Raw genomic sequence first — 54,273 nt, 5'->3', positions numbered from 1 at the left:
CGGAATATTGCGGATAGAGCGGCACGGCGAGAATGCGCTCGCACCCCTTCGCAATCAGCGCGTCGATACCCGACTTGATCGAGGGATTGCCGTAGCGCATCGCCCAATCCACCACGACGTGGTCGCGGTCCGACAGCGCGGCTGCGAGCTTGTCGGCTTGCGACCGGGTGATGGTCTTGAGCGGCGACTCGTTCTTTTCGTTGTTCCATATCTTGCGGTAGTCGAGCGCCTTGGTGCGGGGACGGCTGCGCAGGATGATGCCGTTCAGCACGAGCTGCCAGATCAGGCCCTGGTCCTCGATGACGCGGGCGTCCGAGAGGAATTCCTTGAGATAGACCCGCACGCCCGGCGCATCGGCCGTATCGGGGGTGCCGAGATTGACCAGGAGCACGCCGACGCGCGGCGGACTGGACCGGACGGTGGGCGTTGCGGTCGCGATGGGGGCAATTGCGGTCATGGTCCGTTGGGTCGCGCGTTGCTCCGAACTTGTCAAGATGAGGCCTGTTTCGCTAGGGTCGCACCCAAGCGGGGGAGGAAAGATGACACTCGCGGAATGGTGCGTCTTTGGAGCACTGCTGCTCTATCTGTTAACGATCGTCTCGATCAAATGGATCAGGTTTCGCGGCTTCGACAATTCGCAGCCGCGCGATCCCGCCTTCTATCAGGATGCGATCGCGCAGCGCGCGCTCGGCGCGCACCAGAACGGCATCGAGACCTTTCCGTTCTTCGCCTTCGCGGTGCTGCTCGCCGAATACAGGGAGTCGCCGCAGCGCCTGATCGACGAGCTCGCGGTGCTGTTCCTGATCGTGCGGATCGCCTACGTGCTGACCTATCTCGGCAACCGCCCGACGCTGCGCTCGATCCTCTGGAGCATCGGCTTTGCGATCAATCTCGGGATCTTCTTCATGCCGGCACTGAAGCAGTTTCTGCCGGTGTGATGGGGCGAAGCCGTCCCAAAGTCGTCATTGCGAAGAGCCCTTGCGACGAAGCAATCCAGGCTGCCGCCGCGGAGGGACCCTGGATTGCATCGCTGCGCTCTCAACGACGGAGCAAGGTGAGCGACCGATGTTTCCGGCCGGCACCGCGAACGCAGGCACACCTGGTTCAAAAACACGTCGTCCGTTCGGCCGCGATATAGCCGAACAACAGGCCGGCGCCGAACAGCAGCACGAGGGCGGCGGCGCCGAATTCGAGGCCGCGCATGAACAGCGCGCCGCCGCCGTCGCGCCCGGCGCTCAGGCGGGCGGCGATGTCCTTGGCGGAGACGGCGACCACCGCAATGGCCGCGACCGTGATCGCGGTGCCGAGCCCCATCAGCAGGGTCGCGGCGATGCCGGCCCAGAACAGGCCCTGGGCGAGCGCAAACACCAGCACCAGGATCGCGCCCGAGCACGGACGGATGCCGACGGTGAGAATCGCGGCGAACCCGCGCCGCCAGCCGCCGGGGCCGGCCAATTCGCTCGGCGTGGGGCCGTGGGAATGACCGCAATGCTCGTCATGGACGTGGTCGTGCCGATGCTGGGCATCGGCGTGGGCGTGATCGTGGTGATGATGATCATGCGCATCATGGTGATGGTGATTATCATGGTCGTGCGGCACGCCGACGATCGCGGGTACCGGTTGGGCGGCCTGCAGCGCGCGAATGAAGGTGCGGCCCTTGGTCCAGACCAGACGCAGGCCGAACAGCGCGATCAGGCCATAGCTCGCGATCTCGATCGCGCCCTCCGCCTTGCACATGGTTTTTGCGGTGGCGTTCAGGATCCAGGCCGAGATACCGACGATCACGATCGCCACCAGCGACTGCATCAGCGCCGAGGCAAACGACAACGCGATGCCGCGCCAGGCGGTCTCGCGGTTGGCGACGAGATAGGAGGCGATCACTGCCTTGCCATGGCCGGGACCGGCTGCATGGAAGATGCCGTAAGCGAACGAGATGAAGAGCAGCGTCCACACCGCAGAGCCGTCGGTCTTCGCAGCGCGGATGGTCGCCGACATCTGGCGGTAGAATTCCGACTGTTTTGCCAAGAGCCAGCCGATGAGGCCGCTGGCCTCGGGCCCGGCCGCCTGCGCCGGGCGCGGGGCGCCGAACGGATTATTTTGCGCCAGGAGATCGTGAAGCGCGGCATCGGCCGCGGCCACGACGAGAAGAACGCCGGCGCAGACGACGAGCCCGCGCGCGAGCGACGAGAGATGCGGCTTCAAGGGCAATCCACCGTGATCTTGTTGGCGAACATCATGCCGAAATTGGCGTTCGGGCCATCCATGAAGGTCTGCTCGTTGAGCTTCTGCGCGGTCGCGGTGCCGTCGCTGGGACGGTCAAGTTTCATCTGGCAGCCTGTGGGCGCGCCGACCAGCTTGACCGGATTGTCCTTGGCCATCTGGAAGTCAATGAAGTAGGAACGGTCGAACACTTCGAGCACCAGTTGCTTGGGCTTGACCGGATTCTTCAGCGGCAGCGTGAAGTGCAGGGTCAGGACCGTATCCTTGTAGTCGAGGAAGTAGTCGACAGGCTCCTGGAATCGCTCCTTCTTGCCGTCGGCTCGCGCGAAGGTGAAGTAGGCATATTCCTTCAACGACTCGACGTTGGTCTGCGCCAGCGGCCCGAGCTCCTCGCGCGTATAGGCCCCCTTCTTCTTGGCCTCGAGCCCCTGCACCGCATAGGCCGAGAACATGTCGTCAAATGTCCAGGCGTGGCGGACGCCCGTGATCGAGCCATCCTGGGCATAGAGCAGCTCGCTGGTCGCGGTGATCCAGACATGCGGATGCGCGCGCGCCGCGCCCGATGCGAGCATGAGGCCGGCGGCGAGCAGCAGACCGAACAGGGCGCGCATACCCATCAGGCCGCCTTCGGGGCGTCGAGCAGGCCGCGGCGGCGGAGCAGCGCGTCGGGCTCCGGCGGGCGGCCGCGGAAGGCCTCATAGGCGACTTCCGGATCGACCGATCCGCCGCTCGAGTAGATGTCGTCGTGCAGGCGCTTGGCCACGGCGGGATCGAAGATGTTGCCGGCCTCCTCGAACGCGCCGAAGGCGTCGGCGTCCATCACCTCGGACCACATGTAGCTGTAATAGCCGGCGGCATAATGATCGCCGGTGAAGATGTGGCCGAACTGCGTGGGGCGGTGTCGCAGCGCGATTTCCTCGGGCATGCCGATCTTCTCCAGCTCCTTCTTCTCGAAGGCGCGGACGTCCTGCGCGCTTGCTGCCGGCTGGGTGTGGAATTCGAGATCGACCAGCGCCGAGGACACGAACTCGACCGTGGCAAAGCCCTGGTTGAATTTTCGCGCGGCGAGGAAGCGTTGCAGCAGGTCGTCCGGCAAGGGCTCGCCGGTCTGGTAGTGGCGGGCGAATTGCTGCAGCACCTCGGGCCGCTCCTGCCAGTGCTCGTAGAGCTGCGAGGGCAGCTCGACGAAGTCGGTGAACACGGATGTGCCCGACAGCGACGGATAGGTCACGTTGGAGAGCATGCCGTGCAGGCCGTGGCCGAACTCGTGGAACAGGGTGCGGGCATCGTCGGGCGACAGCAGCGAGGGCTCCCCGCCCGCGCCCTTGGAGAAGTTGCAGATGTTGAGGACCAGCGGCGCAACGTCGCCGTCGAGCTTCTGCTGGTCGCGCAGCGAGGTCATCCAGGCTCCGGAGCGCTTCGAGGGCCGGGCGAAGTAGTCGCCATAGAATAGCGCCTTGTGCTTGCCGTCCCGTCCCTTCATCTCCCAGACCCGGACGTCCGGATGCCAGACCGGCACGTCCGTGCGCTCCTCGAAGGTGACGCCGAACAGGCGCGTGGCGCAGTCGAAGGCGGCTGCGATCATGTGGTCGAGCGAAAGATACGGCTTGATCGCGGCGTCGTCGAAATTGGCGCGCTGGAGGCGCAGCCTTTCGGCGTAGAAGCGCCAGTCCCAGGGGGCGAGCTTGAAATTGCCGCCCTCGGCCGTGATCAGCGTTTGCATCTCGTCGCGGTCGGCGAGCGCCCGCGCCCGCGCCGGCTTCCAGACCCGCTCGAGCAGGCCCCGCACCGCGTCCGGCGTCTTGGCCATGGAATCCTCGAGCCGGTAGGCGGCGTAGGTCGGATAGCCCAGGAGATTGGCGCTCTCCTCGCGCAGCTTCAGGATCTCGACGATGGTCGTGTTGTTGTCGTTGGCATTGCCGTTGTCGCCCCGCGCCGTGAAGGCCTTGTAGACCTTCTCGCGCAGGTCGCGCCTCGCCGAACTCTTCAGGAACTGCTCGACCGAGGAGCGCGACAGCGTCACGATGGCCTTGCCGGCCATGCCGCGTTCGTCTGCCGCAGCCTTGGCGCTGGCGACGAAGCTCTCCGGCAGGCCCTGGCGGTCGGCCTCGCCGAGCTCCATGAACCATTCCTGCTCGTCGCCGAGCAGGTGGTGGCTGAAGCTGGTACCGAGCTGTGCGAGCCTCTCGTTGATCCCAGCCATCCGCGTCTTGGCCTCTTCGGAGAGGCCGGCACCGGAGCGATGGAAGCGGGTGTAGGTGCGCTCCAGGAGGCGAAGCTGCTCGGGCGCCAGCCCCAGGCTGGCGCGGTTCTCGTGAAGCTGGGCGATGCGGCCAAACAGCACGGCGTTCATCATGATCGGATTCCAGTGGCGCGCCATCCGCAAGGAGACCTCCTTGTCGATCTCCAGGATGGTTGGATTGGAATGCGCCGAGACGAGGTCGTAGAAGACCGCCGCGACCTTGCTCAGCAGCTTGCCCGAGCGCTCCAGCGCCGTGATGGTGTTGGCGAAGTCGGCCGTGGCCGGGTCGTGGGCGATCGCCGCGATCTCGGCGGAGTGATCGGCGAAGGCCTGCTCGAAGGCTGGAAGGAAGTGCTCCGGCTCGATCTCGTCGAACGGCGGGGTCGCAAACGGCGTCACCCAGGCCTTCAGCAGCGGGTTGGTCTCGGCGTCCGTAGTTTGGCGGGGTTCTGACATCGCAAGTCCCGATTTTGAGCCTGATTTGTTGCGGCCAGCTATAGCACGCGATGGGGCTTTTTTGGGCCATTTGCCCTTGCTCCCGGCAGCCTTTTCGGGGAGATTGCGGCCCTCGATGGACCACGGACCCCTGAGCTCATGAACGCGCCTTCTTCCTCTTCCCGTCAGATCGTCTGGCCGAGCGTCATCACCGTCATCAGCGCCGCCATCCTGATCGGCGCGGAGGTGTTCGGCGCGGCGTTTGCAGGCGGCTGGGCGCTCGCGATCCTGTTCGGGCTCGGCGATCAGGGCACACACATCCTCCAGGCCGCGCTGTTCGCACTCGGCGTGCTCGTGATGACCGCCTTCATCCGCGCAGCCCAGCGCGTCGAGCCCTTCACGAAGCGCCGCTGACGCTTCCTCGCGCGCGAGAGACATGCGCGCGCAGAAAACTTAACGCGCGTTCATCTTCCGCGTCGCGCGCGCAACACCGCGCAAGCAGATGTTAGGCAATTCTGTCCGCAGCCTAAAAAAATTCTTGCGAACCAGAGTCAAAACCCTTATGTGCGGTCTTGCCCAATTTCGCACGTGCCTGTGGTCGTGTGTCAGTCGGTAGGTATCCGGACAAGAGGCCGGACAGCCGCCAAGGGGTGAAGAAGCCGAGGGGCTCTTCGGAAGTGCGGAAGTCGGAAGGCTCATAGCCGGACGACGAAAGCAAACCCGGAGCGTCCAGCATCTCTCTCAAGAGATGCCTTGTCGAAGGTGACTTCACTTCTTGCAACCGTGACTGGCAGCCGGAGGCGAACCGGCGCACCCCGCTCTCAACGGGGGACGCGACTTAAAGCAACGACGGATCGGGCTTTTTTGGTCTCTACCGGCAGTCCAACGCCGGCGCGGGCTACTGAAAAGGCTTGTCCTTCATTGCCAGGTGTGCGGGCGGGAGCATTCCCAACCAATCCACGGCAGCACAGTCTGATGTGAGTCTTTGGCTCGTCACGCCTCCATCGCGTGATCTGGCCGGAGCGCTCTTATCCGACGTCATTTTTTGAACGGATCCCCGTCGCTGGGCCGTTTGGGAGAGTGCTATGACCGATCGTATCCAGGAATTCCTGCGCAACCGCCGCAAGGAGGGCCTCGACACCGAGCCGTGCCTCGTCGTCGACCTCGAAGTCGTGCGCGACAATTACCAGACCTTCGCCAAGGCGCTGCCCGACAGCCGCGTGTTCTATGCCGTCAAGGCGAACCCGGCGCCGGAAGTGCTGGCGCTGCTGGCGTCCATGGGCTCCTGCTTCGACACCGCGACGGTCGCCGAGATCGAGATGGCGCTGGCTGCGGGTGCGACGCCCGACCGCATCTCCTTCGGCAACACGATCAAGAAGGAGCGCGACATCGCGCGCGCCTTCGCGCTCGGCATCCGGCTGTTCGCAGTCGACTGCACCGCCGAAGTCGAGAAGATCGCCCGCGCCGCTCCCGGCGCGAAGGTGTTCTGCCGCATCCTCTATGACTGCGCCGGCGCCGAATGGCCGCTGTCGCGCAAGTTCGGCTGCGACCCGGAGATGGCCGTCGATGTGCTCGACGTCGCCAAGCGCCTGGGCCTGGAGCCGTGCGGCATCTCGTTCCATGTCGGCTCGCAGCAGCGCAAGGTGAAGGCGTGGGACCGCGCGCTGGCGATGGCCTCGCAGGTGTTCCGCGACTGCGCCGAGCGCGGCATCAACCTGACCATGGTCAACATGGGCGGCGGCTTCCCGACCAAGTACCTGAAGGACGTGCCGCCGGTAGTCACCTACGGCCGCTCGATCTTCCGCGCGCTGCGCAAGCACTTCGGCAACCAGATTCCGGAAACGATCATCGAGCCGGGCCGCGGCATGGTGGGCAACGCCGGCATCATCGAATCCGAGGTCGTGCTCATCTCGAAGAAGAGCGACGAGGACGAGGTGCGCTGGGTTTACCTCGACATCGGCAAGTTCGGCGGTCTCGCCGAGACCATGGACGAGTCGATCCGCTATGCCATCCGCACACCGCATGACGGCGCGGACATGACGCCGTGCGTGCTCGCCGGGCCCACCTGCGACAGCGCCGACGTGCTGTACGAGAAGAGCCCGTATCCGCTCCCCGTCACGCTCGAGATCGGCGACAAGCTGCTGATCGAAGGCACCGGGGCCTATACGTCGACCTACTCGGCGGTGGCGTTCAACGGCATCCCGCCGCTGAAGACTTATCACATCTGATCCGCCTCTCCTTCTGAGGCCTGACGAACCCGGGAGCCGGCTTGCCGGCTCCCTCCCTGACATTTCGATTTCTGACGACGCCTTGGACCGGCGTGCTTCGCGCACGTCGGCTTCAAGCGGGGACTGACGTGCCATGACCACTCTTCGGAAGCCACAGATCGCCCTCAACTCGAATGCCGCTCCGTTCGCTATTCGTGCGGAACGTGCTGCCGACGTTGCCGCCCGTGAAGCGCTGCTGGATGCCTGCTTTGGCGAGAACCGCCATGGCCGCACCTGCCAGCGCCTGCGCGACGGACGTGCGCCTGCCGCAGGCCTTGCCCTGTCGGCCGTGCGCGAGGGGACGCTCGTGGGAACCGTGCGGCTGTGGCATGTCAGCGCCGGAGGCAGGCCCGCTCTGGTCCTCGGACCACTGGCGGTGGACCCTGCCTGCCGCGAGTTCGGGGTCGGCGCCGCGCTGATGCAACAAGCGCTGGCCGCCGCCCGGGCGCGCGGGCATGCCGCCGTGATCCTGCTCGGCGATGCCTCCTATTATGCCCGCTTTGGCTTCTCCGGCGAGAAGACGGCTGAGCTCTCGCTGCCCGGCCCGTTCGAACGCGACCGTCTGCTCGCGCTCGAATTCACCGGCGGCGCGCTCGACGGCGCCGAGGGGATGATCGTCCCGACCGGCGCGCCGCTATCCAAACGGAGGTCGGTTCGTCCCCTCCAGGCGCACGCGGCCTGAGGGATTGCCGTGATGGCGACGACCGAAGCCGCGTAAAGCGACAACGGCTGGCTGCGCTTGGACTGACGCCCGTTCTTTCGGGGTTGCGTGAGCCCCGGAAACGCCCTTTAACCCCGCGAAACACCCTTTCAGTCGAGGTCCAAAACATGTCCCGTCGCCTGATCTCAACCGGCTCCCCCCTCGAGAAGACCGTCGGCTACAGCCGCGCCGTGATCGACGGCGATTTCGCCTTCGTCGCCGGAACCACCGGCTATGACTACACCACGATGACGATGCCGGCCGATGTCACGAGCCAGTCACGCAACTGCTTCAAGACCATCGCAGCCGCCTTGCAGGAGGGCGGATTCGAGATGGCCGATGTCGTCCGCGCGACCTACTACGTCACCGACGCGAGCTACATCGACGCCCACTTCGCCGTCTGCGGCGAGGTTCTCGGCGACATCAGGCCGGCCGCGACGTTGCTGGTCGTCTCCGCCCTCGCCAAGCCCGAGATGAAGGTCGAGATCGAAGTCACCGCCAAGCGCCGCAGCGTCTAAAGCGCCGCAGCGCCTGATCCATCCTCTCACCCTTTGTTTGCCAGCACGTTCCGGAGAAACCATCCCATGAGCCACCCCTCGCAGATCTACGCGAAGATCACTGGTCCCATCGTCATGGTCGGCTTCGGCTCCATCGGCAAAGGCACGCTGCCGATGATCGAGCGGCATCTCGATTACGACAAGTCGCGCGTCACCGTGATCGATCCCAAGGACGAGGGCCGCAAGGCGCATTGCGAGAAGCAGAATGTGCGCTTCATCCAGAAGGCCGTGACCAGGGACAATTATCGCGAGTTGCTGACCCCGCTGCTCACCGAAGGCGGCGGCCAGGGCTTTTGCGTCAACCTGTCGGTCGACACCGGCTCGACCGACATCATGGAGCTCTGCAATGAGCTCGGCGCTCTCTATATCGACACCGTCAACGAGCCCTGGCTCGGCTTCTATTTCGATTCGTCGAAGGGGCCGGAAGCGCGCTCCAACTACGCCCTGCGCGAAGTGACGCTGGCCGCCAAGAAGGCGCGCCCCGCGGGCTCGACGACGGCCGTCTCCTGCTGCGGCGCCAATCCCGGCATGGTCTCCTTCTTCGTCAAGCAGGCGCTGCTCAATGTCGCTGCTGACCTCAAGCTCAACGCTCCCAAGCCCAAGACCAAGGCCGAATGGGCGGATCTGATGCGGCAGGCCGGCATCAAGGGCATCCACATCGCCGAACGTGACACCCAGCGCTCCAAGAAGCCGAAGGAGCCCGACGTCTTCGTCAACACCTGGTCGGTGGAAGGCTTCCTGTCGGAAGGTGTGCAGCCGTCCGAACTCGGCTGGGGCACCCATGAGAAATGGATGCCCGAGAACGCGCGAACCCACGAAGCCGGTTGCGGCGCCGCCATCTATCTGATGCAGCCCGGCGCCAACACGCGCGTGCGCACCTGGTGCCCGACCCGCGGCGCGCAGTATGGCTTCCTCGTCACTCACAACGAGTCGATCTCGATTGCCGATTACTTCACGGTGCGCGACGCCTCGGGCACGGCGGTCTACCGGCCGACCTGCCACTATGCCTATCATCCGGCTGACGACGCCGTGCTGTCGCTGCATGAGATGTTCGGCCGCGCCGCGAAGATGCAGGAAAAGCACCACATCCTCGACGAGAACGAAATCGTCGACGGCATCGACGAACTCGGCGTGCTGCTGTTCGGCCACGACAACAATGCCTACTGGTACGGCTCGCAGCTCTCCATCGAGGAGACCCGCAAGCTCGCGCCCTACCAGAACGCCACGGGCCTGCAAGTGACCTCCGCCGTGCTCGGCGGCATGGTGTGGGCGCTGGAAAACCCCAACGAAGGCATCGTCGAGGCCGACGAGATGGATTTCGATCGCCTGCTGGAAATCCAGCTGCCTTATCTCGGCCCGGTGAAGGGCTTCTACACCGACTGGACGCCGCTGACGGATCGTCCGGGACTATTTCCGGAGGACATCGACACGAGCGATCCCTGGCAGTTCCGGAACATATTGGTGCGCTGAGGGACGCGACGCGTTCCGACTGCGAGCGTGCAGTGACCGCCTACTTCTCCTTGATCGGTGGAGCGATCTTCTCGGCAGGTGCAGGGGGCAATGCTGGTTTGACCGCGCCGGAAGCCCCTTGCGTCTGCGGATCGGGGCGCGCGGGCTCGGGCGCCGGCGTGGTCGGCCGGTCGCCGCCGGGCTTGGCTTCCGCGGGCTTGTTCTGATCCTCGGACGGCGTGCCCTGGAGCGGCTGGGTTGCCTGCGCCAGCTCCATGCGACCTTCAGCGCGGATTTGCGCGATCGATACCCCCGATATCACCACGCCGGCCGCAAACAGCGAGCAGGCAATCATGAAGTCGAGTTTCAGTCTGCGCTTGTCATTGCCGGTCATGTCGATCACCGCCTATGTCTGCGAGATCAACGAAGTCGCCGGCCCGCGGTTCCGTAGCCGCCGAAGCGGGAACCGCGCCTTCGCGCGCCAAAACGCCGCGCTCAGTCCGAGGTGCTGACTTCCCAGGTGGCGTGGCGCACGCCCGGCAGGTGCTGGAGATCGGTCGCCACCGCGTTCAGCTCGTTCGGATCAACCGCGGTCGCGACCAGCTTTGCAACGATCTCCAGGACGTCCTCGCCAATCTCGACCACCTCGATATCGGCCACCGGATACTTTGCCCCTTCGAGCTTCTCGACGAGGCGGTCGCGCATGTCGGGGAGCGCGTCGGTCGCGACCGCGAGCTTGAAGTAGTAGGTCGCCTCGGAGGCCTTCTCGTTCAGCGGAATGCGATTGATGGCGTTGACCAGCGGGCGCAGCATGGTGTTGCCGGCGATGACGAACACGGTGAGTGCGGCCGCCTGCGCGACCATGTCGGCTCCGCGCAGGAGCCGACCGCTGCCGAGGCCCACAGCGTCGCCGCGGTGTTGAGCCCGCGCACGTCCATGCCCTGCTTCATGATGACGCCGGCGCCGAGAAAGCCGATGCCGGAGACGACATAGGAGATCACCCGCACCGCGCCGTCGGAGCCGGTCAGATGCATGGCGAGATCGACGAAGGCGGCAGCGCCGACCGCGACCAGCACGTTGGTGCGCAGGCCTGCGGTGCGCTGCCGGTACTGCCGTTCGGCGCCGATCAGCGTGCCCAGCACGAAGGCCGTGAACAGGCTGACCAGCGTGTCGGCGAAGTCAGCAAGCTGGAACGTCGTCAGAAACCGCATGGTCCCCTATACGGTCAGAACGATGACAGATTAAAGCTCGAGCAGACCGCCGTCGCCATTTTCATCGGCAAAGGCCAGCAGCGTGCCCTTGGCGTTCCAGGCGAGCGCAGCCACGGGTGGCGTGCCGTTGCGGCGGACCAGGATCTCGGCGCCGTCCTCCAGCCGCACCATCAGCACGGTGCCGTCGCTGTAGCCGGCGGCGAAAATGTCGTTCTTCGGATGACACGCGACCACCGACACGCGCGCTTGCAGCGGCGCCAGCATCGCGGGCTCCTTGCCCATCGGGCCGTCCTTGCTGGCGAACGGCCACAGGATCACGGTGTCGGCGCCCGAGGTTGCCAGCGCCTTGCCGCCCGCGCTCCAGGACATCGAGCGGACCCGGCCGGGATAGCCGGTCATCCGCATATGCCTGTTGTCGGCGAGCCGCCAGCCGTGCAGCGCCGACTCGTGCATCGTGGTGACCAGGAATTTGTTGTCCGGGCTGAAGGTGACGCCGAGATGGGAGCCGGCCCAGGGCAGGAATTCGGCCGATCCTTCCATGTTGGGAAACCACAGCGTGGCGCCGTTGTAATGCGCGATCGCGAGCCGCAAGCCCTTCGGCGCAAACGCAAGCCCACCGACAGTCGAGGGCACCTCGATCGATTTTTCCTCGCTCTTGCCGCTCTTGACGGTCGCGGTCTTGCCGGCCGACCAGGCGTAGGCGCCATCCGAATGCAGTGCCACCGCGTCGATCCAGCGCCGCTTCGGGTCGGTGGCGAGCAGCGTCACCTCGCCCTTGGCGTCGAGCGACACGACCTTGCCGTCGTCGCCGCCCATGACGAGGCGCTTGCCGTCGCTCGCGGTCGAGAGGATGCCGCCGCTATGCACGACAACAGTGGTGATCTCGCCCTTGCTGTCGACCAACGCAACGTTTTCCTCGCCGCCGACGAAGGCAGCGCGGTCGCCGAGGAAATGAGCCGAGGTCACACCCATGCCGAGCGCAACCGGCTTGACACGGTCGGTGACGGAGACGATCGAGGCGGAGTCGGGAGCGGGCGTAAACTCTTTCATCACGAGACGATGCAGCTCTCGAAGCCCGCGCGAATGAGCTCTTCCGGCAATTCGCGGCCGATAAAGACGAGGCGGCTCTCGCGCGCCTCGCCGTCCTTCCATTTCCGCTGGTGGTTGCCCTCCAGCATCATGTGGACGCCCTGGAAGACATAGCGGTCGTCATCGTCGTGGAAGGCGAGGATGCCCTTGGAGCGCAGGATCTTGCCGCCCTCGACCTGCACCAGATTCTGGAGCCAGGGCATGAACACGTTCGGGTCGAGCGGCTTGTCGGTCTTGAGCGACAGCGACTGCATGTCCTCGTCGTGATAGTGCTTCAGGCCGTGGCCGTGATCATGATGATGGTCGTGACCGTGGTGATGATGATCATGGTCGTGGTCATGATCGTCGGCATTCAGGAAGTCCGGCTCGATGTCGAGGATGCGGTCGAGATCGAAGGCGCCGCGATCGAGTACGTCAGCCAGAGCCACCGAGCAGCGCTCGGTACGATGCAGCTTCGCATAGGGATTGATGGCGCGGATGCGGGCCTCCACCTCGGCAAGCTCTCCCTTGGTGACGAGATCGGTCTTGTTCAGCACGATGACGTCGGCGAACGCGATCTGGTTCTTGGCCTCGGGCGCGTCCTTGAGCCGGTCGGAGAGCCATTTAGCATCCGCGACCGTCACCACCGCATCGAGGCGCGCGTTCTTCTGCACGTCCTCGTCGACGAAGAAGGTCTGGGCCACGGGCGCCGGATCGGCAAGGCCGGTGGTCTCGACGATGATGGCGTCGAACTTGCCCTTGCGCTTCATCAACCCGTCCATGATGCGCACGAGGTCACCGCGCACGGTGCAGCAGATGCAGCCGTTGTTCATCTCGAACACTTCCTCATCGGCACCGATGATGAGGTCGTTGTCGATGCCGATCTCGCCGAATTCGTTGACGATGACGGCGTATTTCTTGCCGTGGTTTTCGGACAGGATGCGGTTCAAAAGCGTGGTCTTGCCGGCGCCGAGATAGCCGGTCAGGACGGTCACGGGAATTTTCTGGGAGGTCGCTTCAGACATAATCACTCCGGACTTCGGGCGTTTCGCGCGACGCGAGGCGGGGTGGCCCCTGCCCTAGTGGTCAAGCGCGCTGGTCAGGGCCTTTATATTGTGCCTGACCATATCAATGTAAGTGGGTGCAAGCCCCTTTTCGGCCGTTAAACCGTCCGAAATGAGGGTCCCGCCGACTTTTGAACCGGTCTCCGCCGCGATCCGCCGGATCAACCGGTCGTCGCTGATATTTTCCAGGAAAACGGCCGGGATTTTTTGGGCCTTGATCTGGCCGATGATGCCGGCGATATCCCGCGCGCTGGGCTCGGTTTCCGTGGAGACGCCGAGTGGCGCGATGAACTGGACGCCGTATTCGGCGGCGAAATAGCCGAAGGCATCATGGGTGGAGATCACCTTGCGCCGCTCCGGGGGGATTTTCGCCACCGCCTCGCGGACCTCGCGGTCCAGCGTTTCGAGCTTTTCCAGATAGGCCTTGGCCTTCGCGCGGAAGAACTCCGCGTCGTCCGGATCGGCCGCGGCCAGCGCGCTGGCGATGTCCGTCACGTAGACCTTGGCGTTGGGCACGGACTGCCAGGCATGCGGGTCTGCGGCCGAGCCGAGCTTGAGCGGCGCGATGCCGGCGCTCGCGGTGACCACCTGCGCCTTGGCTCCCGACGACTGCACGAGACGCGGCAGCCAGCCCTCGAGGCCGAGCCCGTTGACGATGACGAGCTTTGCGTCTGCGATCCGCTTCGCATCGCTTGGAGCGGGCGTGTAGACATGGACGTCGCTGTCGGTGCCGACCAGCGTCGTCAGATTGATGCGGTCGCCCCCGACATTGCGGACGAAATCGGCGAGGATCGAGAAACTGGCGACGACGTTGAGCCGTTCCGCAGCGCGCAGCGGCGAGGCGATCAGCAGGAGCACGCAAAGCAGGATGGGCCGCATCGCCGTCACGCTTCCAGATGCCGGCCGGGAAACAGCTGCCGGAGGATACCGCCGACGCGACCGAAGAGAACGGAGACGATGTAGAGCACGCTCGCCACGAGAATGATCGCAGGGCCCGACGGCACCCGGGTCTGGAACGACAGCACGAGACCGGCATAGCCCGAGACCGCGGCGGCAACGACTGCGATGCAGATCATCGCGGTGAGGTCGCGCGACCAGAACCGGGCGATGCCGGCCGGCAGGATCATCAGGCCGACCGCCAGCAAGGTGCCGAGCGCCTGAAAGCCGTTGACGAGGTTGATCACGACCAGCGCGAGGAATGCGAGATGCGCAGGTCCCCCGGCGCGGCTGACGGTGCGCAGGAACAGCGGATCGACGCTCTCGATGACCAGGGGGCGGTAGATCACGGCGAGCACCAGCAGCGTGATCGTGGCGTTGAAGGCGACGACCAGCAGCGTCTGGTCGTCCATCGCCAGGATATTGCCGAACAGCACATGCAGCAGGTCGATATTGGTGCCCTTGATCGAGACGATGGTGACGCCCAGCGCCAGCGAGGCCAGATAGAACGTCGCCAGCGAGGCGTCCTCCTTCAACCCGGTCGAGCGCGCGACGAGGCCCGCGAGGATCGCGACTGCAAAGCCGGCGATCAGGCCGCCAGCCGTCATCGCGAACAGATTCAGGCCGGAGAGCAGGAAGCCGACAGCGGCGCCGGGCAGGATCGCATGCGCCATGGCATCGCCGACGAGGCTCATCCGCCGCAGCATCAGGAACACGCCGATCGGCGCGCCCGCCAGCGACAGCGCTATGACGGCGGCAAGCGCGCGCCGCATGAACTCGAATTCGGTGAACGGACCGATCAGCGCGTCATAGATCATCGGATTTCAAGCCGCCCGCGAGCGGCCATCGTCAGCCGCGCAGGCCTCAGCGCTGTCGTCGAAGGCCTCGCACATCCGCATCGCGACCATCAAATTTTCCGGCGTCAGCACTTCCGCCGTCGGGCCCCATGCCACGGGCCCGCGCGCCAGCACCAACGTCTCGCTGAAATGATTGCGCACCATCTCCATGTCGTGCAGCGCTGCCAGCACGGTGCGGCCTTCGCCGTGCCATTGCTTCACCAGCGCGAGCAGGTCGATCGTGGTCTTGCTGTCGATGGCGTTGAAGGGCTCGTCGAGCACGATCAGGCTCGCGTCCTGGAGCAGGACGCGCGCGAACAGCACGCGCTGCATCTGCCCGCCGGAGAGCGTGCCGATCGGGCGGTTCTCGAAGCCGTTGAGGCCGACGGAAGCGATCGCGTGCAGGATCTTGTCACGCGCGGACTTGCCGATGCCGCCGAACAGGCCGGTCGCACGCCACAGCCCCGTGGCGACGAAATCGAATACCGAGATCGGAAAGCTGCGGTCGATCTCCGCGCTCTGCGGCAGATAGGCGACATCGCGGGAGTCGAGCCCGCCGAGATGGATGCTGCCGTCGAGTGGCCTAAGGATGCCGACAATGCCGCGCAGCAGCGTCGACTTGCCGGCGCCGTTCGGGCCGACCACGGCGACCAGCGCGCCCGGCGCGACCACGCCGTTGAGATGATGCACGGCCGGATGCCGGTCGTAACCGAGCGTGACATTGTGAAAGTGGACGGCCGCCATGGTCACCTCATCGCCAGGAAGACCACGCCCCAGAGCACGGCGCAGGCGGCAAGCGCCGCGGCGACGCGTGCGGCCATGGTCATGCGCAGGATCGACCAGGGCGCCGCCTGAGCCGGATGCGGCACTGCTGCATCGTGGACGTGAGCGTGCGTGTGGTCATGCCCGTGGGAATGGGCGTGGGAGTGGTCGTGATGGTGAGCTTGGGACGCGGAGGGAACCATGTCGAGACGTTATATTATAACATTACCCCTGTCCACGCTCCCTCAGGGTTTGCCGATCACCATCGCGATGGCGGCCGCCAGGAACGGGAATGGCACCGACACCGCGCAGCGGAACCAGACGAAACGGGCCGGCATGAACGGGATTTCCCACAGGATCACCCGCTGGAAGGCGAACAGCGCCCAGGCAACGACATAGGCGACCACCTGCGGCACCCCGCCGCCTGATTTGAGCGCCACCGTGCCGATGGAGAAGCCGATCACCGGGCCCCCGGGCGTGGCGGCCCCGGCAACCACGGCGGTCGCGACCCCGAGCCAGCCGCTGTCCGGGCCGAGCCAGCCGGTGATCACCTCCTGCGGGATGATGGCGGCGATATAGCCGGAGCCGATCACCCCGAGCGCGATCCGCGGCACGATGTTGATGAAATCCATGGAGCCCTCGCGCAGCGAGGCCTTGAACACCGGAGGGCCGCGGCGGAAGGCGATCAGGCCGACGCCGAAGACCGAGCCCCAGAGCAGGATGTCGATGAGAAGCGCCGCGCTCAAATCTCGTCGTCCTTCGTGGCCCGCCTCGGATAGAGCCGGACATAGACGAAGCGTCCGAGCGCGCCTGCGAGCACCGGCAGCGGCAGCGAGATGACGATGCGCCACAGCGTGAAGTCGGTGCCCATGATCGGAATTTCCCAGGCCACCGCCCGGCCATAGCCGATCAGGGTCCAGCTCACGACCATGGCGATGGTGGCGCCGAAATCGGCGCCGACCGCCAGCAGCGCGCTCGCGACGGGATAAGCGGTGAACGGTCCGCCCGGCAGGATCGCACCGAAGGCGGTGCCGATCAGCAGGCCCTTCAGGCCCGATTTCGGCCCGAGCGAGCGCGATACTTTTTCGTGCGGCAGGATCTCGGAGATGAACGCGCCGAGCAGGCAACCGGCCAGAACGCGCGGCAGAATGCCGCCGAACAGCGACAGGTCGTGGGTGAGAATGTCGAGAACACCGCCAGAACCGTCACGCCGCCAGACCAGACCCGCGCTGACCGCCACCAGGACCGCGATGATGATGGTCGACCAGCCGATCGGCTTGCGCACGCGTCCCGGCCGCGGCTCGGACTCCACGTCCTCGGCAGGCGCCGGGTCTTTCGGGGAAGAATCTGACAACGGGCTCGGTCGGCTCGAGGGTGATGCCCGTCCTGATTAAGGGCGGGCCCTGCACGATGCAAACAATACGGTGGCGGGAGCGTTGCGCGCCCGGCGCAGGGCCATGCGAGGTGCGGACGAATTCCGCACAGAAAAAAGGCGGCCGCGCATGCGACCGCCTTTTCAATTCGTCACTTCCGGAGCGGCAAAGCCGAACCCGGAATGTGTGAGCCCTCAGGCCTTGTCGAACAGGGATTCGACGTATTCCCAGTTCACGAGGTTCTCGACGAACGCCTTGAGATAGTCGGGACGGCGGTTGCGATAGTCGATGTAGTAGGAGTGCTCCCAGACGTCGCAGCCGAGGATCGGAGTGGCGCCGTGCACCAGCGGATTCTCGCCGTTCGGGGTCTTGGCGATCTCGAGCTTGCCGTTCTTGACCTGGAGCCAGCACCAGCCGGAGCCGAACTGGCCGACGCCGGCCGCCTGGAAGTCGGTCTTGAACTTCTCGAAGCCACCGAGGTCCTCGTTGATCTTCTTCTCGAGCTTGCTGGGCAGCTTGGTGCCGCCGCCATTAGGCTTCATCCAGCTCCAGAAGTGGATGTGGTTGTAGTGCTGGCCGGCATTGTTGAACACTGCGGGGTTCTTGCCGAACGAGCCCTTGACGATCTCCTCAAGGGACTTGCCTTCCCATTCGGTGCCCTTGAGCGCGTTGTTGCCGTTGGTGACGTAGGCCTGATGATGCTTGTCGTGGTGGAATTCGAGCGTCTCCTTCGACATGAACTGGCCGAGGGCGTCATAGGCGTAAGGGAGTGGGGGCAGCGTAAAGGTCATGGGTTGTTGTCCGCGACTGATGGGGAACGAGGCTTAACGGTCACCCCTTATAGAAGGTTCCTCGGCCGTTAAATACCGCCAAATTGCAAAAACGGGTGATGCGGCGGTTTGGCCCGATTGCATAAAATCGTCGCAAGTGTGAGGGGCCGCTTCAACAAGCCGAAAAATGTCATTGCCTTTGAGGCGCTTATGGCAGAACGAACGCACCACGCGGAGATGCGAAAGAAAGAGCAATGAGCATCGAGATCGACATTTTGAACGGCGATGCCTCCTGGCCGATCGCAGAGCCGCTGCATCAGGCGGTGTTCGGACCGCAAATGGTCGAGAAGCTGCCATGGGCGCACGTCAAATGGGCCAATGCCGATTTGCGCGTGCTGATCGAGACGCCCGAGGACGGTCTCGTCTGCCATGTCGGCATCTACTTCCGCACCGTCACCTGGAACGGACAGAATGTGCATATCGGCGGCATCGGCGGGGTGTGCACGCGCGAGGACCGGCGTAGCCGCGGATATGCGACCATGGCGATCGATGCGGCGGTGCACACCATCCGCGCCAACGAAGCGGCGCGCTTCGCACTGCTGTTCTGCGAGCCGCACAATTTTGCGTTCTACCAGGCCCGAAGCTGGCTGCCCTTCAAGGGCGAGGTCTATTGCGAACAGCCGGAGGGACGAATCCGGTTCGACGCCATGACGCCCTATGTCTTCAACATCGTCCGTGCGCCGACGCTGGGCACCATCGACCTCTGCGGCCTGCCCTGGTGAGCCCTGCGTGAAGCAAGGCTGGCGGAGGCAAGCCAACCCTGTAATATGTCGATCATCATCCAATGTTCCGCCCGGTGAGACATGACGATCGACGCCTCGATAGACGCCGTGCCGCCTGCCCCGGTCGCCTCCCCCATCGCCAGCCTGCTGACCGCGCCGATCCTGCCGACGCTGCTGCGGCTCGCGATCCCCAACATGATCGCGATGGTCGGCAGCACGCTGGTTGCGATTGCCGAGACCTCCTATATCGGGCGGCTCGGCACCATCCCGCTCGCGGCGATCGCGCTGGTGTTCCCGTTCGCGATGCTGACGCAGATGATGAGCGCGGGCGCGATGGGCGGCGGCGTCTCGTCGGCGATCAGCCGTGCGCTCGGCGCCGGGGATCGCGACCGCGCCGCGTCGCTGGCGCTGCACGCCGCCATCATCGGCATTTGCGGCGGGCTTTTCTTCACGGTGATGATGCTCGCCTTCGGTCGCTCGTTCTTCACGTTGCTCGGCGGACGCGAGCGCGTGCTCGAGGAAGCCAGCGGCTATTCGCAGATGCTGTTCTCCGGCGCGGTGGCGATCTGGCTCGTCAACACGCTGGCCTCGGTGATCCGCGGCACCGGCGACATGCGCCTGCCTTCGATGATTTTGATCGGGATGAGCGTGCTCCAGATTTCGCTCGGCGGCACGCTGGGGCTCGGCCTGTTCGGCGTGCCGCAATTCGGCATGCCCGGCGTCGCCGCCGGCCAGTTGATTGCGTTCACCTGCGCCGCGCTCTTTTTCCTCTGGTATCTCTTGTCCGGCCGCAGCCGGCTGCCGCTGAGGGTCCGCGCCTTTCATTTCGAGCGCGCCATGTTCCTGGACATCCTCAAGGTCGGCGCGGTCGCCTGCCTGTCGCCGCTCCAGACCGTGCTCACCATTTTGATCTTCACGAAGATCCTGGCGACCTTCGGCACCGAAATGCTGGCCGGCTACGGCATCGGCTCGCGGCTGGAATTTTTGCTGATACCGATCACCTTCGCCTTCGGCATCGCCTCGGTGCCGATGGTCGGCATGGCGATGGGCGCCGGACAAGTGAAGCGCGCGCGGCGCGTGGCCTGGACCGCGGCGGCAGCCTCCGGGATCACCGTCGGCCTGATCGGCCTCGTCATTGCGCTCGATCCCGCATTGTGGGTGGCGCTCTTCACCGGAGATCCCGGCGTCACCGCCGCGGCGCACAGCTATTTCCACTGGGCCGGGCCGGCCTTCGTGTTCTTCGGCATGGGTGTGTCGCTGTATTTTTCCTCGCAAGGTGCGGCGCGCGTCGGCGGTCCGGTTCTGGCCTCCACCGCGCGGCTTCTGATCGTCGCGATCGGTGGCGTCGGCCTGATGATGGCGCAGGCGCCGGCCTGGACATTGTTCGCCCTGGTCGGCGGCGCCATGGTCGTGTTCGGGCTCTCGACCGCAGCCTCGGTCGCCTTCGTCCGCTGGGGCAAATGAGCGCAGGTAGATAAGCGCAGGCAAATAGGCGCAGGAATGTGATTCCATCCAGCGTTGCACTATCCTGCCGGGCTGCTATGGAGGCGCCTCCAATTCGGGGCCCCCTCCATGACTTCCAGATTCGCTGCTCTCATTGTCATCCTGGCTGCGCTGCTTGGCACGACTGCCGCGCAGGCGCAGAGCGTCGACGGGACCTGGCTGACCCAGGCCGGTGATGCCCGCGTCAAGATCGGCAAATGCGGCGGCGGCGTCTGCGGCAACATCGTCTGGCTGCGCGAGCCCCACGACACCGCGACCGGCCAGCCAGCGACCGACAGCAAGAATCCCAATCCCGAACTCGCCAGGCGCCCGATGATCGGACTGCCGCTGTTCATTGGCATGCAGCCTTCAGGCCCGAACAAATGGTCCGGCCAGATCTACAATGCCGATGACGGCAGCACCTATGCGAGCAGTGTCACCGTCACCGGCACGGACGCATTGCGGGTGGAAGGCTGCGTCGGCGCGCTCTGCGGCGGCGAGACCTGGACGCGTGCGGGGCGCTAGCTCGCGCCCGCCGCCATCGCCTTCAACGCCGTCGCCGCCGAGGCGTAGCCACCTCTCGCGCCGTCGATGAAGTGGACGTGGTCGCTGCGCAGCGCCGACGGCGTGAAGCAGGTCATCATCGCGGCGTCCTGTTGGTGGAGGCCGTAACGCACGATGCCGTCGCGTGCCGCCGCCGCGAGACGGTCGCTCAGCGCGCGTTCGAGCTGCGGGGTGCAGTCGAGGATCATGCGCAGGCCGTCGTCATATTTGCGGAAATCCGAGTTCTCGACCACCTGCCGCTTGTAGACATCAGGCACGAAGCCGCCGACGTTGAGGTCGAAACGCATGATCAGATAGACGAACAGCGTGTAGGCCAGCACGCGGGCGCGACGTGCGACCAGCGGACCGCCACGCTTGGTGCGTGCTTCATATTCCAGCCCCTGCGGAGGCCATGTCAGCGGCGGCCCCTGCGATGGCACCGGACGGCCGCCATCCGGGCTGCGCTCGACGAGGTGGATGATGTCCTCGATCACCTTGCGGAAAGCCTGCGGATCGGCACCGGGCGTCGGCATCACCAGCACGGACAGGATCAGTCCGCGCGAGGCCGGCATCACCTCGAAACGGCAGGACAGTCCGGAGAGATCGGGCTGCGTGCCGTCGGGCGCCTCCGCGACCGCAAACTCGCCGCGCTTCATCGCGGCGTCGGCCCAGGCAAGCCCACCGCCAGAGAACATCGCATAGGACAAATTAGCCGACGGCCCAAAGCGCGCGACGCGAACGTCGAGACCTTGCGCGCGGATCGCGCTCACCGGCACCAATCCAACGCGCATCTCAAGATCGAGATCCTCCCGCACCCAGGTTGCGGTCGCGGCCAGAGCCTCGCGGGCAGCATCGAGATCGGAAGGCGCGACCGCAAAGCTCGCGCCGTCGCCGCCGAACACGAAGGGGAATTCCCGGCCCTCCAGCGCATTCGTCACCGCTGCAATCACGGCTGCGCCGGCCATGTTCACGGCCTTGTAGCGCTGCGCGGCGATCGCCTTGGTGGAATCGACGATGTCGGCGACGCCGATGCTCCAATCGTCCGGCAGCGGCGCATAGAGTGCGGGCTCCATCAGGCTGGTGAAGCCGCGGAAGACGGGAATGCTGCCGTAGAAGGGGGCGGCTGGTGTCATCGGGTGATTGCCGGACGTTTGGTGCGCTTCCGAGGGAGATACGGAGCAGGATCGATCCGGGTTCGCCGGCTGGCGTCCCCCTTTTCAATCATTGGCCGAAATGAGCCCGGACAACAAGACCGCGCCGCGCTGCAATGCCGCAGCGGAGCATTGATCGGCATCAAAAAGCCGGCCGCCGGGTGCGGATATGCTGGGCTCATCTTCAGGCGTTGCACGGGATGATCGAAGTGCCCGACTTCGGCAGCAAGGACCCCACCACTTCCGTGCGCCGGCGCACGGGGCTTGATCCGATCAGTGCGGTGAAGATGCCGGAGAGGCTGACCGCTGCCGTCGATGCCTGGGCTGAAGCCCAGAGCCTGTCGCGCTCGGAGGCGATCCGCAAGCTGGTCGAATTGGGGCTGAAGATCGCGTCCCCGGGACTTGCCTCAACGCCCCCGATCGCATCGGACGCCAAGATCGAAGAGATCGCGGTGCACGAGATCGAGGGGCTGCTCGATCCCGCATTGCCGGAGGACGAACGCGAGCGCCGCATCCGTCGCCTCACCGAGGGGCCGCCGGAATTCTCACACGAACGGATCGATTTGCCGAAGCATCGGACGTGAGCGGCGGTACGCGCTAATGCACCTTCGCGTCCTGACGCTTGCGCAGGGCGTCCAGAGACGCGTCGTGGCAACCGACCAGCCGCACGAATTGCTGCGGATACATTTCATGGCCGTGAGTACCGGAATTCTGATGCGTCATCGGCGGGCAGTGGACGTCATCATCCGGCTTCGTGCTGGCATGCTCCGTCCGGCCCTCGTTTGAAGCGGTCATGTTTGGGATGGCCATGGACTGCTCCCTGTCGATTGGGGCAGATCGATTGACGTAACCCAATCGATTGCTACGCATCTTACGACCACATCCGGCTGGATGTCATTGTTCCGGATCAACGTAATGATGGCGGCGGAGTTCCGTTTACGCCGTATTCCCGGCGTCAATCGTAAAGACGGTGCCGGTCACGTTGCGGCCGCCCTCGCCGAGCAGATATTCCACCATGCGCGCGACGTCATCCGTCTCCGGCAGGCGGCGCAGCGCGCTGCGCCCGGCGATGCGCTTGCGGCTCTCGTCGGAGAGGTTGTGGGTGAGCTCGGTGTCGATGAAGCCGGGCGCGATCGCGTTCACGGTGATGCCGAGCTTTCCGACCTCGCGCGCGAGCGAGCGGGTGAATCCGGTGGCGGCGGCCTTGGTCGCGCCGTAAACGGACAGCCCGTTATAGCCGGTGGTGGCGATGATCGAGGAGATGTTGATGATGCGGCCGGCACCATCGGCCATCATCTGCCGCGCGACATATTTGGTGAGGATGATCGGCGACAGCACGTTGAGCTGGACCAGCGCCTCGATCTCGGAATTGTGCATGGTCGCGAGCAGGCCTTCGGTGCCCAGGCCGGCATTGTTGACGAGGCCATAGATCGGGCCGAACTCGTCGCGCACCATTTTTGCAAACGCCGGGATCGCGTCGATCACCGCGAGATCGCAGGCGCGGAAATGCAGACGCCCTTCCGACCCCGCGATCGCCGCCTTGAGCTCATCGCTCTCGCGCCGCGCGGCTGCGATGACGTTATAGCCGGCATCCACCAGCCGCGTGCCGATCGCAAGGCCGATACCGCGGCTGCCTCCGGTGACAAGGACATTATGCATCGGTGCGCGCCAGTTTGCCGGCCGGAGTGACGTCGAGCGCCTCGACGAAGCGGATCACCGCCGGCACCTTGTGAGATGCGAGCTGCGCGCGACACTGATCCAGGATCTGGTCGCGGATCTCTTTGGCACGCGCCGGATCGGTGCCGTCGGCGAGGATCACGTCGGCGACGACGATACCGCCGGTGATCGGGCTCTTGCGCGATTTCGCCCGCGACATCCGTACGTCGGCATGGCGGTTGATCACCGCCTCGATCTCTTCGGGGTGAACCTTCAGTCCGCCGATATTGATGATGCCGCCGCGACGGCCGACGAAATAGTAGCGGTCGCCGCGCAATTCGACGATATCGCCGCTGTCGACAAAGCCGTCGTCATCGGTCAGCGCGGCGGCGTTGCGGCCGATATAGGCGTGCGCCGTGCGCGTCGAGCGGATGCGCAGCGAACCGTCGACGACCTTCATCTCGACGCCATTGCGGTTGCCGAGATAGTCAGCCGGAAAACCCTCGAGCCCGTCATTGACGGCAAAGCCGACGCCGGCCTCTGTCGAGGCGTAGGCGTGGCCGACGGACGAATTGGGGAACGCGGCCTTCAGGCCATCGAGCACTGCCTGATCGGCAATCTCGCCCGAGAGACGGACGTAACGCGGCGCGAACTTTGCGGCCGAGCCGCTCATCAACAACTTGCGCCAGTGCGAGGGCGTGCCGGAGATGTGGGAGACCCCACGCGCGTTCAGCCGCGCGACGTGATCGGCCAGCGCCTCATCCGGATCGGACAGCACCATGGAGCCGCCGGAGAGGACGGCACGGAGGAATATCTGCAGGCCGCCATAGCGGCGAATGTCGTAGAACGTCGCCCACACCGGCGCGGGTCCGCGCGCGGGGCCTTCGGCGACGATGGCGCCCGTGAGTGCCTCCAGCGTATGACCGACGATTTTCGGTACGCCCGAGGTGCCCGAGGTGAGCATCAGCCATTCGGTCGCGCGTTCGGTTCTGGCCGGCGCGGTGGCCTCAAGCGGCAGCTGCGCGGTGACGACCAGCGTCACGCCGGTCTCGGCCCAGCGATCCGGCTCGTCGGTGACGACGGCATCGATTCCGGCATCCGCGATCAGCGCGTCGAGATATGCCGGGTTGAGATCTGGCGGGCACAGCAGCATGCGACGGGCAACGCCGTCGAGCTCGATCATGGCAAGGCCGGACCGGAGCTGGTCGGACAGTTTCAACAGGACCGCGCGGCCGGACAGCTCGCGCAGCCGTCCGCCCAGGACCGTCTGCGACAGGATATCCGTCAGCGACGCGACATCGTGCGCGTCCGACAGCGTGCGGCCCGTCAGCTCCGCGCCGAGATGGTCGCGTAGCGCAAAGATCTCACGCGGGGACATTTTCGTAGGCCCGCACGAAATCGCCCACGGTGGCGGGGAACGCTGCGTCCTCGGAGATGGTGAAGGGGTCGACGCCGGTCTCGTCCTCGAGACGCGCTACCAAAATGGCGAAGGCGAGCGAGTCGAAGCCCGTCTCGTGCAGGGACAGATCGTCCGAGAGTGCGGGCAGCGTGACGTGCTGCTCCTTGGCGATCTGCTGGATCGCTTCAATGACCTTAGACCTTACCGACATGGCTGGCTCGCTGCTCTGTTCTTGTTCATTCTTCGTCGTTCAGACGGCGGCTCCTGATGACCGCCTCCCATGGCCTTTTGTTTACCCGACAGAAGTAAATGGCTTCTTGGACAATTCAGATAAAATTGGACCTATCTCCGGATTTCGCATGGCTAGAGCCTGATCGAGCCGTCGACGAGCTTCGAATACGCCTCCAGATCGAGCGCGGCATAGGCGCCGGCCTTCGGGTCCAGCATGAACAGCGGATCGCGGATCGCGCCCGGATCAAAGCCCTCTCGCGCGAGCTCGGTCTTCTTCTGCTTGAAGGTCTCGGTCGCATCGAGCTCGCGCGAGATGCGAAGGAAGAGGGGCCGAGCATAGGCCGGCAGGCGCTGCGCGAGATGCGCAGGCAGCGCTTCCACGTGAAAACCCTCGTTCACGACGATCGCGCTCATGCCGGCGCGGCCGTCAGTGCCAGGGATGCTGACGCCGTAAGTGGTCGCATCGATCACGCCGGTAAAATCGCGCACGGCATCGTTGACCTCCGAGGCGGCGACGTTCTCGCCCTTCCAGCGGAAGGTATCTCCGATGCGGTCGACGAAGTGGAAGAAGCCCTTGTCGTCGAGCCGCATCAGGTCGCCGGTGCGGAACCAGGCATCGCCCTTGGCGAAGACATCGCGCAAAATCTTCTTCTCGGTCTCGCTCGCGTCGGTGTAGCCCTCGAAGCGGCCGCCGCCCTGGTCCGCCGTGCCGATGCGGCCGATGGCTTCGCCGGCCTCGCCGCGTGCGCAGGCAATGCAAAGTCCATCTTCATTGCGCAGCGGCGCGCCGCTGCCGGGGTCGAGCCTGACGAGGCTGGCCGGGAAACGATGGGCGAGCAGCGGCGGGATGCGGCCGATCGCCCCCGGCTGGCCCTCGACGTTGAACAGCGAGAAATTGCCTTCCGTCGCGGCATAGAATTCGAGGATGCGGGGAATGGCGAAACGGGCCTGAAAGTCCTCCCAGATGTCGCCGCGCAGGCCGTTGCCGCAGGCGAGCCGCAGGCGGTGACGGTTCTCGTATTCGGACGGCGGCGCCTTCAGCAGGTAGCGGCAGAGCTCGCCGATGTACTGGAATAGCGTGCAATCGTGGCGCACGATGTCCGGCCAGAAATTCGAGGCCGAGAATTTTTCCGCGATCACCACCGAACCGCCGGCAGCGAGCATGCTGCATGGCGCGACGATGCCGCCGACCGAATGGAACAACGGCAAGCAGTCGTAGAGCCGATCCTGCGGGCTCGCGCCGGTGAGGCCGGCGAACCAAAAGCCCCAGTTGAGGATGCGGCGATGGCTGATGCTGGCCGCTTTCGGCAGGCCGGTGGTCCCGGACGTGTAGATCAGCAGGGCGCGATCGTTGATGGTGACGTCGCCGTGCTCGTCCGGCGAGAGCGGACCGTCGTCGAGGGCGGCAAGCGCGACATCGACCGCGCGTTCGCTGCGGGCGTCGCCATGGGTCCAGACCTTTGCTTCCGTCTTCAGGTGCGGCGACGCGCTGTCAAGCATCGCCGTCAGCTCATGCGCGACGATGATATGCGATGGCTTTGCAACGTCGATGCAATGCGCGAGCGATGGCCCGACAAGCTTTGTATTGAGCAGCGCGACCACGCCGCCGGCGCGGCTGATGCCGAGCCAGGCGGCGACATAGTCGATGCCGTTCGGCATGATGAGCGCGACCGTGTCGCCCTTGGCCACGCCGACCGAGCGCGCCCAGCGCGCATAGCGGTTGATGCGTTTCGAGAGCCCCTCATAGTCGAGGCTTGCGTCATCGGTGATCAGCGCGATGCGGGCGGGTTGACGCTGCGCCCAGTCGTCGACGACGTCGGCGAACAGCCGGCCCGGCAGCGCCTCGATCCGCGCGGTGAGCTCGATGGCCTTCAGCCAGATTTTTGAAGCCGAAGGTGCGCGCGCGGCTCTCGGTTGCTCGATGATGCCGGTGGTCATGCCGTTCATTCTTTCGGAACGTGTCTGCTGGTTCCGGCAGCTTAGCTCGCACGCCCTGCCCAGGTGTTAAGAGACAAGGTAAAACGCGGTTAGTGCGCGATTAACTCTAGTGATCCTTTACCAAGCCGAGGGGGATCGCTGTACGGCCCGGCTTGTTTCTTGCGACAGCAAATCCAGTCATTCGGACGCGTAGCGCGAACGCGATCAACGCCTCGTTCGACCCCGCGCTGCCGTATGATTTCGCCAAGGGCATTGCGCCGGTCGCCGGCATCGCGCGGATCCCGCCGCACGGCAATGCCGACGCATTCGGCGGCATGCTGACCGCGGAGACCGAGCGCTGGCGCAAGGTGGTGGAGCTGTCGGGGATCCGGAAGGAGCAAAGAAGCACACGGCGCTAGGCGGCTTCGTCCAAGCAGGCTATCCTTCGCTCTACCTTGCGTTGTCCTGGTCACGACAGGGAGGCGACCCGTGGCTCTCGACCCCTCACAAATTCCGGTTCAGGCAACGCCGTTCCGGCAAAGGCTGACCAATCTTTTCAACCGGCTGAGCGGCGACGGACGGGTCAAGGTGGTCGCGATCGGCTCGTCGACCACGGCGGGCGAAGGAGGTATCACGCCCTATCCCCAACGACTGCTGGCGGACCTTCGGATCCAGTTTCGGTGGCAATTTCCGAAGGCAACGATCGACGTGATCAACCGGGGCATCGGCGGCCAAGAGGCTCCTGAAGAGTTCAAGCGATTCCAGCGCGACGTCTTCGACCTGAATCCCGACCTCGTTATCTGGCAGGTCGGCACCAACTCGGTTTGGCAACCCGCCGATCAGAACCCTCCTTCTTTCAGGGATACCACGAAGGCGATCCGTAAAGGTGTCGACGAACTTCTGGCGGCCAAGCGGATCGACGTGATTCTAATGGACCTGCAGTATGTGCCGGCGCTGCTGACACGGGCCAAGATCGGCAAGGCGATCGCAATGGTCGAGGCGATCAGCGACATCGCACATAAGAAGCGCGTCAATGTCTTTCGCCGCTTCGAGCTGATGAAGGGCTGGCACGATATCGCAGGGATTTCATTCGACCGGATGGTCGACCCGGGCGACGACACCAGGCTGCACGCAAGCGACTGGACGACGGACCAGATGACCTGGCAATTGACCGCAGCAATCAACGCGGCGGTGAACAAGGCTCCGTCATCCGCTGGCATGCGCAGCCGGTAGTCCTACCTGCTCCATCGCACCAGCGACCGCGTGAGCGCTACCGACGTGCCTGCAGACGAGATAGCGGGGATCGAAGGTCTGCGCGTGTGACGGCACGGCCATGAGCACCGCACCGACAGTCAAACCAGGCCCACTGTGCGACGCCTCAATCCTGGCACCGGAAACCGCGTCGCCTGCTGCTACTGGTGCACCTTCTTGTGACGCCGGCGGGGCGGCAGCGGTTCGTTGAAGGCGTAATAGGGATTGAGGTCGCAGGTCGCGGCAAGGCCCGACGCCGTGGCGCGGCATTGCGGCAACGAGGTGAAGGAGCAGTCAAAATAGTCACCGCCCCCGCCACCCAAGCCGCCGCCGGTGTAGCGGTGCATGCATACGGGATAGGCCGGATCGTACCTCTGCGCGCTGGCATCCGCTGCGCCCAGCAGCGTGAATATCGCAGTGAGGGTCAGGAGCGGCAGACGCATGGAGAAATCCTCGAATAGGTCACCTCGGCAACGTCGATGCCGACGGCTTCATATGACACAACATCCCGGCGCGCGCGACTGTTCCTGAGGACAGATGACGGCAAGGTGAGGTGTCGCTGGCGGGCCCGCTACCCGCCGAGCCCCTGCAACACCAGACGGTTCAGCCTGGCCGCAAACGCGGCAGGGTCTTCCGGCAACTCGCCGTCCAGGATCTGCGCCTGTTCGAGCAGCAGCAAGCTGAGATCGTCGACCGCGGAGGAGCCGGCCTGAGCCTTGGTGATCGCCGTGACCAGCGGATGGCGCAGATTGATCTCGAGGATCGGCTTGCTGCGCATGCCGCGGTTCTGCTGGGCCAGAATGCGCTCGAGCTCGCGGCTCGGTCCCTGGCTGTCGGCGACGAGGCAAGAGGCCGAACTGGTGAGGCGCGTCGAAGCCTTGACGTCGCTGACACGCTCGCCGAGCGCGGACTTGATCATTGCGATGGTGGCGGCCTCGTCGGCGACCGGCTCGTCCTTCTTCGCCTCGTCCGCCTCGTCGAGGCGCGGGATCAGGTCGAGGTTGAGATCGCCCTGGCTCAGCGACTTCAGCGGCTTGCCCTCGAACTCCGATGGCATCGAGGTCCAGAAGGCGTCGACGGGATCTGAAAGCAGCAGCACCTCGATGCCGCGCGCGGTCGCCGCCTCGAGCCGCGGGCTCGACTTCAGCCGCTCGATGCTGTCACCGACGAGATAATAGATCTCGGTCTGGTTCGGCTTGAAATCGGCGATGACGTCCTTGAGCGAGCGCTTCTCGCCGGAGGTCGTGGTAAAGCGCGACAGCGCCAGCAGCTTTTCGCGGCGTTCGAAATCCTCGTAGATGCCTTCCTTCAGCACCGCGCCGAAGGCCTCCCAGATCTTTGCAAAGTTCTCCGGATCCTTCTCCGCAAGGCTTTCGAGCTCGGACAGCACGCGGGTCGCCACGGCTTTCCGGATTTGCGCGAGCTGCGGATTGTTCTGGAGCATCTCGCGCGAGATGTTGAGCGGGAGATCCTCGCTGTCGACGACGCCGCGGATGAAGCGGAGATAGCCCGGCAGCAGATCGGCGTCATCGGTGATGAAGACGCGGCGGACGTAGAGCTTGACGCGCCCCTTGCGGTTCGGCTCGAACAGGTCGAACGGCTTGGTCGACGGCGCGAACAGCAGCACGGCGTAGGAATAGCGGCCCTCGGCGCGATAATGCAGCGTCATCGCGGGATCGTCGAAGGCGGATGCGATCTGCTGATAGGCCTTCTTGTAGTCCTCTGCCGTCAGCTCGGATCTCGAGCGCTGCCACAGCGCGCTCGCCGAATTGATCTGGCGCGGCTCGCCCTCCTCCGGCACCAGCTCGATGGGAAACAGGATGTTGTCGGAATAGGCCCCGACGATGCGCTCGATCTCGTAGGCCTCGATATATTTCCTGGCGTCGTCCTTCAGGTGCAGGACGATCTCGGTGCCGCGGGCCACGCGCGCCGCTTCCTCGTCGCTCGCCCGCGCGATCTCGAAGCCGGAGCCGCCGGACGACGTCCAGGTCCAGACGTCGCTCTCGCCGGCACGGCGGCTGACCACGGCGATCTTGTCGGCGACCATGAAAGCGGAATAGAAGCCGACGCCGAACTGGCCGATCAGGCCGAGGCCATCCTTGGCCTCCTTCAGCTTCGACACGAACGCCTTGGTGCCGGAGCGGGCGATGGTGCCGAGGTGGTCGATCAGCTCCTGCCGCTCCATGCCGATGCCGTTGTCGGCGATCGTCAGCGTTCCGGCCGTCTTGTTCGGAATGATGCGGATCTTGAGCGCGTCGCCCTCGCCCAGCAGCGCCGGGCTGGCGATGGCTTCATAGCGCAGCTTGTCGCAGGCATCCGAGGCGTTGGAGACGAGCTCGCGCAGGAAGATGTCGGTCTCGGAATAGACAGAGTGCACCATCAGGTGCAGGAGCTCGGAAACCTCGGCCTGGAAGGGCTGCGTATGCACAGCCGTGTCTGACGTCGTCATGCGTTTACCCGGTCAATCGAAAGGGGAACAAACCCGGGATATAACGCGAGGGGGCGGGGGATCAAGTGGACGCGAGCGATCGCCCTCCCGGCGGAGGGCGACTGCCCCAGTGGCCCACGCAAATCAGGTCACGCAGCGGCCGGGCTGGAGCAGTTTTGCAACCTCGGTCAGGGAGCTGACCATCGGCTCGCAGGCGATCGTCGGCTTTTTGCGGCTCTGCTTCTGGTCCTGACTCTGGAGCAGCATGGGCGGCTTGGCGTTCCCGGTCTCGATCACCGCGGGGACGCGCAGCAGCACCGAGGTGTCGGCCAGATCGTTCAGCCGCATCGACACCGTGCGGGTCGGAACCCCCGCCTGCCTGATGTCGGCGAGCCTGTCGGCTTTGCTGGAACGATTGACGTTGTTGACCGGCTTGTCGGCGACCGCCTGCCAGCGGTCGGCCAGATCGTGGCCGGAGGTCAGCTGGACGGCACCGACCTGGACGGCACCAAGCGTCGCGGCAATCGCGACGACACCGAAAAATACCTTTTTAATCTGTGACATGACTGTCGACCCCTCGCCCCATGGCGATCGCGGGAACAACGCGAGGACACGACCGGGAGTTCTCGTCCGTTAAGATCACTTAACCGTGTGCGGAAATCACCGCAGCCCGCACAAAAAATTTCGCAGGCCCCTGGAACGACTCCCGCGCCAGGGAGTCGTCTCAACAGCCGGCTATTCCCCCCTGCCCCATAAGCCGGCGACGTAGGGCGCGACTGTGGTGATGCCAGTCGCGCCTTACTTTTGTCTGGGGGTCACTTTTGCTTCGGGCTATTTGGCTTTCCCCGCCAGCCATTCCCGCCCCTCGCCATAGAGCTTCTCGACCTCCGCCCCGGTGAGGCCCGGCATGTCGCGCTTGACCTTGTAGCCGATCAGCTCCTGCATGTAGGCGAGATGGCGGTAGCCTTCGGGCAGCGCGGCGAGCGCTTTCTGGTCGAGCTGAAGCGTGGCGGCGGGATCGACCGGGTCGATCCGGTCCTTCTCGTAGATCGGCTGGCGGCGGACGATACCCCATTTTCCCTGCCGTTTCTCCAGGAAATCGTAGAAGCGTCCGGTGCAGACGACGTCGCAAGGCACGTCATGCACGCCCGCGCGCTGCGAGATCGTCATTTTGGTCTGGGCGATGGCCCGCTCGCCGGCGAGATCGATGCTGGTGCCCCCGAGGAAATGCAGGATGCGTACGCCCTTGGCAAAGCCCTCCTGGCTGACGCGCATGAATTCCCGGGCCGGTCCCTGAAACCAGGTGGCAGACATCCAGCCCTCTTCATGCCAGACCGTGGCAAAGCGCTCCCAGTCGCCGGCGTCGCGCCACACCGCCCAGTTCTCGACGAGGTCGCGGATGGCGAGGCGGTCGAGGAGTTGCTGGTCCATTGGTGCGGCTCCGATTGGGGAATGCACGAGGTATGGGCGGCGAACGCAACGCCCGTCAAGCGGCTCAAGCAGGCACGAAAAATCCGGCGTGCCCTGCAGCACGCCGGATCAAATCGTCATCGCCGAATGGCGGGCCGCGCCAGCTCAGGCCGCGGGGACCTTCGGCGCGCGGTTGCGCGAGTTGCGCTGGAAGAACAGCGCCTGGCTCGCCACCGCCGACACCATTGCGGGCTGGAACGGTTTCGAGATCAGGAACGCCGGCTCGGGGCGCTCGCCGGTAAGGAAGCGCTCCGGATATGCGGTGATGAACACGACCGGCACCTCGAAGGTGCGGAGCAGCTCGTTGACGGCGTCGAGGCCCGACGAGCCGTCGGCGAGCTGGATGTCCGCGAGGATCAGGCCGGGCCGCTTGTTCTTGGCCAGCGCCACCGCATCGGCGTGGGTGCGCGCGACGCCGACGACGTTGTGGCCCAGATTCTTCACCAGGCTCTCGAGGTCCATGGCGATGAAGGTCTCGTCCTCGATGATCAGCACGTCGGTGGCGATCTCGGCGGCCATCTCCCGGCCTGCGGCATCGGCAAGCCGCCGCGTCTCGGCGACGTCGGTCCCGAGAATGTAGCCGACCTCCTCTTCCGAAAATCCCTCGAGCGAGAGCAGCAGGAAAGCCTGCCGCGGCAGCGGCGTGATGTTCGACAGCCGCCGCTCGGGCGGCATCGGCAGGGTCGTCACCTCTGCATCGTCGTTGACGGAGACGGAATTCCAGATCTGGGTAAACAGCCGGAACAGCCCAACGCGCGGCCCGTGGCTCTCGTCGAGCACGGACGGATCTCCCAGCATGGCTTCCAACATGGCTGCGACATAGGCGTCACCGGAGGCCTGGCTGCCCGTCAGGGCGCGCGCGTACCGGCGCAACAACGGCAAGTGTTCAGCAACAAGCTGTGAACGGGACATCCCCACTCCATTCATCTTCGGGCCAACCTCAAGGTAAAGGCAATACGCGGGGGGCCCGGGTTCCCCTGCTGGGCTGATGACGCCTCAGCTTCAGAAAAGTTCCGCATCAGGCGGAACTTTTTCTCGCAGCTCGCATTGAGCCTATCCAGGGAACGGCTCCCGGTTGAGGAAACTTCTCGATTTTACAGTCACTTAACTCGGGGAAACGTGGAACAGGTCATGAAAGATCTCAAGTCTCAAGCCAGCAAAAGCACGACCCCCGGTAAAGGAGGGCTCACTCCGGAGATACAATCCCGGATTGGGCATCAACTGCGTGCCATGTACGACGACGTGGTGCGGCAGGGGGTTCCGGACCGGTTCGCCGAGTTGATCAAGAAGCTTGATGCGCCGGGAGGTACTCCCCAAGATCAAGCCAATGGGGGCTCCAACGACAACAACAATGGGAGGGATTAATGCCTCTCACGGACTCCCTGCGTAACGACATCCTGGCGGCCGTGCCCAGTCTGCGCGCGTTCGCCATCTCGCTCAGCGGCAACGCCGATCGCGCCGACGATCTGGTGCAGGAGACGCTGTTGCGCGCGCTTGCCAACATCGACTCGTTCCAGCCCGGCTCCAATCTGCCGGCGTGGCTGTTCACGATCCTGCGCAACCTGTTCCGCTCCGACTATCGCAAGCGGCGGCGCGAGGTGGAGGATGCCGAAGGCAACTACGCCAAGACGCTGAAGACGCAGCCCTCGCAGAATGCGCATCTCGAATTCGAGGAATTCCGCACGGCGCTCGACAAGCTTCCGCAGGATCAGCGCGAAGCCTTGATCCTGGTCGGCGCCTCGGGCTTTTCCTACGAGGACGCGGCTTCGATCTGCGGCTGCGCCGTCGGCACGATCAAGAGCCGGGTCAACCGCGCCCGCTCCAAGCTCGCCGCGCTGCTCTATGTCGACGGCGCCGAGGATTTTGGGCCTGACGAGACCGTGCGGGCCGTGATCGGCGGCAGCGGCGGCTGACGACCGGCGTCATCGGACCGAGACGGAATGAAGGCGGCCGCTTCCGCGGCCGCCTTTCCGCGTCTGAAAATCTGATCGCAGGGCTTGCCCGCGATCACTACTCCACGCGATCACTCTTCCACGAAAGTTACGGTCTCGGCCACGCTTGCCCGCGAGGTGCGGTAGCTGTTGACCTTGTGGGCGTCATCGGCATAGCCGAACGAGATGCCGCAGACCACGCGGCGGTCGTCAGGCAGATTGAAGTGGCGGCGGATCAGGCCGGAGTGGCGCGCGAGCGCCGCCTGCGGGATCGTGCCGAGCCCGAGCGCCTGCGCGGCCAGCATGAAATTGCTGACATAGGCACCGCAATCGATCGCACCGTAGATGCCGAGCGGCTCGTTGGTGTGAATGACGGCGACATGCGGTGCGCCGAAGAAATTGTAATTCTCCAGCGCCTGCCGGGCGTAGGCCATTTTGTCGCCACGCGCGATGCCGAGCGTATTGTAGAGCTGGAACCCGCTCTCGCGCCGGCGTTCGAGATAGGCGCCGACATATTCGCGCGGCGGCGTGAAGTCGTAGTCGTCGCCGAGCCCGCCCGAAGCTTCCTTGTAGATCAGCTTGCGGAAGCGCTCCTTGGCCTCACCGCTGGCGATGACGACCTGCCAGGGCTGGCTGTTGCACCAGGACGCCGTCCGCTGCGCGGTCCTGAGCACGTGCTCGATGGTGGCGCGATCGACCTCTTTGGCCAGGAAGGCCCGCACCGAGTAGCGCTCGTTGAGGAGCTCCTCGAGCACGCCGATGCGGTCGTTCTGTTTTACCTTAGCGTCCATGGATCAGCTCGCGCTCTTCTCTTCGTAGGCTGGGCAAAGGCGCATCGCGCCGTGCCCACCGACAGACTTACCCCGGCGCATCTGCATAGGGTGGGCACGCTTCGCTTTGCCCACCATACGAGATACAGCGAGAGGCCACATCACCGTCCCTTGGTCGGGATCTTGTTGTACGGCACGTCCTTGTCGACACGGATATCGCCCGGCAGGCCCAGCACGCGCTCGGCGATGATATTGCGCAGGATCTCGTCGGTGCCGCCGGCGATGCGCATCGAGGGCGACGACAGCAGCATCTGCTGGAACTGGCCCTGCACCGTCTCCTCGTCCGCGCCGGTGAGAACGCCCGCCGCGCCCTGGAGATCCATGGCGTAACTCGCGATGTCCTGGAGCATCATGCCCGACACCAGCTTGCCGATCGAGTTCTCCGGGCCCGGCCGATCGCCCTTCGACAGCGCCGAGATCGCGCGGTAGCTGGTGTATTTCAGCCCGCTCGACTTAACCGCCCAGCTCGCAAGCTTGGAACGCACCGCGGGATCATCGATCGCGAGCCCGTCCTCCATCATCAGATTCGAGCAGAACTCGAACATCTCGGGGACGCCGGTCGCAAGCCGCGAGCCGATCGACATGCGCTCGTTCATCAGCGTGGTCAGCGACACGCTCCAACCCTCGCCGACCGCGCCGAGGCGCTGGCTGTCGGGGATCACGACATCGGTGAAATAGACCTCGTTGAACTCCTGCATGCCGTTGGCCTGCTTGATCGGACGGACCTCGACGCCGGGGCTCTTCATGTCCAGGAAGAACATGGTGAGGCCCTTGTGCTTGGGCACGTTCGGATCGGTGCGCGCGATCAAAAGGCCGTAGTCGGAATAGTGCGCACCCGAGGTCCATATCTTCTGGCCGTTGACGACCCACTGGTCGCCCTTCTTCTCCGCGCGCGTACGCAAGCCGGCGACGTCGGAGCCGGCGGACGGCTCGGAGAACAGCTGACACCATATCTCCTCGCCCGCGGCGAGCTTCGGCAGATAGCGGCGCTTGGCGTCCTCGCTGCCGAACGCCATCACGGTCGGACCGCACATGCCCTCGCCGATCTGGAACGGCTGCGTCAGCTTGCCGTAGACGCCCTCCTCCTGCTGCCAGATCACGCGCTCGATCGGGGTGGCGCCTCGGCCGCCATACTCCTTCGGCCAGTGCAGGCAGGCCCAGCCGCCTTCGGCCTTCTTCTTCTGCCAGGCTTTGCCGACATCGACGATGTCGTGCTTGGCGAGCCGGATGCGGCCGAGCGATGATTTTGACAGCTCGGCCTCGAGCTCTTTCGGCGCATTGGCGGCGATCCATTTGCGTGCGGTTTCGCGGAATGCGGCTTCCTGCGGGGTGTCGTCGAAATTCATGGCGGACCTCTAACCTCTTCCCTTCGTCGGGATCTTGTTGAACGGCACGTCCTTGTCGACACGGATGTCGCCGGGCAGACCCAAGACCCGCTCGGCGATGATGTTGCGCATGATCTCGTCGGTGCCGCCTTCGACGCGCGTGCCGGGCGCGCGCAGCAGCATGGCCTGGAAACGGCCGGCGACTTCGGCATCCTCCGGACCGCTGACGACGCCGCTCGCGCCCTGCAGATCCAGCGCATAGGTCGCAACGTCCTGGATCATCGAGCCCGCGACCAGCTTGCCGATGGAGTTTTCCGGACCCGGCCGCGCCCCCTTCGACAGCGCCGAGATCGCGCGCATGCTGGTGTAGCGCAGGCCGCTCGCCTTCACCGCCCAGCTGGCGAGCTTCGAGCGCACCGCGCGATCCTCGATCGCCGGGCCGTCGTCGAGCATCAGGCTCGTGCAATACTCGAACAACTCGGGGAAGCCGGTCGAGACGCCCGCGCCGATCGACATGCGCTCGTTCATCAGCGTGGTCAGCGAGACGTTCCAGCCGTCACCGACCTCGCCGAGGCGCTGGTGGTCGGGGATGCGGACGTTGGTGAAATAGACCTCGTTGAAGTCGGACGCGCCGCTCGCCTGCTTGATCGGCCGCACCTCGACACCCGGGCTCTTCATGTCCAGGAAGAACATGGTGAGGCCCTTGTGCTTGGGCACGGTGGGATCGGTGCGGGTCAGGAGGATACCATAGTCGGAATAATGCGCGCCCGACGTCCAGATCTTCTGGCCGTTGACGACCCATTCGTCGCCATCCTTCTCCGCGCGCGTGCGCAGGCCCGCGACGTCGGAACCACCCGCCGGTTCGGAGAACAGCTGGCACCAGACCTTTTCGCCGGAGGCGAGCGGCGGCAGATAGGTGCGCTTATGCTCCTCGCGCGCGAACGCCATCACGGTCGGCCCGCACATGCCGTGGCCGATGATGAACATTCCGGAGAGTTTTCCGAACGGCCCCTCTTCCTGCTGCCATATCACGCGCTCGATCGGCGAGGCGCCGCGGCCGCCATAGTCCTTGGGCCAGTGCAGGCAGGCCCAACCGGCATCGGCCTTCTTCTTCTGCCACGCCTTGGCGACTTCGAGAATGTTGGCGTTCTTGAGCTGGGTGCGGCCGAGCGATGATTTGCGCAGCTCGTCCTCGTACTGCTTTGGCGCGTTCGCCGCGATCCAGGCGCGGGCGGCGGCGCGAAATTCGGCCTCTTGCGGAGTATCGTCGAAGTTCATGACGTCGTCCTTCGCTTACGCCGCGTTCTTCTTGCGCATGCGGTCGATCAGCTGGTCTTCCCAATAGGTGAGGCTGCCGAGGCCGAGCGCCATGGCGTTGGCGCGGCGATAATACATGTGGCAATCGAACTCCCAGGTGAATCCCATGCCGCCGTGAACCTGGATGTTGTTCTTGGCGCAGTGCTGGAATGCCTGCGTCGCGCTGATGCGCGCGGCGGCAGCCGCTTCCGGCAATTCGGCCGCGTTGGTCGAGAGCGCCCACGCCCCGTAATAGCTGTTCGAGCGCGCCAGCGTCGCCGACACGTACATGTCGGCGAGCATGTGCTTCACTGCCTGGAACGAGCCGATCTGGCGGCCGAAGGCGATGCGGTCGAGCGCGTAGTCGCGGCCCATCTCCAGCGCGCGGTCCGAGCCGCCGACCTGCTCGAACGCACACAGCACCGCGGCGCGATCGAGCACCTGCGTCAGAATGCTCCAGCCTTCGCCGGCAGCACCGAGCGGCTCGGCCATGCAGTCTTTGAAAGCGATCTCGGCCTGCCCACGAGTCGGATCGAGATTGGTGAGACTCTTGACCTCGACGCCGCCCGCCTTGAGATCGACCAAAAACAGCGAGATATCGCTGTCGCGACCGCTCGTGCCGGTGCGGGCGGCAACGACTGCGAAGTCCGCGACCGCACCGTCCGCAACCGGCCTCTTGACGCCGTTGAGCACGCCGTTCGCAGCGGTGAGCTTGACGTTCTTCGGCGACGGATTGCCCTTGCCCTCGAACAACGCCAGCGTGCCGATTGCTTCGCCCGAAGCGATTGCGGGCAACCACTTCTTCTTCTGTGCGTCGCTGCCGGCGATCAGCAGCGCTTCGGCGGCGAGATAAACGGTCGAGGAGAACGGCACCGGCGCATTCGCCCGGCCCATCTCTTCCGCGATCACACACAGCTCGAGATGACCCGCGCCCGCGCCGCCGAAATCCTCGGGAATCGCAACGCCGAGAAAGCCCATCTCGGCGAGCCCCTTCCATAGCTTCTTGTCATAGGGCGCCTTGCCGTCGAGCACGATTCGCACCGCCTTGGGCGAGCACTTCTCGGTGAGGAATTTGCGCGCCTGGTCGCGGAGCTGCTTCTGGTCGTCGGAGAAATCGAAGTTCATGGCGCGTACCCGTGTTGATGATGTCGATTACTTGAGAATGATGACGTCTTGATCCGGTTCGTCGGCATAGAGCCGCTCGACCAATCCAATGCGGCGTTCGAGGCCGGCGCGCTGATTGATGTAGCCCTTGTCGGTGAGCTCGTTGCCGTCGATCGAGGGCGGCTCGGCCATCAGCATGGCACGCGCGATGATGCGGCTGCTGGCGCCTTCGCATTGCCGGTTGTGCGCTTCCAGCCCGCGCTTGAAGCAGGCGATCACCTCCGGATGCTTCACCGCAGCCTCGAAGCCGAGATCGGCATCGCCGACGAGCTGGCGGCAGGCGTGCAAGTTCGGCCAGGCCAGCAGCCCGATGAAAGCGCGATCCTGCCCGGCGACCAGCGCGTCATGCACGACGGGCGTCGCCGCCGCGATCGCGTCGGTGCGGAGCGAGCCGACATGCACGAACGTGCCGGTGGTGAGCTTGAAGTCCTCGACGACGCGGCCGGCAAAGATGATGCCCTTCACCGGATCGGCATCGTCGACGAAGATGCCGGCGTCGCCGATGCAGTAAAATCCTTCCTCGTCGAACATCTTCCTGGTGAGATCAGGCTGGCCGAAATAGCCGGGCGTGACGTTGACGCCGCGCAGGCGCAGCTCGTATTTCGAGCCGCACGGCACCATCTTCAGTTCGACGCCGGGGAACGGCAGGCCGATCAGGCCGACGCGCTCGGTATCCCAATAGGTGCCGGTCGAGGTCGGCGCGGTCTCGGTGGAGCCCCAGCCGGTGTAGAACACGATGCGTTCGCCGGTGGTCTTCACCGCGAGGGCCTGCATGCGGTCGTAGAGATCGTCCGGCAACCGCGCGCCGCCATAGGCCATGATCGAGAGATTCTTGAAGAAGGAGCGACACAGCGCGTCGTCCTTCTCCATCGCTGAAGCGAGCGCGGCATAGCCGGCGGGCACGTTGGCGTAATAGGTCGGCGAGATCTCGCGCAAATTGCGCAGCGTCTCCTCGAACTGGCCTGGCATCGGCCTGCCGTCGTCGATATAGAGCGTACCGCCGTCGACCAGAACGGGGTGGAATGCGGCGTTGCCGCCCATGGTGTGATTCCACGGCATCCAGTCCAGCATGGTCGACAGCGGACCGCCCGGCGTGCGCGGCCGCACCTGCATCATCATGGCCGCATTGGCGCACATCATCTCCTGCGTGTTGATGACGGCTTTTGGCATGCCGGTCGAACCGGAGGTGAAGAGCAGCTTGCCGACGGTCTGCGGCGTGATCTTCGTGATCGACGCTTCGACCTCGGAGGTCACGGGGGTTGCCGCGAGTTCGGCAAAGCTGACGCTCTTGACGCCGTCGCAGGGACGCAGGACATGAACCACCGTGACGCCGGTGAGATCGAGCGCCTTCAGCGCTTTCTCGAAGGTCGGGCCGTCCTGCACCATCACGACGGCCGGCTTGATCAGGTCGAACAAATATTTCAGCTTGACGTGATCGTGACTCATCAAGGAGTAGGCTGGCGACACCGGCGCGGCCGGCGAACGCGCCTGCATGGCGGCCTGCGTCATTAGCGCATGCTCGATCGAATTGCCGGAGAGGATCGTGACCGGGCGGCCGTCGAGCCTGAGATCGAGCAGCGCCTGCGTCAGCGCATCGACGGTGCGCTTGGCTTCGCCATAGGAGACCTTTCGCCATTCGCGGTTCGGACCGCCGCGCTGCGCGAGCCAGATGCGTTCGGGCGCTTCCTTCGCCCATTTCGCCAGCGAGGCCGGAAGATGCGTCTCGTAAGACTGCAGCGGAATGCGCGACTTCAGCACCACCGTGCCATCGGCGCGGCGCTCCACGTCGATGTCGCGCGCGAGCCACTCGACCTTGCGAAAGGCGGGCCTCGTCATCACCGCCGCCGCGCTTCCACTCATTTTGCGTCTCCCGGAATTATCGTCCTTTGCGGATCGTTCTCGTTTCAGCGCTTGATATAGACAGGCTTTCGCTTCTCAAGGAAGGCCCTGATGCCTTCCGAAAATTCCTCGGAGCGGCTGCAGAGGACCTGGTTGCGGTCCTCCATCGCGATAACGGCTTCCAGCGCCCCCGCATCGACGCTCATGTTGAGACATTCTTTTGACAGCCGCAGGCCGACAGGCGAGGCCGTCATCATCGCATCGATGTAGGATTCGGCCGCATCATCGAGCTTGTCCTCGTCGACGACCTCCGACACGAGCCCAACGGCCAGCGCGCGCTCGGCACCGATGAAGCGTCCCGTGAGGATCAGTTCCGATGCCACGGAGACGCCGACGAGGCGGGGCAGGAAATAGCTGGTGCCGATGTCGCAGCCGCCGAGGCCGAGCTTGATGAAGGCGCAGTTCATCCGCGCCGATCGCGTCGCGATGCGGATGTCGGACGCAAGCGCAAGCGCAAAACCGCCGCCGGCCGCTGCGCCCTGCACCAGCGCAAGGATCGGCTGCGGACAGCGCCGCATCAACATCACGATGTCGGCAATGCGACGCTGCGAGTCCAGCGACTCCGTGACGCCGGGCGGCTCCTGCTGCCCGGCACGGCGCGCCATCGCCGCCTTGAGGTCGAGGCCTGCGCAAAAGTTCCTGCCGGCGCCCCTGAGCACCACGACGCGCGTGTCGCGGTTGCGCAGGAGGCCCTGGAAATAGACGTTGAGCGCGTCGATCAACGCAGGATCGAGCGCATTCAAACTCTCCGGGCGATTGAGCGTCACGGTGTCGATGCCGTCGTTGTGCTCGATCAGCAGCGGTTGGGACATGAGAGCGCTCCTGCATCCGCGCTTGAAGTGGCGGTTATTGCGCCCTCTCCCCTTGTGGGAGAGGGCATGTACATCGCTAGCCACATACTCGCTTGGGTGAGGGGCCTGTCTCCGCGGATGCATACCCCTCATCCGGCGCTCCGCGCCACCTTCTCCCACAAGGAGAGAAGGGAAAAACAGCGAGGTTACCTTGGCGCCATCCGAATTGCGCCATCGAGACGGATGGTTTCGCCGTTGAGCATCGGGTTCTCGACGATATGCACGGCGAGCGAGCCATATTCTTTGGCGTCGCCGAGGCGCGCGGGATGCGGCACCTGGGCCCCGAGGCTCTTGCGGGCCTCTTCGTTGAGGCCCATCAGCAGCGGCGTCAGGAACAGGCCCGGCGCAATGGTGTTGACGCGGATCTTCTGGCTGGCGAGGTCACGCGCGGCTGGAAGCGTGAGGCCGACGACGCCGCCCTTCGACGCAGAATAGGCGATCTGGCCGATCTGGCCCTCGTAAGCGGCGACCGAGGCCGTATTGATGATGACGCCGCGCTCTTCACCGATCGGCTCGATCGTGACGAGGCGCTCGGCGAACAATCGCAGGCAGTTGAAGGTGCCGATCAGGTTGACGTTGATGATGCGCGCGAACTTGGCCAGCGGATAGACGCCGTCCTTGCCGACGATGCGTTGCGAGCCGCCGATGCCGGCGCAGTTCATCAGCACGCGCGCCACGCCATGCGCAGCTTCCGCCTTGGCGATCGCGGCCTTGATGCCGTCCTCGTCGGTGACGTCGGCATGAAGCGCGACGCCCTTCACCTCGGCGGCGACCTTCTCGGCGTTGTCCTTGTTCTGGTCGATCACGCCGATCTTGGCGCCCTTGGCCGCCATGGCGCGGGCGGTCGCTTCACCGAGGCCCGAACCGCCGCCCGTGATGAGAACGGCTACGTCTTTCAACTGCATCGCTTGTACCTTTCCTTGGGCGTTTCTTCTCTGGACTTTGGAGCGTTGGCCGGATCATCCGGCCGCGACGGCTTCCTCGGCTTGCGCGAGGATGCCGCCGCAGATCAGCGTTTCCATGTGCTTGATGTATTGCCGGCAGACGTCGTCGGTGACCGGGCCGACGCCGGTCGCGCGAGACATCGCGTGCCGGCCGAAGAACAGATGATCGCAGGCTCCGATCAGGCTGGTGTAGAACAGCACCGGATCGGTGGCGCGGAACTCGCCGCGGCTGACGCCTTCGGCGAGCAGGCGGCGATGAAAGTCGAGCAGCGGCGCGACAAAGAACTTCGAGACCTCGTCGGCGGAGCCGGCGTTGGTCTCATGCAGCAGATAGTGGATCAGCCGGTTCATGTAGGGAAACCGGTGATACGCGCGGATGATGCCGGCGATATGCAGCTTCAGCTTCGCGGTCGAATTGATCGGCTGCGCCAGCAGATATTCCAGATTGGACATCTCGGTCGCGGCATCGCGCGCAAGCAGCGCCAGCAGCAGGCCGTCCTTGTTGCCGAAATGGTATTTGACGAGCGCGGCGTTGGCGCCGGACTTCTGGGCGATGTCGGAGAGCGATATCTCGATGGATGAGCGTTCGATCATCAGTTCGCTCGCGGCCACAAGCAATTTCTCTGCCGTGGAATTCTTTCCGCTGGGAAGCCTGTTCGGTACGCTGGTAGTCACGGATATCCCTGTTCTCACCGCATGGGCGGCCGCAGATAAGCCGAAGCAGCGTCTCATCACAAGAGTTAATTGATCGATTGACTAAACGATAACTCGACCCTTAAATCCGCCCCGACAGTCCACAGCGATACAGAACAATCCAGGGAGAGACCGAAATGGCCGAGGCTTATATCGTCGCCGCTGCGCGTACCGCCGGCGGGCGCAAGGGGGGCCGCCTCGCCGGCTGGCATCCGGCCGATCTCGCCGCAAAAGTGCTGGACGAGCTGGTCGATCGCACCAGGGTCGATCCCGCCCTGGTCGAGGACGTGATCATGGGCTGCGTGATGCAGGTCGGCGAGCAATCCAACAACGTCGCGCGCAACGCGATCATGGCCTCGAAATTGCCGGAGAGCGTGCCTGGCACCTCGATCGACCGCCAATGCGGCTCCTCGCAGCAGGCACTGCACTTCGCGGCGCAGGCCGTGATGTCCGGCGCGATGGACGTGGTGATCGCTGCCGGCGTGGAATCGATGACGCGCGTGCCGATGGGTCTTTCCTCGCAGCTTCCGGCCAAGAACGGCTTTGGCAATTACAAGAGCCCGGGCATCGAGCACAAATATCCGAACATCGTGTTCAGCCAGTTTACCGGCGCAGAGATGATGGCCGAGAAGTATGGCCTGTCGAAGGATGAGCTCGACGAGTACTCCTACAACAGCCACCAGCGCGCGATCGCGGCGACCCAAGCCGGCCACTTCAAGAAGGAGATCGTGCCGCTGGAGATCACCCGCGCCGACGGTTCCAAGGACACCCACCACATCGACGAAGGCATCCGCTTCGACGCCACGCTCGACGGCATCAAGGGCGTCAAGCTGATCGCAGAGAACGGCAAGCTCACCGCGGCGAGTGCCAGCCAGATCTGCGACGGCGCCTCCGGCGTGATGGTCGTGAACGAGCGCGGCTTGAAGCAGCTCGGCGTCAAGCCGCTGGCGCGCATCCACCACATGACGATGATGGGCGGCGATCCCGTGATCATGCTGGATGCACCGCTGCACGCCACCAAGCGTGCGCTGGAGAAGGCCGGCATGACGATCGACGACATTGACCTGTTCGAGGTCAACGAGGCCTTCGCCTCGGTGCCCACCGGGTGGCTGAAGACCACCGGCGCCGATCCGGCGCGCCTCAACGTCAATGGCGGCGCCATCGCGCTCGGCCATCCGCTCGGCGGCTCCGGCACCAAGCTGATGACGACGCTGGTGCACGCGCTGCACCAGCGCGGCAAGCGCTACGGCCTGCAGACCATGTGCGAAGGCGGCGGCATGGCCAACGTCACGATCGTCGAGCGGCTGTAACAAAACAAAAGCGAGTAGTGAATGGCGAGCAGCGAATGGTGAGTAGGCGAAGAGCGGTTTGCCCTTCCCTATTCGCCATTCGCTGCTCGCCATTCGCGGTTTGAGGAAACGCCATGACCCACCCCTCCATCCACGCCCGCACCACGCCCGACAAGATCGCCTACCGGATGGCCGGGACCGGCAAGGCGATCAGCTATCGCGAGCTGGACGAGCTCTCGAACCAGGGCGCAAACCTGTTCCGGTCGCTCGGCCTGAAGGCCGGCGACCACATCGCGCTGCTGATGGAGAACCGCCTCGCCTTCATGGAGATCTGCTGGGCGGCACAACGCAGCGGGCTCTATTACACCGCGATCAGCCGTTATCTGAAGCAGGACGAGATCGACTACATCATCGCCGACTGCGGCGCCAAGGTCGTGATTACCACGCCGAAATGCGCCGACCAGATCAAGGCCCTGATCAAGGGCACACCGGGCGAGCCGATCTTCTACATGATGGACGAACCGCTGCCGGGATTCCGCTCCTACGACAAGGAAGCGGCAGCGCAGCCGGTGACGCCGATCGCCGACGAGGTCGCCGGTTACGACATGCTGTATTCGTCGGGAACGACCGGCCGGCCCAAGGGCATTAAGAAGGCGTTCGAGGGCAACAAGATCGACGTGCCGAACGCGTTTCTGCGCGTCCTCTGCGCCGACATGTGCGGCATGAACGCCGAGAGCACCTATCTGTCTCCGGCGCCGCTCTATCACGCCGCTCCACTGCGCTTCAACATGATGGCGATCGTGCTCGGCGGCACCTCCATCATCATGGAGCATTTCGACGCCGAAGAGTTCTTGAAGCTGGTCGAAAAATACAAGGTCACGCAGTCTCAGCTGGTGCCGACCATGTTCGTGCGCATGCTGAAGCTGCCGGACGACGTCCGCACGAAATACGACGTCTCGACGCTCAAGGGCGCGATCCACGCCGCAGCCCCCTGCCCCGTCGACGTCAAGGCAAAGATGATCGAATGGTGGGGACCGATCCTGATCGAGTATTATGCCGGTTCGGAAGGCAACGGCGTCACCGTCTGCAACTCGCAGCAATGGCTGGAGCATCGCGGCAGCGTCGGCCGCGCCGTGGTCGGCAAGATCAAGATCCTGGACGAGAACGACGAGGAACAGCCGACCGGCGAGATCGGAACGGTCTATTTCGCCGACGCGCCCGCGTTCACCTATCACAATGATCCCGAGAAGACGAAAAAGGCCTACAACGCCAAAGGCTGGTCGACGCTGGGCGACGTCGGCTATCTCGACAAGGACGGCTTCCTGTTTCTCACCGATCGCAAGTCCTACATGATCATCTCCGGAGGGGTGAACATCTATCCGCAGGAGACCGAGGACGTGCTGATCACCCACCCCGAGATCGCCGACGTCGCCGTGTTCGGCGTGCCGAACGAGGAGATGGGCGAGGAGGTGAAGGCGGTGGTGCAGCCACACGACATGAGTCGCGCCGGCAAGGAGCTCGAAGCCGACCTGATCGCGTACTGCAAGAGCCGCCTGTCCGCGATCAAGTGCCCGCGCTCGATCGATTTCGAAGCCGAGCTGCCGCGCACGCCCACCGGCAAGCTGGTGAAGCGGCATTTGCGCGACAGATATTGGCCGAAGGCGGCGGCGAGGATTTAGCGCTCAGCCTCAATCAAACAAGCTCGGCGTGTGGTTCACCAGCGCGCCTTCGATCTCCAGCATCTTCAGCTTCGTCACCACGCCGCCATTCGCGGAGAAGCCGCCGGGCTTGTTGCCGGCGGCCAGCACGCGATGGCAGGGCACGACGATCGGGCAAGGGTTGCGGCCGAGCGCCTGGCCGACATCGCGCGATAGCTGAACGCCGCCGAGCTGCTTGGCGATGTCGCCATAGGTGATGGTCCTGCCGGGCGGGATGGCGCGGGCGATCTCGTAGACGCCGCGGTTGAAGTCGGGAACGCCATCGAGATCGAGCGGGATGTCGGTGAGGTCGTCAGGCTCGCCCCGCGAGCAAATTTGAGATCCGGTCGATCGCCTGCTGCACTTCGGCGGTCGGCTCGGCTTCGGTGGCGTCAGCATGGCGCTGGCTGATGCGGGTGCGGATCTTCTGCTCGCCGCCCATCGGCAGTTGCGTGCCATTGATGCCGCGCGGACCCCAGGCGACGGCACAGAGGCCGATCCTGGTGTCGAACAGGGCAAAATGCTGGTCGGTCATGGCTTGGTTCCTGGCTTGCTTCCTCGTCGCAGGCCCCCAGTGTGATCTCAAGCTAAATCTAGGCTTGGAAATAGTTGCGATCCACCCGGTTTCCGGGAATCTTGCACAGGAGTTCCTGTTCCTTCGCGCGAGCCCAGAATGCAAAGCCTCCACGTCAACGGTTACGACATGCCCTATCTCGACGTGGGCCAGGACAAAGGCGGGCCGCCGCTGGTCTGCGTGCACGGCTCGCTCAACGACTTCCGCGTCTGGGGCTGCGTGCTCGGACCGCTGACGCAGCGGCACCGGGTGATCGCCGTCAGCCTCAGGCACTTCTTTCCCGATCGGTGGGACGGTGTAGGAAACACCTATTCGATCGCCCAGCATGTCGACGACGTCATCGCCTTCATCGAGACGCTCGACCTCGGCCCGGTCGACCTGATGGGCCATTCCCGCGGCGGGCACATCTGCTTCCGAGTCGCGCAACGCCGGCCGGATCTACTACGCAGGCTGATCCTGGCCGAGCCCGGCGGCGAGCTCGATGCGAGCCTCGATCCGGATTATGCCGGCGGCCCCTCGCCGCTGCTGGCGCGGTTCACGGCCTCGGCGGAGAAGATCGCGGCCGGCGATGTCGATGGCGGCCTCGCCGTCTTCGTCGACACACTGGAAGGCGCCGGCACCTGGCCGCGGCTGCCGGCCCTGGTGAAGCAGAACCTTCGCGACAACGCCTTTACGCTGATCGGCCAGGTCCGCGACAATCGCCCGCCATTCTCGAGGGCGGATGCGGAGTCGATCAAAATGCCGACGCTGTTCATCCTGGGCGCGCGGACCAAGGGCCTGCTGCCGAAGGTGCTGCATGCGCTGGCCGCGCATGTGCCCTACTCCAAGACGGCGGTGATCCCGAACGCGACGCATCCAATGTTCGAGCAGGCGCCGCAAAAATATTCCGAAGTGGTTCTGGACTTTCTGGCGGGCTGAACATGCAGAGCATTCGCGTCAACGATTACGACATGGCCTATCTCGAAGTCGGAGAAGGTCCGCCGCTGGTCTGCGTGCACGGCACGCTCGGGGATTTCCGCACCTGGTATTCCGTGCTCGGCCCGCTGTCGAAATCTCATCGCGTCATCTCGGTGAGCCTGCGGCACTTCTTTCCCGAGCACTGGGACGCCGCCGGCGACGACTACAAGATGGCCCAGCACGTCGCCGACGTGATCGGCTTCATCGAGCAGGTCAGGCCAGCGCCGGTCGATCTGATGGGCCATTCGCGCGGTGGGCACATCGCGTTTCGGGTCGCCCAGGCGCGGCCTGATCTGCTGCGAAAACTGGTGCTGGCCGAGCCGGGCGGCGATCTCGATGCCAGCCTGCCGACGCCGGAAGGCACGCCCGCGCACCCGCCGCTGGCCGCGAAGACCGCACGTTCCGTCGAGATGATCCGCGCCGGCGACATCGAGGGCGCGCTGCAGAACTTTTATGAAGGCATCGAGGGCGACGGCTCGTGGCGGCGCGTGCCGGCAGCGGCCAAGCAGCAACTGCGCGACAACGCCATCACCTTTCTCGGCCAGATCAACGAGCAGCGGCGGCCCTACACGCTCGCGGACGCGCAGGCGATCAGGACGCCGACGCTGCTGATCGGCGGCGGCGCGACGACGGGAAGCCTGTCGGTGATGTGGCGCGTGCTGGCCGCGCACATCACGGGCAGCAAGACGGCGGTGATCCCCAATGTCGGCCACTGGATGTTCGAGCAGGCGCCGCTGGAGTTCGGCGAGGTGGTAACGAGGTTTCTGGCGGAGTAGGCGGGATCGGGTCTTGGCCATGGTCCGGCAAAACAACCCCATGCACAGTACACGGCGATAACAATATCAATGACTTAGGGGATCGCCAAAAGGACCTTCGACACGGCGCCGGTCCTCATTGACGCCATCGCCGGCGCGTTATAGATTCGAATACGGAATTCCGTATTCTCATTGCGTTTTCGGAGCCGCTGGCGTGATCCCTCTCGACCCGCTTCCGAACCTGATCGACCAGGTCTATGCGCGAATCCTGGAGGCGATCTCGGACCGCACGCTGCAGCCTGGCCAGCGTATCCGGCAGAACGAGTTGGCGGACAAGCTCGGGGTGTCGCGCCAGCCGGTGTCGCATGCGCTGCACCTGTTGCACCGGCAGGGACTGGTCGCCGAGAGCGGCCGGCGCGGTTTCGAAGTCACCCAGCTCGACCCCGCGCGCATCCGCCAGCTCTATGAGGTGCGCGGCGCCATCGATGCGCTGGCGGCGCGGCTCGCCGCGGAGCGCGCCGGCACCGACGCGGCGGGACGCGCGCGGCTGGAGGCGGCGCTCGCCGCCGGACGCGGGATCGATCGCAACACTGCGCTCGCCGAGCTCATTGCGCTCGACGTCGATTTTCATCGCGCGATCTATCAGCTCGCCGGCAATCCCGTGATCGAGGAGACGATCGCGCCGCAATGGCCGCATATGCGCCGCTCGATGGCGACGGTGTTGTCGGAGCTCGATTATCGCGGTAGCGCCTGGGCCGAGCATGCCGATATCGCCGGACATATTCTCGCTGGCGATTCGGCGGCGGCCGAACGTGCGGCGCTCGCCCATGCGCAGACGGCGGGACGGATGACCGAGGAGAGATTGAGGGCGACGGACGAGGTGGCGGCGTAGCGACCACCACCGCCAAAGACGTGGATGGCCGGGTCAAGCCCGGCCATGACGAGCGATAACAAAAATCAAAGCAGGAGGACGACCCATGAAACTGTCCCAGGAGCAATTGGAGTTCTTCCATCGCGAGGGCTGGCTGTTCCTGCCCGAATTGTTCAGCCAGGAGGAAGTGGACTTGCTCGCGCGCGAGGCGGTCGGCATCTACGACGCCAACCGGCCGGAGGTCTGGCGCGAGAAGAGCGGCGCGCCGCGCACCGCGTTTGCCGCGCACCTCTATAACGAGGCTTTCCGCATCCTCGGTGCGCATCCGCGCATGATCGACCCGGTCGAGCAGCTGTTCGGCGAGCCGGTCTACATGCACCAGTTCAAGATCAACGCGAAATCGGCCTTCACCGGCGATGTCTGGCAGTGGCACCAGGATTACGGCACCTGGAAGCGCGACGACGGCATGCCGGAGCCGCGCGCGATGAACATCGCGATCTTCCTCGACGAGGTGATGCCGATCAACGGTCCCCTGATGCTGGTGCCGCAAAGTCAGCACGCCGGCGACCTCAAGGCCTCGCATGACCTCTCGACCACCTCCTATCCGCTGTGGACGCTGGACGAGGAGACCGTGACGCGTCTCGTCAAGCAAGGCGGCATCGTCGCGCCGACCGGTAAGCCCGGCGGCATGCTGATGTTCCACGGCAATCTCGTGCATGGCTCCAGCGGCAACATCACGCCCTACCCGCGCAAGATCGTATACCTGACGCTGAATGCGGTCTCGAACTACATCCGCACACCGACGCGGCCGGAGTACATCGCACACCGCGATTTTGCGCCGATCAAGACGGTGGACGACGACGCGCTGGTGCGGCTCGCGCGTGCGCCGCGACAAGCGGCGGAGTAAAGTCGCCGCCATGAGCGCCATCCACCTCTCCCATTGGGAGAGGTGAACCAAGCGCAAGCCGTATCAGCTGAAAATATCGGATAAATCCCCCATGAACCTCTTCCGGCTCCTCCAGGCCCGCGCCGCCACCGGCAAGCCTGTCCGCGTCGCGCTGATCGGGGCCGGCAAGTTTGGCTCGATGTTCCTGGCGCAGGTGCCGCACACGCCTGGGCTGGAGGTGCCCATCATCGTCGACATCGACCGCGAGCGCGCACGCGAGGCCTGCCGCACAGTGGGATGGGACGCGGCACGCATTGCCGCGACCGTCTTCACCGATGACGGCGCACGCGCCATTGCCGGCGGGGCGATGGATGTGGTGGTGGAGGCGACCGGCAATCCCGCCGTCGGCGTCAGGCATGCGCGCGCCGCGATCGCAGCCGGCAAGCATATCGTGATGGTCAATGTCGAGGCCGACGTGCTGGCGGGCCCGCTGCTCGCCGAGGAAGCGCGCAAGGCCGGCGTGGTCTATTCGCTCGCCTATGGCGACCAGCCGGCGCTGACGGCGGAAATGGTCGACTGGGCCCGCGCCACCGGCTTTCGTGTGGTCGCCGCCGGCAAGGGCACGAAATACCTGCCGGCCTATCACGACGTGACGCCGCATGGCGTCTGGCAGCATTACGGCTTGACCGCGGGCGAAGCGCAGTCGGCAGGCATGAATCCGCAGATGTTCAACTCCTTCCTCGACGGCACCAAATCAGCGATCGAGATGGCCGCAATTGCCAACGCCTGCGGGCTCGACGTGCCTTCGGAGGGCCTGCTGTTTCCGCCCTGCGGCGTCGACGATCTGCCGCACATCATGCGGCCGCGCAGCAAGGGCGGCGTGCTGGAGCGACCCGGCGTCGTGGAAGTGGTCTCCTCGCTCGAGCGCGACGGCCGGCCGGTGTTTCGCGACCTGCGCTGGGGCGTTTACGTCGTGCTGGAGGCGCCGAACGACTATGCCGCCGACTGCTTAAGGCAATACGGCCTCAAGACCGACGCGAGCGGACGGTACGCTGCGATGTACAAGCCCTACCATCTGATCGGGCTCGAGCTGAATATTTCGGTTCTGTCGGCCGCTCTGCGGGGAGAGCCGACCGGGCAGCCCCATGGCTTCCGCGGCGACGTCGCTTCCGTGGCAAAACGCAACCTACGCGCCGGCGAGATGCTGGACGGAGAAGGCGGCTACACGGTGTGGGGCAAGCTGGTGCCGGCGGCTACGAGCCTCAAGGCCGGCGTCCTGCCGATCGGACTGGCGCATCGCCTCAAGCTGAAGCACGACGTCGCCCATGGCGAGATCGTGCGATGGAGCGACGTCGAGTTCGACGCAGGCGATGAGACGATCAGGACGCGCAAGGCGATGGAAGCGGCGTTCGCGGCGCAGCATTGACGGATTGCCCCAGAGCACGACCAAAGTGCGCTTGATTTAAGGAGACCCTTTCGTCATCCTGACCGCGATCCGGGATTCAATTTCGGACATCACAAAACGTCGATCTACGGCGAACACCGAAGCGGCGACAAGATCGCGATCCCTCGTCGAGGACTCGACATCACAGGAGGGGAGACGCATGGAACGTCGTAAATTCCTGACGGCAGGCGGATTGGGCCTGGCCGCGAGTGCCGTCGCTACGCCGGCGATCGCGCAGTCGATGCCCGAGATCAAATGGCGATACACCGCGAGCTGGCCGAAGGCCCTGGATACGCTCTACGGAGGATGCGAGTACTTCGCCAGGCGCGTCGCCGAGATCACCGACAATCGTTTCCAGATCCAGCCATTCGCCGCTGGCGAGATCGTGCCAGGGCTGCAGGTGCTCGATGCCGTCGCGAACGGCACGGTCGAGATGGGCAACACTGCGCTGTACTATTATTGGGGCAAGAACCCCGCTTTCACGTTCGGTACGGCGCTGCCGTTCGGATTGAACACGCGTCAGCACATCTCGTGGCTCCAGTGGGGCGGCGGCCAGGACCTGATCAACGATCTCCTGAAGGAGTACAACACCATCGGCATTCCGACGGGCTCGACCGGAGCCCAGATGGGCGGCTGGTTCCGGAAGGAGATCAAGTCGATCGACGATCTCAAGGGACTGAAGTTCCGGGTTGGCGGCTTTGCCGGCACGATCATCGCCAAGGTCGGCGGCGTCCCGCAGCAGATTGCCGCGGGCGATATTTATCCCGCACTGGAGAAAGGCACGCTCGATGCCGCAGAATGGGTCGGGCCTTACGACGACGAGAAGCTCGGCTTTGTGAAGGTTGCGAAGTACTATTACTATCCCGGTTGGTGGGAAGGCACCGGCCAGGGTCACAACATCATCAATCTCGAGAAGTGGAACGCGCTGCCGAAGCACTACCAGGCCGCGGTCGATGCCGCTTCGCGCGATACCTTCACCTGGGTGACCGGCAAATACGACTTCGTCAATCCGCCGGCGCTGAAGCGTCTGCTGGTGGCCGGCGCGATTCTGAAGCCGTTCCCGCAGGAAGTGCTCGAAAGCTGCTACGGCGCGGCCAGCGAGATCTATGCCGATCTCGCCAAGTCGAATCCGCATTTCGGCAAGATGTATGCGAGCCTGACGGCTTTCCGCAGCGAATCGCTGGCCTGGATGCAGGTCGCCGAGCTGAGCTTCGATAGTTTCATGATGCGGATGCGGACACGAACGTGAGCCGCTGAGCGACACGTGACCTCGGAAACGACGAAAGCCCCGGAGATGTCTCCGGGGCTTTTTTGCGGCGATGTTTGCGACTACGGGAGCGAAACGAGTCGTGCTCTCGTGCCCCGGACGCAGCGCAGCAACGCTTGCGCGTTGCAGCGCGTCCGGGACACGAGAGTTACGTCTCAGTTCTGATCGTCGCCGAGCACCGCGACCAGCTTGTCGTAATATTTGCCGACGAGATCGATGTTGGCCTTGTTCTCGACCTGGGGCGCGGGCGTCTTCAGCGCCTCGTTGAGCTCGTCGAGGGCTTCCTTCTTGTCCTTGGCCGGCATCTTCTTGTCGGCCTGGACCTGCGCGATCTGCGACTTGATCACGGCTTCGCCGCCGACATATTTCTTGGTCGCGGGATCGAACCCGCCGAGCACCAGGCTGATGTTGTCGAGGACGTTATTGTAGTCGTCGTAGCCGGCAAATCCGTTCTTCCTGGCGACGCCGTCGAGCTGGCCGATCACCTTCTGGTCGGGCGCGGTGTTCTCCGGAAGCTTCTCGGTGATCGCGTCCATGTCCTTCTGCGCGGCGAGCACTCCGTCGAGCTGCTTGTCAGTCAGCGCGATCTGCTTCAGCGCAGGCGCCTGCGCGGGCGCGGCCTGCGGGGCCGGCGCGGTCTGCTGCTTGGCCTGCGCGAAAGCGGTGCCGGAGGAGGCGAGCGATGCTGCGGACAGAAGGCACGCGACGCCGAGCACGGTGAGGGCGGGACGAAGCAATGCTGGCATGGAAGTCTCCTCGTGAAGGGGGATGGTCGATTTCGGCGCTGGAAAGCTAGGGATTTTGAAATGAACTACGCATGAACTCGGCGAGGCCCAGCTAACCGGAGATCATGGCTGAATGATCACAAGTCGGTGGGAGCAAGGTGGCAGCTCTGCTCAGTCAATCGGACAAGTTTTTTGATATCCTGTCGCCGACACGAAACCTCGGTGAGACCATGTTCCGCTTCAAGTGCGCCTGCTGCCAAGAGTGGCACGAGGGGATGCCCGGCTTTTCGGCCGACGCGCCGATCTATTTCTATTCCATCCCCGCCGGCGAGCGTGACAGCCGCTGCGCACTGGACGCGGACACCTGCATCGTCGATGACGCGCATTAGTTCGCGCACGGCTGCCTGGGGATTCCGGTCCATGGCGAGACCGAAGCTGCTCGTCCTGGGAGTCTGGGTGTCGCTGAGCAAGCCCTCGATTGAACTCGAGTCGACCGATCGTCCGCTCGCCGTCGAGCAGCGAAACCGGATGTCGGTCGATCGGGTTGCGGAGATCTACGCCTATTATGTGCACGGACAGGGCCGCGCCTGAGCGCCATAGCCCTGCGCGCGTGTCATGCGCACAAACGAAAACGCCGCCTCGGTTTCCCGAAGCGGCGTTTTCGTATTCGAACAT

Annotated in this window: 59 protein-coding genes and 2 pseudogenes (1 of these 61 only partly in view); 25 read left to right on the top strand and 36 right to left on the bottom strand. The window is 64.7% G+C overall.

What is annotated here, in order from left to right:
- Window positions 1-457, bottom strand: partial view of a ferrochelatase gene (hemH, locus tag OC450_RS10880; RefSeq protein WP_262047854.1) — the 5' portion only. Its footprint begins 581 nt before the window's first position; only the first 457 of its 1,038 coding nucleotides appear in the window; the start codon lies at window positions 455-457; its stop codon lies beyond the left edge, outside the window.
- 82 nt (window positions 458-539) lie between these two features.
- Here hemH and OC450_RS10875 point away from each other — a divergent pair, with 82 nt between their 5' ends.
- Window positions 540-938 carry an MAPEG family protein gene (locus OC450_RS10875; RefSeq protein WP_262047853.1) on the top strand — a complete coding sequence of 133 codons (399 nt, stop codon included), beginning with the start codon at window positions 540-542 and terminating at the stop codon, window positions 936-938.
- 166 nt (window positions 939-1,104) lie between these two features.
- Here the strand turns inward: OC450_RS10875 and OC450_RS10870 are convergent, their stop codons facing one another.
- The 3 genes from OC450_RS10870 to OC450_RS10860 are packed head-to-tail and all read right to left on the bottom strand — an operon-like array spanning window position 1,105 to window position 4,918.
- The gene (locus tag OC450_RS10870; protein WP_262047852.1) at window positions 1,105-2,202 is read right to left on the bottom strand and encodes a nickel/cobalt transporter; all 1,098 of its coding nucleotides are present in this window, start codon (window positions 2,200-2,202) and stop codon (window positions 1,105-1,107) included.
- The gene (locus OC450_RS10865; protein WP_211381307.1) at window positions 2,199-2,837 is read right to left on the bottom strand and encodes a DUF1007 family protein; all 639 of its coding nucleotides are present in this window, start codon (window positions 2,835-2,837) and stop codon (window positions 2,199-2,201) included. Before OC450_RS10865 ends, OC450_RS10870 begins: the two co-directional genes overlap by 4 nt.
- On the bottom strand, window positions 2,837-4,918 hold the full coding sequence (locus OC450_RS10860) for a M3 family metallopeptidase (protein ID WP_211381306.1): 2,082 nt from the start codon (window positions 4,916-4,918) through the stop codon (window positions 2,837-2,839). The genes OC450_RS10865 and OC450_RS10860 overlap by 1 nt, the downstream gene beginning before the upstream one ends.
- A gap of 138 nt (window positions 4,919-5,056) precedes the next feature.
- Between OC450_RS10860 and OC450_RS10855 the strand changes: the two genes are divergently transcribed.
- The 5 genes from OC450_RS10855 to OC450_RS10835 all read left to right on the top strand — a co-directional run bounded on the left by OC450_RS10855 (window position 5,057) and on the right by OC450_RS10835 (window position 9,891).
- Window positions 5,057-5,311, top strand: a complete 255-nt coding sequence (locus tag OC450_RS10855; RefSeq protein ID WP_211381305.1) for a hypothetical protein — start codon at window positions 5,057-5,059, stop codon at window positions 5,309-5,311.
- Between the two features lie 671 nt (window positions 5,312-5,982).
- Complete coding sequence (locus OC450_RS10850) at window positions 5,983-7,125, top strand: type III PLP-dependent enzyme (RefSeq protein ID WP_211381304.1); 1,143 nt, start codon at window positions 5,983-5,985, stop codon at window positions 7,123-7,125.
- A gap of 133 nt (window positions 7,126-7,258) precedes the next feature.
- Window positions 7,259-7,846: a GNAT family N-acetyltransferase gene (locus tag OC450_RS10845; protein ID WP_211381303.1), complete on the top strand. Its 588-nt coding sequence runs from the start codon at window positions 7,259-7,261 to the stop codon at window positions 7,844-7,846.
- Window positions 7,847-7,992: 146 nt separating this feature from the next.
- Complete coding sequence (locus tag OC450_RS10840; RefSeq protein ID WP_211381302.1) at window positions 7,993-8,382, top strand: RidA family protein; 390 nt, start codon at window positions 7,993-7,995, stop codon at window positions 8,380-8,382.
- A gap of 66 nt (window positions 8,383-8,448) precedes the next feature.
- Window positions 8,449-9,891, top strand: coding sequence for a homospermidine synthase (locus tag OC450_RS10835; RefSeq protein ID WP_262047851.1), 1,443 nt, complete (start codon window positions 8,449-8,451; stop codon window positions 9,889-9,891).
- A gap of 40 nt (window positions 9,892-9,931) precedes the next feature.
- On the opposite strand, the gene OC450_RS10830 is transcribed toward OC450_RS10835, so the two are convergent.
- The 11 genes and pseudogenes from OC450_RS10830 to OC450_RS10780 form a co-directional block, all read right to left on the bottom strand.
- Window positions 9,932-10,264, bottom strand: coding sequence for a hypothetical protein (locus OC450_RS10830; protein WP_262047850.1), 333 nt, complete (start codon window positions 10,262-10,264; stop codon window positions 9,932-9,934).
- Between the two features lie 101 nt (window positions 10,265-10,365).
- Window positions 10,366-11,081: pseudogene (locus OC450_RS10825) on the bottom strand (MgtC/SapB family protein).
- Window positions 11,082-11,111: 30 nt separating this feature from the next.
- Window positions 11,112-12,131 (bottom strand): WD40 repeat domain-containing protein, encoded by a 1,020-nt coding sequence (locus tag OC450_RS10820; protein ID WP_262047849.1) that lies wholly within the window; start codon window positions 12,129-12,131, stop codon window positions 11,112-11,114.
- Entirely contained in the window at window positions 12,131-13,174 is a 1,044-nt protein-coding gene (locus OC450_RS10815) for a CobW family GTP-binding protein (RefSeq protein WP_211381298.1), read from the bottom strand. The genes OC450_RS10820 and OC450_RS10815 overlap by 1 nt, the downstream gene beginning before the upstream one ends.
- Before the next feature lie 54 nt (window positions 13,175-13,228).
- Entirely contained in the window at window positions 13,229-14,092 is an 864-nt protein-coding gene (locus OC450_RS10810; RefSeq protein ID WP_256807277.1) for a metal ABC transporter solute-binding protein, Zn/Mn family, read from the bottom strand.
- A gap of 5 nt (window positions 14,093-14,097) precedes the next feature.
- On the bottom strand, window positions 14,098-14,967 hold the full coding sequence (locus OC450_RS10805) for a metal ABC transporter permease (protein ID WP_262047848.1): 870 nt from the start codon (window positions 14,965-14,967) through the stop codon (window positions 14,098-14,100).
- Between the two features lie 6 nt (window positions 14,968-14,973).
- Window positions 14,974-15,729, bottom strand: a complete 756-nt coding sequence (locus OC450_RS10800) for a metal ABC transporter ATP-binding protein (protein ID WP_256807279.1) — start codon at window positions 15,727-15,729, stop codon at window positions 14,974-14,976.
- A gap of 2 nt (window positions 15,730-15,731) precedes the next feature.
- Window positions 15,732-15,950, bottom strand: coding sequence for a hypothetical protein (locus OC450_RS10795; protein WP_262047847.1), 219 nt, complete (start codon window positions 15,948-15,950; stop codon window positions 15,732-15,734).
- A 42-nt stretch (window positions 15,951-15,992) separates the two neighbouring features.
- On the bottom strand, window positions 15,993-16,493 hold the full coding sequence (locus OC450_RS10790; RefSeq protein WP_211381293.1) for a hypothetical protein: 501 nt from the start codon (window positions 16,491-16,493) through the stop codon (window positions 15,993-15,995).
- Window positions 16,490-17,101, bottom strand: coding sequence for a permease (locus OC450_RS10785; protein ID WP_262047846.1), 612 nt, complete (start codon window positions 17,099-17,101; stop codon window positions 16,490-16,492). Before OC450_RS10785 ends, OC450_RS10790 begins: the two co-directional genes overlap by 4 nt.
- Before the next feature lie 213 nt (window positions 17,102-17,314).
- Entirely contained in the window at window positions 17,315-17,911 is a 597-nt protein-coding gene (locus tag OC450_RS10780) for a superoxide dismutase (protein ID WP_262047845.1), read from the bottom strand.
- Between the two features lie 233 nt (window positions 17,912-18,144).
- Here OC450_RS10780 and OC450_RS10775 point away from each other — a divergent pair, with 233 nt between their 5' ends.
- The 3 genes from OC450_RS10775 to OC450_RS10765 all read left to right on the top strand — a co-directional run bounded on the left by OC450_RS10775 (window position 18,145) and on the right by OC450_RS10765 (window position 20,679).
- Window positions 18,145-18,672, top strand: a complete 528-nt coding sequence (locus OC450_RS10775) for a GNAT family N-acetyltransferase (RefSeq protein ID WP_211381290.1) — start codon at window positions 18,145-18,147, stop codon at window positions 18,670-18,672.
- 81 nt (window positions 18,673-18,753) lie between these two features.
- Window positions 18,754-20,136, top strand: coding sequence for an MATE family efflux transporter (locus OC450_RS10770; RefSeq protein ID WP_256807283.1), 1,383 nt, complete (start codon window positions 18,754-18,756; stop codon window positions 20,134-20,136).
- A 108-nt stretch (window positions 20,137-20,244) separates the two neighbouring features.
- Window positions 20,245-20,679, top strand: a complete 435-nt coding sequence (locus OC450_RS10765; protein ID WP_211381288.1) for a DUF2147 domain-containing protein — start codon at window positions 20,245-20,247, stop codon at window positions 20,677-20,679.
- Here the strand turns inward: OC450_RS10765 and OC450_RS10760 are convergent.
- The gene (locus tag OC450_RS10760) at window positions 20,676-21,830 is read right to left on the bottom strand and encodes a DUF3095 domain-containing protein (RefSeq protein ID WP_211381287.1); all 1,155 of its coding nucleotides are present in this window, start codon (window positions 21,828-21,830) and stop codon (window positions 20,676-20,678) included. The two genes, OC450_RS10765 and OC450_RS10760, sit on opposite strands and share 4 nt — an antisense overlap.
- Window positions 21,831-22,048: 218 nt before the next feature.
- Between OC450_RS10760 and OC450_RS10755 the strand changes: the two genes are divergently transcribed.
- Window positions 22,049-22,432, top strand: coding sequence for a hypothetical protein (locus tag OC450_RS10755; protein ID WP_211382384.1), 384 nt, complete (start codon window positions 22,049-22,051; stop codon window positions 22,430-22,432).
- Window positions 22,433-22,445: 13 nt separating this feature from the next.
- On the opposite strand, the gene OC450_RS10750 is transcribed toward OC450_RS10755, so the two are convergent.
- The 5 genes from OC450_RS10750 to OC450_RS10730 all read right to left on the bottom strand — a co-directional run bounded on the left by OC450_RS10750 (window position 22,446) and on the right by OC450_RS10730 (window position 27,081).
- Window positions 22,446-22,658: a hypothetical protein gene (locus tag OC450_RS10750; RefSeq protein WP_211381286.1), complete on the bottom strand. Its 213-nt coding sequence runs from the start codon at window positions 22,656-22,658 to the stop codon at window positions 22,446-22,448.
- Window positions 22,659-22,784: 126 nt separating this feature from the next.
- Window positions 22,785-23,507, bottom strand: a complete 723-nt coding sequence (locus OC450_RS10745) for an SDR family NAD(P)-dependent oxidoreductase (RefSeq protein ID WP_211381285.1) — start codon at window positions 23,505-23,507, stop codon at window positions 22,785-22,787.
- The gene (locus tag OC450_RS10740) at window positions 23,500-24,882 is read right to left on the bottom strand and encodes a class I adenylate-forming enzyme family protein (RefSeq protein ID WP_211381284.1); all 1,383 of its coding nucleotides are present in this window, start codon (window positions 24,880-24,882) and stop codon (window positions 23,500-23,502) included. The genes OC450_RS10745 and OC450_RS10740 overlap by 8 nt, the downstream gene beginning before the upstream one ends.
- Window positions 24,869-25,114 carry an acyl carrier protein gene (locus OC450_RS10735; RefSeq protein ID WP_015688794.1) on the bottom strand — a complete coding sequence of 82 codons (246 nt, stop codon included), beginning with the start codon at window positions 25,112-25,114 and terminating at the stop codon, window positions 24,869-24,871. The genes OC450_RS10740 and OC450_RS10735 overlap by 14 nt, the downstream gene beginning before the upstream one ends.
- Window positions 25,115-25,266: 152 nt before the next feature.
- Window positions 25,267-27,081, bottom strand: coding sequence for a long-chain-acyl-CoA synthetase (locus OC450_RS10730; RefSeq protein WP_211381283.1), 1,815 nt, complete (start codon window positions 27,079-27,081; stop codon window positions 25,267-25,269).
- Between the two features lie 143 nt (window positions 27,082-27,224).
- On the opposite strand from OC450_RS10730, the gene OC450_RS10725 reads away from it, so the two are divergent.
- Entirely contained in the window at window positions 27,225-27,470 is a 246-nt protein-coding gene (locus OC450_RS10725; RefSeq protein WP_262047844.1) for a hypothetical protein, read from the top strand.
- 70 nt (window positions 27,471-27,540) lie between these two features.
- Window positions 27,541-28,284, top strand: a complete 744-nt coding sequence (locus OC450_RS10720; RefSeq protein WP_262047843.1) for an SGNH/GDSL hydrolase family protein — start codon at window positions 27,541-27,543, stop codon at window positions 28,282-28,284.
- Between the two features lie 179 nt (window positions 28,285-28,463).
- Here OC450_RS10720 and OC450_RS10715 read toward each other — a convergent pair whose 3' ends face one another.
- The 5 genes from OC450_RS10715 to OC450_RS10695 all read right to left on the bottom strand — a co-directional run bounded on the left by OC450_RS10715 (window position 28,464) and on the right by OC450_RS10695 (window position 33,112).
- The gene (locus OC450_RS10715) at window positions 28,464-28,745 is read right to left on the bottom strand and encodes a DUF3551 domain-containing protein (RefSeq protein ID WP_211381281.1); all 282 of its coding nucleotides are present in this window, start codon (window positions 28,743-28,745) and stop codon (window positions 28,464-28,466) included.
- 128 nt (window positions 28,746-28,873) lie between these two features.
- Window positions 28,874-30,751: a molecular chaperone HtpG gene (gene htpG / locus OC450_RS10710; RefSeq protein WP_262047842.1), complete on the bottom strand. Its 1,878-nt coding sequence runs from the start codon at window positions 30,749-30,751 to the stop codon at window positions 28,874-28,876.
- A 123-nt stretch (window positions 30,752-30,874) separates the two neighbouring features.
- Window positions 30,875-31,294 (bottom strand): hypothetical protein, encoded by a 420-nt coding sequence (locus OC450_RS10705; RefSeq protein WP_211381279.1) that lies wholly within the window; start codon window positions 31,292-31,294, stop codon window positions 30,875-30,877.
- Window positions 31,295-31,561: 267 nt separating this feature from the next.
- The gene (locus tag OC450_RS10700) at window positions 31,562-32,161 is read right to left on the bottom strand and encodes a nuclear transport factor 2 family protein (RefSeq protein ID WP_262047841.1); all 600 of its coding nucleotides are present in this window, start codon (window positions 32,159-32,161) and stop codon (window positions 31,562-31,564) included.
- A gap of 144 nt (window positions 32,162-32,305) precedes the next feature.
- Window positions 32,306-33,112 (bottom strand): response regulator, encoded by an 807-nt coding sequence (locus OC450_RS10695; RefSeq protein WP_211381277.1) that lies wholly within the window; start codon window positions 33,110-33,112, stop codon window positions 32,306-32,308.
- Between the two features lie 219 nt (window positions 33,113-33,331).
- Between OC450_RS10695 and OC450_RS10690 the strand changes: the two genes are divergently transcribed.
- A complete protein-coding gene (locus OC450_RS10690) occupies window positions 33,332-33,565 on the top strand; it encodes a NepR family anti-sigma factor (protein WP_211381276.1) in 234 nt (77 codons plus the stop codon).
- The gene (locus OC450_RS10685; protein WP_018316216.1) at window positions 33,565-34,113 is read left to right on the top strand and encodes a sigma-70 family RNA polymerase sigma factor; all 549 of its coding nucleotides are present in this window, start codon (window positions 33,565-33,567) and stop codon (window positions 34,111-34,113) included. Before OC450_RS10690 ends, OC450_RS10685 begins: the two co-directional genes overlap by 1 nt.
- Window positions 34,114-34,223: 110 nt before the next feature.
- On the opposite strand, the gene OC450_RS10680 is transcribed toward OC450_RS10685, so the two are convergent.
- The 8 genes from OC450_RS10680 to OC450_RS10645 all read right to left on the bottom strand — a co-directional run bounded on the left by OC450_RS10680 (window position 34,224) and on the right by OC450_RS10645 (window position 43,034).
- Window positions 34,224-34,922 carry a nitroreductase gene (locus tag OC450_RS10680; protein WP_211381275.1) on the bottom strand — a complete coding sequence of 233 codons (699 nt, stop codon included), beginning with the start codon at window positions 34,920-34,922 and terminating at the stop codon, window positions 34,224-34,226.
- Between the two features lie 140 nt (window positions 34,923-35,062).
- A complete protein-coding gene (locus OC450_RS10675; protein WP_262047840.1) occupies window positions 35,063-36,307 on the bottom strand; it encodes an acyl-CoA dehydrogenase in 1,245 nt (414 codons plus the stop codon).
- A gap of 9 nt (window positions 36,308-36,316) precedes the next feature.
- The gene (locus OC450_RS10670; protein ID WP_262047839.1) at window positions 36,317-37,564 is read right to left on the bottom strand and encodes an acyl-CoA dehydrogenase; all 1,248 of its coding nucleotides are present in this window, start codon (window positions 37,562-37,564) and stop codon (window positions 36,317-36,319) included.
- A gap of 15 nt (window positions 37,565-37,579) precedes the next feature.
- Window positions 37,580-38,707: an acyl-CoA dehydrogenase family protein gene (locus tag OC450_RS10665; protein WP_262047838.1), complete on the bottom strand. Its 1,128-nt coding sequence runs from the start codon at window positions 38,705-38,707 to the stop codon at window positions 37,580-37,582.
- A gap of 27 nt (window positions 38,708-38,734) precedes the next feature.
- Entirely contained in the window at window positions 38,735-40,606 is a 1,872-nt protein-coding gene (locus OC450_RS10660) for an AMP-binding protein (protein ID WP_262047837.1), read from the bottom strand.
- Window positions 40,607-40,650: 44 nt separating this feature from the next.
- Window positions 40,651-41,457 carry an enoyl-CoA hydratase/isomerase family protein gene (locus OC450_RS10655; RefSeq protein ID WP_211381270.1) on the bottom strand — a complete coding sequence of 269 codons (807 nt, stop codon included), beginning with the start codon at window positions 41,455-41,457 and terminating at the stop codon, window positions 40,651-40,653.
- Between the two features lie 185 nt (window positions 41,458-41,642).
- Window positions 41,643-42,401 carry an SDR family NAD(P)-dependent oxidoreductase gene (locus OC450_RS10650; RefSeq protein ID WP_211381269.1) on the bottom strand — a complete coding sequence of 253 codons (759 nt, stop codon included), beginning with the start codon at window positions 42,399-42,401 and terminating at the stop codon, window positions 41,643-41,645.
- Window positions 42,402-42,455: 54 nt separating this feature from the next.
- Window positions 42,456-43,034: a TetR family transcriptional regulator gene (locus tag OC450_RS10645; protein WP_249128791.1), complete on the bottom strand. Its 579-nt coding sequence runs from the start codon at window positions 43,032-43,034 to the stop codon at window positions 42,456-42,458.
- On the opposite strand from OC450_RS10645, the gene OC450_RS10640 reads away from it, so the two are divergent.
- The 3 genes from OC450_RS10640 to OC450_RS10630 all read left to right on the top strand — a co-directional run bounded on the left by OC450_RS10640 (window position 43,015) and on the right by OC450_RS10630 (window position 46,101).
- Window positions 43,015-43,188 carry a hypothetical protein gene (locus tag OC450_RS10640; RefSeq protein ID WP_249128790.1) on the top strand — a complete coding sequence of 58 codons (174 nt, stop codon included), beginning with the start codon at window positions 43,015-43,017 and terminating at the stop codon, window positions 43,186-43,188. The two genes, OC450_RS10645 and OC450_RS10640, sit on opposite strands and share 20 nt — an antisense overlap.
- An 82-nt stretch (window positions 43,189-43,270) precedes the next feature.
- A complete protein-coding gene (locus OC450_RS10635) occupies window positions 43,271-44,443 on the top strand; it encodes an acetyl-CoA C-acetyltransferase (protein ID WP_256807290.1) in 1,173 nt (390 codons plus the stop codon).
- A 113-nt stretch (window positions 44,444-44,556) separates the two neighbouring features.
- Complete coding sequence (locus tag OC450_RS10630) at window positions 44,557-46,101, top strand: acyl-CoA synthetase (RefSeq protein ID WP_211381266.1); 1,545 nt, start codon at window positions 44,557-44,559, stop codon at window positions 46,099-46,101.
- Window positions 46,102-46,110: 9 nt separating this feature from the next.
- Here the strand turns inward: OC450_RS10630 and OC450_RS10625 are convergent.
- A pseudogene (locus OC450_RS10625) lies at window positions 46,111-46,654 on the bottom strand (methylated-DNA--[protein]-cysteine S-methyltransferase).
- Window positions 46,655-46,792: 138 nt separating this feature from the next.
- On the opposite strand from OC450_RS10625, the gene OC450_RS10620 reads away from it, so the two are divergent.
- From OC450_RS10620 to OC450_RS10595, 6 genes are all read left to right on the top strand, one after another.
- Complete coding sequence (locus tag OC450_RS10620; protein ID WP_262047836.1) at window positions 46,793-47,611, top strand: alpha/beta fold hydrolase; 819 nt, start codon at window positions 46,793-46,795, stop codon at window positions 47,609-47,611.
- Between the two features lie 2 nt (window positions 47,612-47,613).
- The gene (locus OC450_RS10615; protein WP_262047835.1) at window positions 47,614-48,426 is read left to right on the top strand and encodes an alpha/beta fold hydrolase; all 813 of its coding nucleotides are present in this window, start codon (window positions 47,614-47,616) and stop codon (window positions 48,424-48,426) included.
- A 193-nt stretch (window positions 48,427-48,619) separates the two neighbouring features.
- A complete protein-coding gene (locus tag OC450_RS10610; RefSeq protein WP_211381262.1) occupies window positions 48,620-49,297 on the top strand; it encodes a GntR family transcriptional regulator in 678 nt (225 codons plus the stop codon).
- 85 nt (window positions 49,298-49,382) lie between these two features.
- Window positions 49,383-50,183, top strand: coding sequence for a phytanoyl-CoA dioxygenase family protein (locus tag OC450_RS10605; RefSeq protein ID WP_211381261.1), 801 nt, complete (start codon window positions 49,383-49,385; stop codon window positions 50,181-50,183).
- Window positions 50,184-50,274: 91 nt separating this feature from the next.
- Window positions 50,275-51,588 (top strand): NAD(P)H-dependent oxidoreductase, encoded by a 1,314-nt coding sequence (locus tag OC450_RS10600; protein ID WP_262047834.1) that lies wholly within the window; start codon window positions 50,275-50,277, stop codon window positions 51,586-51,588.
- A 178-nt stretch (window positions 51,589-51,766) separates the two neighbouring features.
- Window positions 51,767-52,855, top strand: coding sequence for a TRAP transporter substrate-binding protein (locus tag OC450_RS10595; protein ID WP_256807294.1), 1,089 nt, complete (start codon window positions 51,767-51,769; stop codon window positions 52,853-52,855).
- A 173-nt stretch (window positions 52,856-53,028) separates the two neighbouring features.
- Here the strand turns inward: OC450_RS10595 and OC450_RS10590 are convergent, their stop codons facing one another.
- Window positions 53,029-53,619 carry a hypothetical protein gene (locus tag OC450_RS10590; protein ID WP_262047833.1) on the bottom strand — a complete coding sequence of 197 codons (591 nt, stop codon included), beginning with the start codon at window positions 53,617-53,619 and terminating at the stop codon, window positions 53,029-53,031.
- A gap of 137 nt (window positions 53,620-53,756) precedes the next feature.
- Between OC450_RS10590 and OC450_RS10585 the strand changes: the two genes are divergently transcribed.
- Complete coding sequence (locus OC450_RS10585) at window positions 53,757-53,987, top strand: DUF2199 domain-containing protein (protein WP_262047832.1); 231 nt, start codon at window positions 53,757-53,759, stop codon at window positions 53,985-53,987.
- 31 nt (window positions 53,988-54,018) lie between these two features.
- Entirely contained in the window at window positions 54,019-54,189 is a 171-nt protein-coding gene (locus OC450_RS10580) for a hypothetical protein (RefSeq protein ID WP_211381256.1), read from the top strand.
- Window positions 54,190-54,273 lie beyond the last annotated feature (84 nt).

Source organism: Bradyrhizobium sp. Bra78 (assembly GCF_024519855.1).
GTDB classification, from domain to species: domain Bacteria; phylum Pseudomonadota; class Alphaproteobacteria; order Rhizobiales; family Xanthobacteraceae; genus Bradyrhizobium; species Bradyrhizobium japonicum_G.
The sequence above is the reverse complement of the archived record's forward strand: the minus strand, read 5'-3'. Positions and strand labels throughout refer to the sequence as shown.

Excerpts from the sequence above, each read along its gene's own strand:
- OC450_RS10875 (WP_262047853.1), top strand. The coding sequence starts at position 540 with ATGACACTCGCGGAATGGTGCGTCTTTGGAGCACTGCTGCTCTATCTG.
- OC450_RS10865 (WP_211381307.1), bottom strand. The coding sequence starts at position 2,837 with ATGGGTATGCGCGCCCTGTTCGGTCTGCTGCTCGCCGCCGGCCTCATG.
- OC450_RS10860 (WP_211381306.1), bottom strand. The coding sequence starts at position 4,918 with ATGTCAGAACCCCGCCAAACTACGGACGCCGAGACCAACCCGCTGCTG.
- OC450_RS10855 (WP_211381305.1), top strand. The coding sequence starts at position 5,057 with ATGAACGCGCCTTCTTCCTCTTCCCGTCAGATCGTCTGGCCGAGCGTC.
- OC450_RS10850 (WP_211381304.1), top strand. The coding sequence starts at position 5,983 with ATGACCGATCGTATCCAGGAATTCCTGCGCAACCGCCGCAAGGAGGGC.
- OC450_RS10845 (WP_211381303.1), top strand. The coding sequence starts at position 7,259 with ATGACCACTCTTCGGAAGCCACAGATCGCCCTCAACTCGAATGCCGCT.
- OC450_RS10840 (WP_211381302.1), top strand. The coding sequence starts at position 7,993 with ATGTCCCGTCGCCTGATCTCAACCGGCTCCCCCCTCGAGAAGACCGTC.
- OC450_RS10835 (WP_262047851.1), top strand. The coding sequence starts at position 8,449 with ATGAGCCACCCCTCGCAGATCTACGCGAAGATCACTGGTCCCATCGTC.
- OC450_RS10830 (WP_262047850.1), bottom strand. The coding sequence starts at position 10,264 with ATGACCGGCAATGACAAGCGCAGACTGAAACTCGACTTCATGATTGCC.
- OC450_RS10820 (WP_262047849.1), bottom strand. The coding sequence starts at position 12,131 with ATGAAAGAGTTTACGCCCGCTCCCGACTCCGCCTCGATCGTCTCCGTC.
- OC450_RS10815 (WP_211381298.1), bottom strand. The coding sequence starts at position 13,174 with ATGTCTGAAGCGACCTCCCAGAAAATTCCCGTGACCGTCCTGACCGGC.
- OC450_RS10810 (WP_256807277.1), bottom strand. The coding sequence starts at position 14,092 with ATGCGGCCCATCCTGCTTTGCGTGCTCCTGCTGATCGCCTCGCCGCTG.
- OC450_RS10805 (WP_262047848.1), bottom strand. The coding sequence starts at position 14,967 with ATGATCTATGACGCGCTGATCGGTCCGTTCACCGAATTCGAGTTCATG.
- OC450_RS10800 (WP_256807279.1), bottom strand. The coding sequence starts at position 15,729 with ATGGCGGCCGTCCACTTTCACAATGTCACGCTCGGTTACGACCGGCAT.
- OC450_RS10795 (WP_262047847.1), bottom strand. The coding sequence starts at position 15,950 with ATGGTTCCCTCCGCGTCCCAAGCTCACCATCACGACCACTCCCACGCC.
- OC450_RS10780 (WP_262047845.1), bottom strand. The coding sequence starts at position 17,911 with ATGACCTTTACGCTGCCCCCACTCCCTTACGCCTATGACGCCCTCGGC.
- OC450_RS10775 (WP_211381290.1), top strand. The coding sequence starts at position 18,145 with ATGAGCATCGAGATCGACATTTTGAACGGCGATGCCTCCTGGCCGATC.
- OC450_RS10770 (WP_256807283.1), top strand. The coding sequence starts at position 18,754 with ATGACGATCGACGCCTCGATAGACGCCGTGCCGCCTGCCCCGGTCGCC.
- OC450_RS10765 (WP_211381288.1), top strand. The coding sequence starts at position 20,245 with ATGACTTCCAGATTCGCTGCTCTCATTGTCATCCTGGCTGCGCTGCTT.
- OC450_RS10760 (WP_211381287.1), bottom strand. The coding sequence starts at position 21,830 with ATGACACCAGCCGCCCCCTTCTACGGCAGCATTCCCGTCTTCCGCGGC.
- OC450_RS10755 (WP_211382384.1), top strand. The coding sequence starts at position 22,049 with ATGATCGAAGTGCCCGACTTCGGCAGCAAGGACCCCACCACTTCCGTG.
- OC450_RS10750 (WP_211381286.1), bottom strand. The coding sequence starts at position 22,658 with ATGGCCATCCCAAACATGACCGCTTCAAACGAGGGCCGGACGGAGCAT.
- OC450_RS10745 (WP_211381285.1), bottom strand. The coding sequence starts at position 23,507 with ATGCATAATGTCCTTGTCACCGGAGGCAGCCGCGGTATCGGCCTTGCG.
- OC450_RS10740 (WP_211381284.1), bottom strand. The coding sequence starts at position 24,882 with ATGTCCCCGCGTGAGATCTTTGCGCTACGCGACCATCTCGGCGCGGAG.
- OC450_RS10735 (WP_015688794.1), bottom strand. The coding sequence starts at position 25,114 with ATGTCGGTAAGGTCTAAGGTCATTGAAGCGATCCAGCAGATCGCCAAG.
- OC450_RS10730 (WP_211381283.1), bottom strand. The coding sequence starts at position 27,081 with ATGAACGGCATGACCACCGGCATCATCGAGCAACCGAGAGCCGCGCGC.
- OC450_RS10715 (WP_211381281.1), bottom strand. The coding sequence starts at position 28,745 with ATGCGTCTGCCGCTCCTGACCCTCACTGCGATATTCACGCTGCTGGGC.
- htpG (WP_262047842.1), bottom strand. The coding sequence starts at position 30,751 with ATGACGACGTCAGACACGGCTGTGCATACGCAGCCCTTCCAGGCCGAG.
- OC450_RS10705 (WP_211381279.1), bottom strand. The coding sequence starts at position 31,294 with ATGTCACAGATTAAAAAGGTATTTTTCGGTGTCGTCGCGATTGCCGCG.
- OC450_RS10700 (WP_262047841.1), bottom strand. The coding sequence starts at position 32,161 with ATGGACCAGCAACTCCTCGACCGCCTCGCCATCCGCGACCTCGTCGAG.
- OC450_RS10695 (WP_211381277.1), bottom strand. The coding sequence starts at position 33,112 with ATGTCCCGTTCACAGCTTGTTGCTGAACACTTGCCGTTGTTGCGCCGG.
- OC450_RS10690 (WP_211381276.1), top strand. The coding sequence starts at position 33,332 with ATGAAAGATCTCAAGTCTCAAGCCAGCAAAAGCACGACCCCCGGTAAA.
- OC450_RS10685 (WP_018316216.1), top strand. The coding sequence starts at position 33,565 with ATGCCTCTCACGGACTCCCTGCGTAACGACATCCTGGCGGCCGTGCCC.
- OC450_RS10680 (WP_211381275.1), bottom strand. The coding sequence starts at position 34,922 with ATGGACGCTAAGGTAAAACAGAACGACCGCATCGGCGTGCTCGAGGAG.
- OC450_RS10675 (WP_262047840.1), bottom strand. The coding sequence starts at position 36,307 with ATGAATTTCGACGACACCCCGCAGGAAGCCGCATTCCGCGAAACCGCA.
- OC450_RS10670 (WP_262047839.1), bottom strand. The coding sequence starts at position 37,564 with ATGAACTTCGACGATACTCCGCAAGAGGCCGAATTTCGCGCCGCCGCC.
- OC450_RS10665 (WP_262047838.1), bottom strand. The coding sequence starts at position 38,707 with ATGAACTTCGATTTCTCCGACGACCAGAAGCAGCTCCGCGACCAGGCG.
- OC450_RS10660 (WP_262047837.1), bottom strand. The coding sequence starts at position 40,606 with ATGAGTGGAAGCGCGGCGGCGGTGATGACGAGGCCCGCCTTTCGCAAG.
- OC450_RS10655 (WP_211381270.1), bottom strand. The coding sequence starts at position 41,457 with ATGTCCCAACCGCTGCTGATCGAGCACAACGACGGCATCGACACCGTG.
- OC450_RS10650 (WP_211381269.1), bottom strand. The coding sequence starts at position 42,401 with ATGCAGTTGAAAGACGTAGCCGTTCTCATCACGGGCGGCGGTTCGGGC.
- OC450_RS10640 (WP_249128790.1), top strand. The coding sequence starts at position 43,015 with ATGGATGAGCGTTCGATCATCAGTTCGCTCGCGGCCACAAGCAATTTC.
- OC450_RS10645 (WP_249128791.1), bottom strand. The coding sequence starts at position 43,034 with ATGATCGAACGCTCATCCATCGAGATATCGCTCTCCGACATCGCCCAG.
- OC450_RS10635 (WP_256807290.1), top strand. The coding sequence starts at position 43,271 with ATGGCCGAGGCTTATATCGTCGCCGCTGCGCGTACCGCCGGCGGGCGC.
- OC450_RS10630 (WP_211381266.1), top strand. The coding sequence starts at position 44,557 with ATGACCCACCCCTCCATCCACGCCCGCACCACGCCCGACAAGATCGCC.
- OC450_RS10620 (WP_262047836.1), top strand. The coding sequence starts at position 46,793 with ATGCAAAGCCTCCACGTCAACGGTTACGACATGCCCTATCTCGACGTG.
- OC450_RS10615 (WP_262047835.1), top strand. The coding sequence starts at position 47,614 with ATGCAGAGCATTCGCGTCAACGATTACGACATGGCCTATCTCGAAGTC.
- OC450_RS10605 (WP_211381261.1), top strand. The coding sequence starts at position 49,383 with ATGAAACTGTCCCAGGAGCAATTGGAGTTCTTCCATCGCGAGGGCTGG.
- OC450_RS10600 (WP_262047834.1), top strand. The coding sequence starts at position 50,275 with ATGAACCTCTTCCGGCTCCTCCAGGCCCGCGCCGCCACCGGCAAGCCT.
- OC450_RS10595 (WP_256807294.1), top strand. The coding sequence starts at position 51,767 with ATGGAACGTCGTAAATTCCTGACGGCAGGCGGATTGGGCCTGGCCGCG.
- OC450_RS10590 (WP_262047833.1), bottom strand. The coding sequence starts at position 53,619 with ATGCCAGCATTGCTTCGTCCCGCCCTCACCGTGCTCGGCGTCGCGTGC.
- OC450_RS10580 (WP_211381256.1), top strand. The coding sequence starts at position 54,019 with ATGGCGAGACCGAAGCTGCTCGTCCTGGGAGTCTGGGTGTCGCTGAGC.